Source organism: Psychrobacter sp. FDAARGOS_221 (assembly GCF_002313155.2).
Taxonomy (GTDB): domain Bacteria; phylum Pseudomonadota; class Gammaproteobacteria; order Pseudomonadales; family Moraxellaceae; genus Psychrobacter.
Map to the genome: position 1 here is coordinate 2191517 of NZ_NWFK02000001.1, position 57671 is coordinate 2249187.

Annotated in this window: 49 protein-coding genes and 2 tRNA genes (2 of these 51 running past the window's edge); 23 read left to right on the forward strand and 28 right to left on the reverse strand. The window is 43.3% G+C overall.

The genetic code is table 11. The features are described from left to right. Positions 1–651 carry the beginning of a Tex family protein gene (locus A6J60_RS09200; RefSeq protein WP_096065731.1) on the reverse strand. Its footprint begins 1854 nt before the window's first position, so 651 of the gene's 2505 nt are visible here — the first part of the coding sequence; its start codon is at positions 649–651; its stop codon lies off the left edge, out of view. Between the two features lie 582 nt (positions 652–1233). On the opposite strand from A6J60_RS09200, the gene ompR reads away from it, so the two are divergent. Next, positions 1234–1983 (forward strand): two-component system response regulator OmpR, encoded by a 750-nt coding sequence (gene ompR / locus A6J60_RS09205; RefSeq protein WP_319830062.1) that lies wholly within the window; start codon positions 1234–1236, stop codon positions 1981–1983. A 91-nt stretch (positions 1984–2074) separates the two neighbouring features. Then, positions 2075–2722, forward strand: a complete 648-nt coding sequence (locus A6J60_RS09210; RefSeq protein ID WP_096065733.1) for an exopolysaccharide biosynthesis protein — start codon at positions 2075–2077, stop codon at positions 2720–2722. Positions 2723–2784: 62 nt separating this feature from the next. Here the strand turns inward: A6J60_RS09210 and A6J60_RS09215 are convergent, their stop codons facing one another. The 4 genes from A6J60_RS09215 to ubiG form a co-directional block, all read right to left on the reverse strand. Continuing rightward, entirely contained in the window at positions 2785–3051 is a 267-nt protein-coding gene (locus tag A6J60_RS09215) for a DksA/TraR family C4-type zinc finger protein (protein WP_096065734.1), read from the reverse strand. A 101-nt stretch (positions 3052–3152) separates the two neighbouring features. Beyond that, the gene (locus A6J60_RS09220; protein ID WP_096065735.1) at positions 3153–3929 is read right to left on the reverse strand and encodes a YciK family oxidoreductase; all 777 of its coding nucleotides are present in this window, start codon (positions 3927–3929) and stop codon (positions 3153–3155) included. Between the two features lie 125 nt (positions 3930–4054). Next, positions 4055–4762, reverse strand: coding sequence for an HAD family hydrolase (locus tag A6J60_RS09225; RefSeq protein ID WP_096065736.1), 708 nt, complete (start codon positions 4760–4762; stop codon positions 4055–4057). 79 nt (positions 4763–4841) lie between these two features. After that, entirely contained in the window at positions 4842–5666 is an 825-nt protein-coding gene (gene ubiG / locus A6J60_RS09230) for a bifunctional 2-polyprenyl-6-hydroxyphenol methylase/3-demethylubiquinol 3-O-methyltransferase UbiG (RefSeq protein ID WP_096065737.1), read from the reverse strand. 638 nt (positions 5667–6304) lie between these two features. On the opposite strand from ubiG, the gene A6J60_RS09235 reads away from it, so the two are divergent. The 5 genes from A6J60_RS09235 (at position 6305) to A6J60_RS09255 (ending at position 10537) form a co-directional block, all read left to right on the forward strand. Next, positions 6305–6946 carry a thiol:disulfide interchange protein DsbA/DsbL gene (locus A6J60_RS09235; protein ID WP_096065738.1) on the forward strand — a complete coding sequence of 214 codons (642 nt, stop codon included), beginning with the start codon at positions 6305–6307 and terminating at the stop codon, positions 6944–6946. Between the two features lie 410 nt (positions 6947–7356). Then, positions 7357–7557 (forward strand): bacterioferritin-associated ferredoxin, encoded by a 201-nt coding sequence (locus A6J60_RS09240; RefSeq protein ID WP_096065739.1) that lies wholly within the window; start codon positions 7357–7359, stop codon positions 7555–7557. A gap of 478 nt (positions 7558–8035) precedes the next feature. After that, positions 8036–8527, forward strand: a complete 492-nt coding sequence (bfr, locus tag A6J60_RS09245) for a bacterioferritin (RefSeq protein WP_096065740.1) — start codon at positions 8036–8038, stop codon at positions 8525–8527. A gap of 126 nt (positions 8528–8653) precedes the next feature. Next, entirely contained in the window at positions 8654–9124 is a 471-nt protein-coding gene (gene bfr, locus A6J60_RS09250; protein WP_096065741.1) for a bacterioferritin, read from the forward strand. A 264-nt stretch (positions 9125–9388) separates the two neighbouring features. After that, positions 9389–10537: an aminotransferase class V-fold PLP-dependent enzyme gene (locus tag A6J60_RS09255; protein ID WP_096065742.1), complete on the forward strand. Its 1149-nt coding sequence runs from the start codon at positions 9389–9391 to the stop codon at positions 10535–10537. Between the two features lie 134 nt (positions 10538–10671). Here the strand turns inward: A6J60_RS09255 and A6J60_RS09260 are convergent, their stop codons facing one another. Then, complete coding sequence (locus tag A6J60_RS09260; protein WP_264755576.1) at positions 10672–10941, reverse strand: AMP-binding enzyme; 270 nt, start codon at positions 10939–10941, stop codon at positions 10672–10674. 73 nt (positions 10942–11014) lie between these two features. Between A6J60_RS09260 and A6J60_RS09265 the strand changes: the two genes are divergently transcribed. Beyond that, positions 11015–12180 (forward strand): IS3 family transposase gene (locus tag A6J60_RS09265; RefSeq protein WP_096064200.1). Its coding sequence is split into 2 segments (ribosomal slippage): positions 11015–11273 and positions 11273–12180, totalling 1167 coding nucleotides; the frame shifts between segments, so codons are not numbered across the junction. Here A6J60_RS09265 and A6J60_RS09270 read toward each other — a convergent pair. Then, on the reverse strand, positions 12168–12902 hold the full coding sequence (locus A6J60_RS09270; protein WP_227526105.1) for an AMP-binding protein: 735 nt from the start codon (positions 12900–12902) through the stop codon (positions 12168–12170). The two genes, A6J60_RS09265 and A6J60_RS09270, sit on opposite strands and share 13 nt — an antisense overlap. A gap of 639 nt (positions 12903–13541) precedes the next feature. Here A6J60_RS09270 and A6J60_RS09275 point away from each other — a divergent pair. Together A6J60_RS09275 and A6J60_RS09280 are read left to right on the forward strand one after the other, a co-directional pair. Next, positions 13542–15794: an NADPH-dependent 2,4-dienoyl-CoA reductase gene (locus A6J60_RS09275; protein ID WP_319830063.1), complete on the forward strand. Its 2253-nt coding sequence runs from the start codon at positions 13542–13544 to the stop codon at positions 15792–15794. 262 nt (positions 15795–16056) lie between these two features. Further along, the gene (locus A6J60_RS09280) at positions 16057–17340 is read left to right on the forward strand and encodes an outer membrane protein transport protein (protein ID WP_096065743.1); all 1284 of its coding nucleotides are present in this window, start codon (positions 16057–16059) and stop codon (positions 17338–17340) included. Here the strand turns inward: A6J60_RS09280 and A6J60_RS09285 are convergent. From A6J60_RS09285 to A6J60_RS09335, 11 genes are all read right to left on the reverse strand, one after another. Beyond that, positions 17337–18296 (reverse strand): calcium/sodium antiporter, encoded by a 960-nt coding sequence (locus A6J60_RS09285; protein ID WP_096065744.1) that lies wholly within the window; start codon positions 18294–18296, stop codon positions 17337–17339. The genes A6J60_RS09280 and A6J60_RS09285 overlap by 4 nt on opposite strands. 260 nt (positions 18297–18556) lie before the next feature. Then, a complete protein-coding gene (gene panD, locus A6J60_RS09290; protein ID WP_096065745.1) occupies positions 18557–18937 on the reverse strand; it encodes an aspartate 1-decarboxylase in 381 nt (126 codons plus the stop codon). 319 nt (positions 18938–19256) lie between these two features. After that, positions 19257–19844 carry an aminoacyl-tRNA hydrolase gene (gene pth / locus A6J60_RS09295; protein ID WP_096065746.1) on the reverse strand — a complete coding sequence of 196 codons (588 nt, stop codon included), beginning with the start codon at positions 19842–19844 and terminating at the stop codon, positions 19257–19259. A gap of 123 nt (positions 19845–19967) precedes the next feature. After that, positions 19968–20648, reverse strand: coding sequence for a 50S ribosomal protein L25/general stress protein Ctc (locus A6J60_RS09300; protein ID WP_096065747.1), 681 nt, complete (start codon positions 20646–20648; stop codon positions 19968–19970). 323 nt (positions 20649–20971) lie between these two features. After that, positions 20972–21928, reverse strand: a complete 957-nt coding sequence (locus A6J60_RS09305) for a ribose-phosphate pyrophosphokinase (RefSeq protein WP_096065748.1) — start codon at positions 21926–21928, stop codon at positions 20972–20974. Between the two features lie 86 nt (positions 21929–22014). Beyond that, a tRNA-Gln gene (locus A6J60_RS09310) sits at positions 22015–22090 on the reverse strand. A 225-nt stretch (positions 22091–22315) separates the two neighbouring features. Continuing rightward, positions 22316–22391: transfer RNA gene (locus A6J60_RS09315), tRNA-Gln, on the reverse strand. A 329-nt stretch (positions 22392–22720) separates the two neighbouring features. After that, entirely contained in the window at positions 22721–23695 is a 975-nt protein-coding gene (gene ispE, locus A6J60_RS09320; protein WP_096065749.1) for a 4-(cytidine 5'-diphospho)-2-C-methyl-D-erythritol kinase, read from the reverse strand. A 75-nt stretch (positions 23696–23770) separates the two neighbouring features. After that, positions 23771–24367, reverse strand: a complete 597-nt coding sequence (gene lolB, locus A6J60_RS09325; protein WP_096066540.1) for a lipoprotein insertase outer membrane protein LolB — start codon at positions 24365–24367, stop codon at positions 23771–23773. A gap of 307 nt (positions 24368–24674) precedes the next feature. Further along, entirely contained in the window at positions 24675–26777 is a 2103-nt protein-coding gene (locus A6J60_RS09330; protein ID WP_227526107.1) for a tetratricopeptide repeat protein, read from the reverse strand. 115 nt (positions 26778–26892) lie between these two features. Beyond that, positions 26893–27855: a polyprenyl synthetase family protein gene (locus A6J60_RS09335; protein ID WP_096065750.1), complete on the reverse strand. Its 963-nt coding sequence runs from the start codon at positions 27853–27855 to the stop codon at positions 26893–26895. Between the two features lie 794 nt (positions 27856–28649). Between A6J60_RS09335 and fadB the strand changes: the two genes are divergently transcribed. Next, complete coding sequence (gene fadB / locus A6J60_RS09340; RefSeq protein WP_096065751.1) at positions 28650–30812, forward strand: fatty acid oxidation complex subunit alpha FadB; 2163 nt, start codon at positions 28650–28652, stop codon at positions 30810–30812. A gap of 130 nt (positions 30813–30942) precedes the next feature. Next, positions 30943–32115: an acetyl-CoA C-acyltransferase FadA gene (gene fadA / locus A6J60_RS09345; RefSeq protein ID WP_096065752.1), complete on the forward strand. Its 1173-nt coding sequence runs from the start codon at positions 30943–30945 to the stop codon at positions 32113–32115. Positions 32116–32229: 114 nt separating this feature from the next. Here fadA and A6J60_RS09350 read toward each other — a convergent pair whose 3' ends face one another. Then, positions 32230–33171: a phosphatidate cytidylyltransferase gene (locus A6J60_RS09350; RefSeq protein ID WP_096065753.1), complete on the reverse strand. Its 942-nt coding sequence runs from the start codon at positions 33169–33171 to the stop codon at positions 32230–32232. A gap of 196 nt (positions 33172–33367) precedes the next feature. Between A6J60_RS09350 and A6J60_RS09355 the strand changes: the two genes are divergently transcribed. After that, positions 33368–34459 carry a hypothetical protein gene (locus tag A6J60_RS09355; RefSeq protein WP_096065754.1) on the forward strand — a complete coding sequence of 364 codons (1092 nt, stop codon included), beginning with the start codon at positions 33368–33370 and terminating at the stop codon, positions 34457–34459. A 593-nt stretch (positions 34460–35052) separates the two neighbouring features. Further along, entirely contained in the window at positions 35053–35631 is a 579-nt protein-coding gene (locus A6J60_RS09360; RefSeq protein ID WP_096065755.1) for an isochorismatase family protein, read from the forward strand. 142 nt (positions 35632–35773) lie between these two features. Here the strand turns inward: A6J60_RS09360 and A6J60_RS09365 are convergent, their stop codons facing one another. Further along, complete coding sequence (locus A6J60_RS09365) at positions 35774–37087, reverse strand: CynX/NimT family MFS transporter (protein ID WP_096065756.1); 1314 nt, start codon at positions 37085–37087, stop codon at positions 35774–35776. A 128-nt stretch (positions 37088–37215) separates the two neighbouring features. Next, a complete protein-coding gene (locus A6J60_RS09370; RefSeq protein ID WP_096065757.1) occupies positions 37216–37794 on the reverse strand; it encodes a hypothetical protein in 579 nt (192 codons plus the stop codon). A gap of 161 nt (positions 37795–37955) precedes the next feature. Here A6J60_RS09370 and A6J60_RS09375 point away from each other — a divergent pair, with 161 nt between their 5' ends. After that, positions 37956–38579, forward strand: a complete 624-nt coding sequence (locus tag A6J60_RS09375; RefSeq protein WP_096065758.1) for an HD domain-containing protein — start codon at positions 37956–37958, stop codon at positions 38577–38579. Positions 38580–38640: 61 nt separating this feature from the next. On the opposite strand, the gene A6J60_RS09380 is transcribed toward A6J60_RS09375, so the two are convergent. Both A6J60_RS09380 and asd read right to left on the reverse strand, forming a co-directional pair. Continuing rightward, positions 38641–39264, reverse strand: coding sequence for a L,D-transpeptidase family protein (locus A6J60_RS09380; protein ID WP_264755577.1), 624 nt, complete (start codon positions 39262–39264; stop codon positions 38641–38643). Between the two features lie 109 nt (positions 39265–39373). Beyond that, a complete protein-coding gene (asd, locus tag A6J60_RS09385) occupies positions 39374–40270 on the reverse strand; it encodes an archaetidylserine decarboxylase (RefSeq protein ID WP_227526108.1) in 897 nt (298 codons plus the stop codon). Positions 40271–40420: 150 nt separating this feature from the next. On the opposite strand from asd, the gene dtd reads away from it, so the two are divergent. The 3 genes from dtd (at position 40421) to phoR (ending at position 43522) form a co-directional block, all read left to right on the forward strand. Next, positions 40421–40861, forward strand: a complete 441-nt coding sequence (dtd, locus tag A6J60_RS09390) for a D-aminoacyl-tRNA deacylase (protein WP_096065759.1) — start codon at positions 40421–40423, stop codon at positions 40859–40861. 199 nt (positions 40862–41060) lie between these two features. Then, on the forward strand, positions 41061–41759 hold the full coding sequence (gene phoB / locus A6J60_RS09395; protein WP_096065760.1) for a phosphate regulon transcriptional regulator PhoB: 699 nt from the start codon (positions 41061–41063) through the stop codon (positions 41757–41759). Positions 41760–41827: 68 nt separating this feature from the next. Next, entirely contained in the window at positions 41828–43522 is a 1695-nt protein-coding gene (phoR, locus tag A6J60_RS09400; RefSeq protein ID WP_227526109.1) for a phosphate regulon sensor histidine kinase PhoR, read from the forward strand. Positions 43523–43734: 212 nt separating this feature from the next. On the opposite strand, the gene A6J60_RS09405 is transcribed toward phoR, so the two are convergent. Next, a complete protein-coding gene (locus A6J60_RS09405; protein WP_096065761.1) occupies positions 43735–44217 on the reverse strand; it encodes an FKBP-type peptidyl-prolyl cis-trans isomerase in 483 nt (160 codons plus the stop codon). Positions 44218–44545: 328 nt separating this feature from the next. Between A6J60_RS09405 and A6J60_RS09410 the strand changes: the two genes are divergently transcribed. Further along, complete coding sequence (locus A6J60_RS09410) at positions 44546–46471, forward strand: M61 family metallopeptidase (RefSeq protein ID WP_096066544.1); 1926 nt, start codon at positions 44546–44548, stop codon at positions 46469–46471. A 195-nt stretch (positions 46472–46666) separates the two neighbouring features. Beyond that, on the forward strand, positions 46667–47584 hold the full coding sequence (locus A6J60_RS09415) for a DMT family transporter (RefSeq protein ID WP_096065762.1): 918 nt from the start codon (positions 46667–46669) through the stop codon (positions 47582–47584). Between the two features lie 53 nt (positions 47585–47637). Here A6J60_RS09415 and A6J60_RS09420 read toward each other — a convergent pair whose 3' ends face one another. The 4 genes from A6J60_RS09420 to A6J60_RS09435 all read right to left on the reverse strand — a co-directional run bounded on the left by A6J60_RS09420 (position 47638) and on the right by A6J60_RS09435 (position 53813). Beyond that, a complete protein-coding gene (locus A6J60_RS09420; protein WP_096065763.1) occupies positions 47638–48252 on the reverse strand; it encodes a pseudouridine synthase in 615 nt (204 codons plus the stop codon). A 116-nt stretch (positions 48253–48368) separates the two neighbouring features. Further along, the gene (locus A6J60_RS09425) at positions 48369–48893 is read right to left on the reverse strand and encodes an ion channel (protein ID WP_096065764.1); all 525 of its coding nucleotides are present in this window, start codon (positions 48891–48893) and stop codon (positions 48369–48371) included. Positions 48894–48975: 82 nt separating this feature from the next. Continuing rightward, positions 48976–51198, reverse strand: a complete 2223-nt coding sequence (locus tag A6J60_RS09430) for an NADP-dependent isocitrate dehydrogenase (RefSeq protein ID WP_096065765.1) — start codon at positions 51196–51198, stop codon at positions 48976–48978. Positions 51199–51584: 386 nt separating this feature from the next. Continuing rightward, positions 51585–53813 (reverse strand): NADP-dependent isocitrate dehydrogenase, encoded by a 2229-nt coding sequence (locus tag A6J60_RS09435; protein WP_096065766.1) that lies wholly within the window; start codon positions 53811–53813, stop codon positions 51585–51587. A gap of 606 nt (positions 53814–54419) precedes the next feature. On the opposite strand from A6J60_RS09435, the gene A6J60_RS09440 reads away from it, so the two are divergent. From A6J60_RS09440 to glyA, 3 genes are all read left to right on the forward strand, one after another. Beyond that, entirely contained in the window at positions 54420–55655 is a 1236-nt protein-coding gene (locus A6J60_RS09440) for a GNAT family N-acetyltransferase (RefSeq protein ID WP_096065767.1), read from the forward strand. Between the two features lie 137 nt (positions 55656–55792). After that, positions 55793–56425 carry a chorismate--pyruvate lyase family protein gene (locus tag A6J60_RS09445; protein ID WP_096066545.1) on the forward strand — a complete coding sequence of 211 codons (633 nt, stop codon included), beginning with the start codon at positions 55793–55795 and terminating at the stop codon, positions 56423–56425. 330 nt (positions 56426–56755) lie between these two features. Next, positions 56756–57671: the 5' portion of a serine hydroxymethyltransferase gene (gene glyA, locus A6J60_RS09450; protein ID WP_096065768.1), read on the forward strand. It continues 341 nt past the right edge of the window; 916 of the gene's 1257 nt are visible here — the first part of the coding sequence; it begins with the start codon at positions 56756–56758; the stop codon falls past the right edge of the window.

Genomic DNA, 57671 nt, shown 5'->3' on the forward strand with positions numbered 1-57671 from the left:
GGCAAAACCATTACGCAGCTCATCTAATAGCTCAAGTTGCTGTGTCCAGTCATCAATAATGATGGCTTCAACACCAGCAAGCTGCTTGTCTGTATCAGAAAAATCGACGTCAATTTCAGCGCCAGTATCATCTGTGATTTGTTCAGGCAGGCTGAAGCTTTGTAGTGCATCAAGTGGCGCAACGTCTTGAGTTAGGATTTGCTCAGCGACTTTATCTAGACCAGCGGCACGTGCTTTGGCAGCCAATGAACGGCGGCGAGGGCGGTAAGGCAGGTAGATGTCTTCTAGCTCAAGCTTTGATTTGGCTTGTTCAATACGTGCTTGCAACGCTTCAGTTAGATTGCCTTGATTAGACAATAGCTCCAAAATCTTGGCACGGCGTGACGCCATATCACGCTCATAGCTTAAGCCTTTTTCTAACGCGCGCAGTTGACTGTCGTCTAAGCCTTGAGTTTTTTCTTTACGATAACGGGCGATAAATGGCACCGTCGCACCTTCGTCGTAAAGCTTAACAAACGCATTGACTTGCGCAGGCTTAATACCCAGCTCTTTTGCAAGCTTGTTATGAATGTTGGCAGTGACTTCAGCCGGTAAGCTATTTGCATTTTGGCTGGTAGGATTATTTGTGGTGTTAGTATCGGTTTGGGTCATATCCGTATCGAGTTTAAGTAAGTGTGAGGTGCATTATAGCAAAAGCTGACACAATAAAAACGCTTTTGCATATTTATGTTTGTTTATGTGACATTCTGGTGTCTTATTAACAAACGCATACAGCATTACTATCTAACAGGTGTGTAATTTGCTTCACAATCTTATACACTATTAGATAATAGTAACCATTGCATTCATTTCTATATAATTGTATGTGATTATAGCGCTCGACAGCGTGTCAGTCACCGTCACACAACGCTTGATGATATGAAGTCCAAGCCCTGTTATATAACGATTTAGTTAGATAAAGATTAAGGCGTGCAGTTATATATAATATAAGCAGTGACAGAATGAGTGATAGTAGAGTTAGAACTATAATAAAGATGGCTATAATCGTAGCTGTTATATAAGTGGCTATTTTAAAAAACAATGACTACTTGTCTTATCTATAAACAATGACTATTTAAATATATACACTGAGCAAAGTTGGACAAAACAAAAACAAGTTAGATTAAATATAAGTTAAACTAAACAAAAGCAATATAGCCAAAAACATAATAATTAAGTAATAAAAGGAAACTAATGATGACAGACAATAAAACCAATAATACCGATACTTTAACCCATCGTATCTTAGTCGTCGATGATGATGCACGCCTACGCTCATTGTTACAACGCTTTCTGGAAGATGATGGCTTTGTGGTGCGCACCGCGCATGATGGCAGCCAGATGGACAAGTTGATGCAGCGTGAGCTGTTCTCTTTAGTGGTATTAGACTTAATGTTGCCAGGCGAAGATGGTATTAGCATCTGTAAGCGCTTGCGTGAAGAAAACAGTGATATCCCAATTATCATGCTAACGGCGAAAGGCTCAGACAGTGATAGGATTGCCGGTCTTGAAGCGGGTGCTGATGACTATCTGCCAAAACCGTTCAACCCAAAAGAGCTGTTAGCCCGTATTAAAGCGGTATTACGCCGTCACAGTCGTGAATTACCAGGCGCGCCATCACAACAGGTTGAAGTGGTGCAGTTTGGCCCATGGACACTTGACTTATCAACACGCACCTTGAAGCGTGATGGTAACCTTGTCACCTTAACCACAGGTGAGTTCTCAGTACTGAAAGCATTGGTACAACATCCGCGTGAGCCACTGACTCGAGACAAGTTAATGAACTTGGCGCGTGGTCGTGAATGGGGTGCGATGGAGCGCTCAATTGATGTGCAAGTGTCACGTCTGCGCCGCCTGATTGAAGACAATCCTTCACAAGCCCGCTATATTCAAACCGTATGGGGTGTGGGCTATGTGTTCGTACCCGATGAGGAAGACGCATAAGCAAGCCCAGTTGATACAGTCCAGTCAATCAATACAGTTTGACGTTACTTAAGACAGTGGCGCCAACTTAGCCCATCTAGCGGAGCAAATAATGACGCCTGATAAGCGACAAGCAAAAATAGCTGACGACAAGACACAACACTCACAGGATCAAGGCGGTTCGGCCCACAATTTAACTGAGGTGCTAGAAGCCATTGAGCCAGATAATGACTCAGGAAAATCCAGTATCGGCGATATTATGGAAGCGCTTGAGTCTCGAGGTTTTGGACCGCTACTGTTTGCGCCTGCGCTGATTGCGGTGATGCCAACCGGAGGCATACCCGGTGTGCCCACAGTTTGTGGTGTCATTATTGCTTTATTAAGTGTGCAAATGATCATGGGCAAAAATCAGCCGTGGTTGCCCAATTTTATTAATAAGATTGAATTTGACAAAGAAAAGCTGGATAAAGGCGTCAGTATTGCCACTAAAGTCACCAAAAAGATTGATAAGGTTTCTAAACCGCGCTTGCAGAAGCTGTCATCGCAAGGTGCAAAAAAGGGCGTAGCAGCCGTATGTATCTTAGCGGCGCTGTCGATGATACCGTTAGAGGCTGTGCCTTTTGCGGTGATGGTGCCGGCGACTTCGATTATTTTGTTTGCGATTGGTTTGATTACGAAAGATGGCTATATTACGCTAGCAGCGCTGCTGTTAAATATAGCCACCCTGTACTTTTTAGTAACCACGCTGATGGGTGGGTAGGTGTAGCACTAGGGGCAATCCTAGCCAGTAGAGTAGCGCTATTAAGTCAATCAAGACAGCCACTAACGCAGCTGGCTGTCTTTACTACCGCGTCTATTAAACAATTCTTGTGACTTGGTTTGAGCTTCGAGTTCAGTTTGACAACGCACACAGTGTTGTACACCTGGTAGTGCTTGTCGACGTGCTTCTGGGATAGGCTCCCCGCATTCATCACAATACTCCAAGCTTTCACCTTTGGGCAGCGCTTGCCTTGCTCTTTCTAGTGCGTCGTTAACCGTGGCATCCATTTGCTCATGTTCAGCACCATCACGAGCCCATCCTCCAGCCATCATAACCTCCTGTTTTTAGTCTCCTATTGTCTATCGTTTAATTTTTACGTTAACCGAACTTTTGGGTTAACCGTTTTTTACGCTACGTATTCTTTCCCCAATTATTTGGGTTGTAGAGCGACAACTTGACCACGTACACCAATGCTAGCATCACTCATCAAGCACACATAGGCTGGCATGATGTCTTCTGGTGTTTTTAACGACATAGGATCTTCGCCAGGGTAGGCATGTGCACGCATATTGGTACGTGTGGCGCCTGGGTTAATGCAGTTAAAGCGCAGACTAGTAGTATTTTGAGTCTCTTGAGTAAAGATATCGCTCATACCCTCGACCGCTTGTTTTGACAATGCATATGCGCCCCAGAAGGCTCTTGGCTTAGTGCCGACTGAGCTGCTGGTAAACACAAATGAACCATTATCGACGGCTTTAACCAGCGGCATCAATACTTGAGTTAGCATAAACGTAGCGGTGGTATTGACTCGCATTACCTGCTCAAAGGTAATGGCGTCATACATCTCAAGTGGCGTTAGTGCCCCTAGGACACTGGCATTGTGCAGTACGCCATGCAGTTGTCCGATTTCTGTTTCAATTAAGTTAGCAAGCTGCTGCATATCACTGTAACTGGCAGTTTCTAAGTCCATTGGCATGATGGCAGGCTGCTTACCACCGGCAGCTTCAATTTCATCATAAACAGCTTCTAGCTTGCTTTGGGTCTTGCCCAATAATAGAACCGTTGCGCCATATTTGGCATAGGTCAAAGCGGCGACACGGCCAATACCGGCACCGGCGCCAGTTACTAAGATGGTTTTGCCTTCTAGGCATCCTGGCGTTGGTGAGAAATTACGAATGTCGTCATGGGTTAACACAGATTGAGTCATAAGCTTGGCTACTGTATACAAAGTTGTGTGAATGTTTAAAACGATAGAGATTGGTCAGTGGTTTTCTATTTCATTTAAATCATTTGACCTAATTTAAGCCATTGGATTTAATCTAAGCTATTGAGTTACAGATAATCAAAACGCTTTGATTTTAATAACTTAACCAATTTTTTAGGGGTTTCAACCACATAGTCGGCACCCCAGGTATCTAGGTCTTGCTGATCTTCTGGTGGGATATAACCATAACCCGCCAAGATAGTGGTCATACCAGCAGCAGCACCGGCTTGGATATCACGAATGTGGTCACCGACATAGATCACACTATTGGCAATACCGCGTGGCAGCTCTAGCTTCTCTAACGCCAGATATAAGGGCTCAGGATCGGGCTTAGTGATGCTCACATCGTCTGGGCATACTAGTACGCTACAACGTTCTTCTAGGTTGAGCTCGTCGAGTAGTTTTACTGATAAATCACGTGGTTTGTTGGTGACAATACCCCAAGGTATTTGTTTTTTCTCATAATAGGTTAATAGCGGTTCTAATTCTTTGAATACACAGCTATCAACACAGATATCCGCTTCATATTCAGCTAAGAACTGCGCTCGATACTGCTGAACCAGCTCATCAGTTAAAGGTTGGTCATTATATTTGAGCATTAAACTGACCATAGCGGCGGCACCGGCAGACACTTGTTCGCGGATGGCCTCTTCGGGCGGTGTTTTCCAGTTATTTTGCTCTGACATGCGGCCGATAATACGAATAAAATCAGCGGCAGTATCGATTAATGTACCATCTAAATCAAATAAGACGGCTTTGACATATTGTGTAGACATAGTTTTATACTTTTATCACTTAAGTTGTATGATTTGAGACTGTATGATGAATAAATCAGCGATTAACCTATCACTACGATTATTCTGTCGGTTTAACGACCGCCATCATATAGTTAACGTCGACATTTTGTGCCAGCCAATAGCGCTTGGTGATTGGGTTGTAGTGTAGGCCAATCAGGTCGTAGCGATTAAACCCAGCATTAATAGCCATTTTATCTAGCTCAGCTGGGGTGATGAATTTGGCATAATCATGAGTGCCCTTGTCTAACAGACGCAGCACATATTCGGCGCCGATAATGGCGAATAAGTAAGATTTAGGGTTGCGGTTGATAGTGGACAACACGCATACGCCGCCTGGCTTAAGTAAGTCATAGCAGGCTTGAACAATTTGGCTAGGATCAGGAACGTGCTCCAACATTTCCATGCAGGTTACCACATCGAAGCTTTCTGGCTGCTGAGCAGCAAGTTGTTCGATAGCAATATGCTTGTAGCGCAAGGTATCGGTCAGTCCACTTTGCTCTGCATGCAGGCTTGCTGCTTGTAGATTCTCGACACCTAGGTCTACGCCAGTGGCATCAGCACCACGACGCGCCATCGATTCGGTTAAGATACCACCGCCACAGCCAACGTCCAACACGGTCTTTCCGGTTAGGCCGCTGCCGGTATAGCGATGTACGTTTTCTTCGATCCAGTTTAGACGTAGTGGATTGATTTCATGCAAGGTGGCAAAAGGACCTTGCTTGTCCCACCACTGAGAAGCCAGTTGGGTAAACTTACCGACCTCATTCATATCGACATTCACATTGTCGCCAGTGTGTACGTCTGCGCTATGATTGTGAGCGCTATTTAGGCTTGGGTCTGTATCATTAGTACTAGATGGGGCGTTGGTATGGGTTTGGGTCATGAGCTGTCCTAATTTATCTGTCATCTATTATTCGTTGTTTTTTTTGATTAGAATTTGCTAAAAATGCTCGTTATGGTTTTACATTGATTATTTTGTTACCCATATCTTATCATGCCATTGGCGATTATGTGCTGTGTTTGGCTGATTTGTTTGGCATAATGCCCGCTTTATCGGTAGACTGTATAGTCTGCGAGCCTAATAGATAATGCTAGAAATCCTTAGATTTGATAGTTTTAGTCTCGGCTAAAGGCTGATAATAACGGCATTTAATGGCTGTCTTTAGTGGCTATGTTGCTGTTTGCCTGCTAACAATGTGGTTGTGAGAGATATTGTGCAACCCCAATAACGCTTATTTAACCGTTTGTTAAGGTTTTAGCAAGGCTGACTGTTCACATATCAATAGTAAATGCGTTATCATAGCCGTATTTCAATAAGTGCTAATATGTTATAAATGGTGGTTAAGCTGCCTTAAGTAGACAAATAAGCGCAGCCATTTTGCTTGTACCATTTATATATTATTGTGCAATTGCTTTGAGTTTTGTTTATACGATTATAATTTCGTAGATTTGTACTCAATTAGCACCGTCAAAACATTCAAGTGATACCAATCATATCCTAAATATTCTTAAGGAATTACGATGACGTTTTATTCTCAACGAGGTTTTGCTTTAGCCTCATTAGTAGCAGCCGTTGGTTTGGCCTCTTTGCCTGCAGCAGCGGCAGATTTTGTGGCTGGTAAAGACTATAGAGTATTGGATAACCCAGAAACCATTAGCGGTGATAAAATTATCGTACGTGAGTTCTTCTGGTACGGCTGCCCTCATTGCTATGCCTTAAATCCATACATGCAAAAGTGGTCACAAACCAAGGCAGATGACGTTATTTTCTTAGAGTCACCTGCAGCGCTTAACCCAACTTGGGAAGTGAATGCACGTGGTTTTTATGCTGCTCAGTTAATGGGCTACCAAGGTCAGACTCACAACAAATTGTTTGATGCCATTCATAAAGACAACAAACGTCTGTTCGATCAAAAGTCTTTGTCTAAATGGTATGCCTCTCAAGGTCTAGATCAGAAGAAATTTGATGAGCTATACAACTCATTTGCTGTTAGCACTAAAGTAGCGCGTTCAAAATCTGGTGCTAAGCGCTATCAATTAACTGGTGTACCTTCAGTAGTTGTACACGGTCGTTACGTAGTACAAGCTTCGCCAGAAAAAGTGCCTGAAGTGGTTGATTACTTAGTGAATCAAGTACGTGCTGATTTAAAAGCAGGCAAGTAATAGGTAAATCACTAATAGGTAAGTCAAAAAGCAGACAATTTGTTAGTTAGAGTGTTAATTTCTACACTCTAATATATCTACATCTAATGATAAGCAAGTCTGCGACTTAAAGACTTAAAGACTTAAACTTAAAGTCTGTGGCTTAATCAAAAAAAGACCGATGATATTCGGTCTTTTTTTATGGATGCGATTTATAAAGACTCTGTTTTTGTATTGATGCTGCTATTTGTCTTTTTGTAAATTAGGCTCTAAAACATATTGTAAATAAGAACTATTATCGTTATCATACGTATTCATTAGTTATTCAATTAGAGTAGATTAAAATACATGAGTGTAGAGCAAGGCAACCTAATGTATAGCGCTAATATGTGAAACAGCTAACATAAGGCGACGTTAATAAGGAGAGTCACATGATCGTATGTATTTGCAATAACGTAAAAGATCGTCAAATCAAGGCAGCCATCGCCTCAGGTGTTGACTCCATGGGAGCGTTACAACAAACACTAGATGTGGCTACTTGCTGTGGCTGCTGCGAGCCTATGGTCAATGATTACCTAGAAGAGCACCAAGCCAATGCTGTCTCAGTCGATGAGTTGGCATACGCCGTTTAAATCTGATTCGATTCACGCTTAACGTGTCATTTAGTTGGCTGCTTTTAATTAGCGGTTTTCAAAAACAGCAGTAGCTTTTCACAGTATAAGCCTTTCTGCTCTGTGATAGATTAGATGGCATATAGACAGCTATTTTAGACGGTTGTTATACGTTATTCGTTGTTATAAAAGTGTTGTCATTAAAGTTATGGCAAACCTTGTCTTGTCAAAGCCAAGCACTGCAATTCAGCTTTAAAGAAATACAGTTTTAAAAAGGACAGTTCTGCTGCTACAGGCGCTGTCCTTTTTTGTTGCTGTAAATGCGGCTGTTTCTCATTCGTAATTGTCCCTTCATTCTCAGTTCAAAAAACAGCAATATAAAGCCGCTAAGTTTGTTACTATAAATTCAATACATACGGAGTATGAATCCAATAATCTAAAAATTAGTGGCATATTTTATTTTTAAACCGATAAACCCCGATAAATCAAGGTGTCTTTCATGCAAGGTAGTCAAAAAGTAATCGATTGTTTAAACTTCTTATTAGGCGGCGAGCTTGGCGCACGCGACCAGTATTTTATTCATTCAGAAATGTACGGTGAGTGGAACTACGGTAAATTATATGACCGTATTCATCATGAAATGCATGACGAAACCATGCACGCGCAACAAATTATTCGCCGTCTATTAATGATTGGCGGCAAGCCAGATATGACGGTTGATCCTATCAAGGTTGGTAGTACCGTCCCAGAAATGCTACAGCTTGATTTGGAGCTTGAATATCAAGTTCAGCAACATCTAAAAGATGCCATTGCTCTGTGTGAAGAAGAGCGTGACTATGTGACCCGTGATATCTTGGTTGCACAGTTAGAAGATACTGAGATTGACCATGCGCATTGGCTTGAGCAGCAGCTGCGTCTGATTGATATGGTTGGTCTACCAAATTACCTACAAAGCCAAATTGGTGACATTACTGACGACCATAACGCTTAATAAAGCGTAAACCGCCTAATCAAGTGTTTATAACGTTACAAGTGTTTAGAACGTTATAAAGTCAGTAAGATATTAATAAAACCAATAGGGCTGTTGACGCGGTCGCTATTTAAGTAGGAGAAAATTATGCAGGGTGATAAAGAAGTCATTCGTGCGCTAAATAAAGTGCTGGGCCAAACCTTAGTTGCTATTAACCAGTATTTTTTGCATGCCCGTATTGCCAAAAACTGGGATATTCAAGAGCTAAACGAAGTATTCTATAAACAGTCCATTCAAGAAATGAAATGGGCCGATGAGTTAATCGAGCGTATCTTACTGTTAGAAGGTCTGCCAAATCTACAAGATTATGGCAAGCTACTGATCGGTGAAGATGTCGAAGAAATGATTGAGTGTGACGACCGTTTAGAAAAGCAAAAATATGACGTTATTGCTGATGCCATCAGCTTATGTGAGCAAAAGCGTGATTATGTGTCACGTAAGATTTTGACTGGTCTGAAAGACGGTAATGAAGAATATTTAGACTGGTTAGATACTCAGCGTGACTTAATTCGTGACGTAGGGATTGAAAACTATATTCAGCAAAAAATAGATGGCTAGTTAATAGACCATGACAGCGTAGAAGACAGCCCGAGCACATGCTTGTGGCTGTTTTTTTATGGCTATTTGTTGTGGTTTGTTTATGGTCGCTGGATAGCATTGTATTCTATGCTCGGTTAAGGCTATACTTATTTGAGCTTATATAAGTGTCAATAAATACTTGAGTTGTAAACATAAAACTTGATGATGTCGGTTATTTAAGTTTTTTCATAGCTTATGCTCAGCCCAAGTCGTCAGCCGAATAAAACACACTAAGGAGTAGGTATGCCAGCATTACGTTCAGATGTCGATCCAGAAGGTTTGTTAGAATATTCAGTGGTTTATACAGACCGTGCGTTAAACCATATGTCAAAAGTCTATCAGCAAGTGATGAATGACTTATCAGCCAATCTAAAGCAAGTCTATGCTGCTGATGCAGTGGCGATTGTCCCTGGCTCAGGCACCTATGCAATGGAAGCCATTGCCCGTCAACTGGCCACAGACAAAGAATGTCTGGTTATTCGTAATGGTTGGTTTAGCTACCGCTGGACTCAGATTTTAGAAAAAGGCAAGATTGCAAAAAGCGTTGGTGCTCTAAAAGCGCATCAAGTAGACGGCGAAGCAGAAGAGGGTCAGCCTAAGCCATTTGCGCCTATCGCTATTGAAGAAGCAGTAGCGGCAATTAAAGAGCAAAAGCCAGCTTTAGTATTCGCGCCACACGTTGAGACAGCGTCAGGTATGATCCTATCTGATGATTACATCAAGCAGCTGTCTGATGCGGTACATAGCGTTGGCGGCTTATTGGTGATTGACTGTATTGCTTCAGGTTGTATCTGGTTAGATATGAAGCAGCTGGGTATTGATGTGTTGGTTTCTGCACCGCAAAAAGGGTGGAGCAGCACCCCTTGCGCCGGTCTGGTCATGTTAAGCGATGCGGCTGTGGCACAAGTGGAAGCCACAGAGTCTGATAGCTTTAGCTTAGATCTAAAACAGTGGTTGACTATCATGCGTGCCTACGAGAATGGCGGTCATGCTTATCACGCGACCATGCCAACCGATGGCTTACGTATGTTCCGTGATGTGCTGCTTGAAGCCAAAGAAATTGGTTTTGGAGAATTAAAAGAGGCACAGTGGGAGCTGGGCAATCGCATCCGTGACTTGTTAGAAGATTGTGGCATCCAAAGTGTGGCTGCCGAGGGTTATCAAGCACCAGGCGTGGTCGTGTGCTACACCGATGATGATGCGATGCATAAAGGCAGTGCCTTTGCTGAGCAGGGCATGCAGATTGCCGCTGGCGTGCCATTGCAAGTGGGCGAGCCTGATAGCTTTAAAACATTCCGTTTGGGTCTGTTCGGCTTAGATAAGCTAACCGACATTGACGGTGCGGTAGATCGCTTTAAAGCGGTATTGGATAAAGTACAGCCTGCCAAATAAGCGGATATTTATCTAACGCGGTTAATTGTTTTATTTTAAAAAATTAGCCAGCGTACAAAAAAAGCCAACCGGCATCGGTTGGCTTTTTTGTTTGAGTTAACGATTAAGTTTAAGTTTAAGTTATTGCTATTGGCTTAATGCTTAACCTTTGGCTCTTCAATTGCCATAGACTGGGCTGCATGACGCAGTTCAAACTTTTGGATCTTACCGGTGCTGGTCTTCGGTAATTCAGCAAAGATAATATGCTTGGGTACCTTAAACTTCGCCAAATGCTGACGGCAATGATCAATGACTTGCTGACGGGTTAGGGTTGCGCCTGCTGCAATTTCAATAAAGGCAACCGGCACTTCACCCCATTTCTCATTAGATGCTGCAACCACACCACAGCTGTCGACTTCAGGCATACGATACTGAGCTATGCTGAAAAAACCGTAGACAAAAACTTGGTAAACTAAGGAAGACAAATAGGAGTTTACCATGACAAAGAAAGCTAAAAGATACAGTGAAGAATTTAAAGCAGAAGCAGTTAAAGCAATAGAGAATAATGGTGGCAATGTTAGTGCTACAGCTAGGCGGTTAGGGCTGCCAATGCAGACACTGGCTAACTGGCAACGAAAAGCCAATCAAGGCATGCTCAAGGGTACTAAGCAATACGATCCAGAGCTTGTTTCAGCCCTTGAAGAAATGAAGCGTTTAAAGCGTGAACTAAAAATAGCACAAGAAGAACGAGAGATACTAAAAAAGGCCACGGCGTACTTTGCGAAACACGGTCAGTAAGGTACGCCTTTATTGACCATCACAAATATGAATTTAGCATTACCAGCATGTGTAAAACCCTTGATATTAAACCATCAAGCTACTATGACTGGACCAAGCGTAATATCAGTGCTCAGCAAATACATCGTAACCGCTGTGAGCTGCTTGTAAAAGCTGCGCATAGTGAGACTAAAGAGCGATATGGTTATCAGCGTCTGCATGCACATTTAAGTGAGCATGGACATGAGATTAGCAAGTACATGGTGCGTAGTATCAAGGAAGAACATGACATCAAATGTAGACGTCATAAACGCTTTAAAGTGACAACGGACTCAGACCATAACAAGCGAGTCTATCCTAATTTTCTTAAACAACAGTTTGGCGTTAACCGTCCTAATTGTGCTTGGGTCAGTGATATAACCTATATTTGGACAGATGAGGGCTGGCTTTATTTAGCAGGCGTCAAAGACTTATATACCAAAGAATTGGTTGGCTACGCTATCGATAAACGCATGAAAGCAGATTTAGTCTGTAGAGCCTTAAATAAAGCAATCAAGGATAAACGACCTAGCCAAGGGCTTATTGTACATTCAGATAGAGGCAGCCAGTATTGCAGCGAAGATTATCGCAAAATGATCAGTAAATACGGTTTTAAAGGATCTATGAGTGCGAAAGGTAACTGTTATGACAATGCGCCAATAGAGAGCTTCTGGGGCGTTTTAAAGAATGAGCTGATATATCATCATAATTACAAAACTCGATTTGAAGCAATCAACAGTATCATAAAATATATCGAGTTAGATTACAATCAAGTCAGGATTCAGCAGAGTTTAGGTATGAGATCGCCAAGACAAGTTTGGATGGATTTCTATCGTCAAGCTGCCTGATCAAAATCTCCCAAGTTTAGGTGTACGGATTTGACGGCAGGGGTCACGTTAGAAATGGCATTCAACGCCGCACCACGATGATGATAGACCACACCTTTAGGTCGGCCGGTAGTACCGGAAGTATAGTTAAGCGAAATGGCATCCCACTCATCAGCCGGATAAATGGTACGATCAAAGTCTTGCTGCTGTTGTGCATCGTCAAATTGACCAAACTCAATCAATTCTTCATAGCTCATTTTGCCAAAGCGAGGCACATTGGACAAAGCCGTGTCTGTTGAGTGAATAATGGTTAGATGAGGGAAGGCTTCTTCAATTAGCTCAACATGGTGAGCAAACTCACTGTCTAAAATTAATACTTTGGCTTCTGAGTGCTGTAAGCAAAAGGTGATGGCGTTAATATCGAGACGCGTGTTTAGGGTACACAATACACCTTGTGACATGGGGATACCAAAGGCCGACTCGACCATCGCTGGGGTATTGGGTGCCATAATGGCAACGGTGTCATCTTTTTCAATGCCAAGCTTGCGTAAGCCATGCGCCAGCTGACGGCAGCGGGCATAGGTTTGTGACCAAGTATGGGTGATAGGGGTGTGCTGTAGGTCGTCATAGATGATCGACGTTTTGTTGGGATAAACAAAAGCGGCACGGGCGATAAATTGGATGGGGGTTAATGGCTGGTGGTTGGCGTCGGTTTTGCTCAAGCCGCTACTATAGTCGGTCATATGATAGTCCCTTATCAACAATAAAATACAATATAAATGTCAGTGCAAAAAGTGGCACAAAAAGTAAAAACAAGGTTAGCGATATCTAAATACAGCCAACAATGCAGGCAAAATGTCTAAGCGGTCATTGCTTAATCTTTGCATGCATTGACCAAATAGGCTTATGATAACGACATGAACGCAAAGCAGGTCAAACACACTCAACGTGAGTTAGTGCCAGTTAACCGTTTTTGTCAGTCATCAGCAGTCTATTAATGATGTATTAAGTGGTGCACAAACAGCCTGCAGTGAGTGAGTATATGTTAACTGAAAAGCTAAGGTCAACTACTGAACATAAAAAAATGCTGTTATGACAAAGGCATAAGTCGATAAAGTGAGCTATTTGATAGCCGTGGACGGTGTAGCTGATGCCAAATCAGTTTAACTCATGACCAACAAGTTAAGCCTAAAATTTAAATACTAATGACCAATAACCGCTGACGATAATGGGGCTAGTCGGCTCAGTACGTTGAGCATTGTATGTTAAGCCTTGAGAATTGAGTGTTATCGCTCCTGCTGAGCAACAATAAGATTTTAATTACCTCATTTTTATGGTCTTTTAGACATAAATCTTTCACCTATTTTATAAGGATATCTTTTATGGCAGTCGCCGCTACCTTTAATCATAATTCAAAAGAATGTCAGGACATCGACGCCAGTAAAGCGTCAAACTCTCAGCCACTAGAATCCCAACAAAATCAGCCAAAAGGTCAGTCGCAAGATACGGATAACAACCAGATTGCTGCGACCAATATCACTTATCCGCATATTTTTGAGCCACTTGATCTGGGCCATACGACCTTAAAAAATAGAATCGTAATGGGCTCGATGCACACTGGGCTTGAAGATCGTTTTTATAACTATGGCAAGCTTGCTGCTTACTTTGCTGAACGTGCAAAGGGCGGGGCGGCAATGATGATTACGGGCGGTATCTCGCCGAACCGTGAAGGTTGGTTATTGCCGGCTGGCGGAACGATGAACACCAAAGCTGATGTTATTAACCATCAACGTGTGACCCGTGCTGTGCATCGTTATGACAGTAAGATCATCATGCAAATCTTGCACAGTGGTCGCTATGGTTATCATCCATTTGTGGTGTCGGCCAGCCCTATTAAGTCACCGATTTCACCGTTTAAACCACGTCAAATGAGCATCAGAAACATCAAGCGCACCATTGAAGATTATGCACGTGCCGCGTCGTTGGCGAAGCAAGCCGGCTATGATGGTGTGGAAGTGATGGGCTCAGAAGGCTATTTGTTGAACCAGTTTATGTCACGTCATGTGAATCAGCGTAAAGATGAATATGGCGGTGATATTCACGGGCGTATGAAGTTTGCCATCGAAGTGGTGCAAGCCATTCGCCAAGCGGTAGGCAGTGACTTTATTATTTTGTTCCGTTTGTCACTGATTGACTTGGTGCAAGATGGTAACGTGATGGATGAGGTGATTACCGTTGCCAAAGCGTTAGAAGAAGCTGGCGTGACCATTATTAATACCGGTATTGGCTGGCATGAAGCGCGCGTACCCACTATTGTGACCAGCGTGCCACGTGCTGCTTTTGCTGATTATACCGCTGAAGTCAAAAAGCATGTGTCTATCCCGGTGATGGCCGCTAACCGTATCAATATGCCAGAAACCGCTGAGCAAGTACTGTCATCAGGTAAAGCCGACTTGATTCAAATGGCACGTCCTTTCTTAGCCGATCCAGAGTGGGTGAACAAAGCACGCAATGGCCAGACTGATTTAATTAACACATGTATTGCGTGTAACCAAGCGTGTCTAGACCATACGTTTGAAAACAAACGCTCAACCTGTTTGGTGAACCCACAGGCTTGTTATGAGACTGAGCTGGTATATACACCAACCAAGAAGCCAAAAAATATCGCGGTTGTCGGCGGCGGTGTTGCCGGTATGTCAGCAGCCACTGTGGCGGCCAAACGCGGTCACAAAGTGACTTTATTTGAAGCCAAAGATATCTTAGGCGGTCAGTTTAATTATGCCAAAGTGATTCCAGGTAAAGAAGAGTTCTTCGAGACCACACGTTACTTCTTAAATGAGCTAAATCACAATAATGTTCAAATTGAGTTAAATACCAAAGTTACTCAGCAGATGTTAGATGACGGCGAGTATGACCATGTGGTTATCGCTACAGGCGTGGTGCCACGTAGCCTAGTTGGTAAGCTAGAAGGTGCTGACAATCCAAAAGTGATCAGCTATGCCGACTTGCTATCAGGTGAAAAAGCAGTGGGCGAAACCGTTGCTGTGATTGGTGCTGGTGGTATTGGCTTCGATGTCAGTGAGTATCTGACTGCGCGTCATGGTCAGCCGCTGCATGAGCTTGGCCCTGAGACCTTAAAAGACCCTGCTTATCGCCCAGAGCCGCAGCCTATCAAGGAGTGGATGCAAGAATGGGGCGTCAATCATGAGTCTGAATATCAAACCGATGGTGGTCTGCTGAAGCCAGAGAAGATTATCCCAGTACGCCAGGTTTATTTACTACAGCGCCGCAATGGTCGATTGGGCAAAGGCTTAAACAAAACCACAGGTTGGGTGCATCGTGCCCATATTAAGTCGCATGGCGTGATGCAGATGCCAGGCGTGACCTATGACAAAGTGACCAATGAAGGACTATGGATTACGACACCGCAAGGTCACAGTCAGCTATTACGTGTGGATACCATTGTGGTATGTGCGGGTCAAGAGTCAGTTAATGAACTGATGCCAGTCGAAACAGATAACAAGCGTAATAAGTCAAAAACCCAATATCATATTATTGGCGGTGCAAAATTGGCCGCTGAGCTTGATGCCAAGCGTGCGATCCGTGATGGCGCTGAGCTGGCAGCTAAGCTGTAACCATAACTGAAAACTTAAAGTCTAAAACTAGATTGTTAGTTACTAAAGAGCGCTTAGGGATCCTAAGCGCTCTTTTTTCTATATCAATGTTATCTGGTTTTAATTTTAAACAGTCAATTTTTTGGCAATTATTGCTTTCAATTAATAGCTAGTATTCAAAATTGCGCTTATTAGATGAAATAATTATTTACATTTAATAAACAAATCAGTAGGATATAGCCTATAAGGACTTTATTATCGTTAACCGACAAAAGGAATTGTCATGAATAGAAAACCACCTCTTTCAACACTGCACACAGCGATTGCCACAAGCTTACTGACCACTTTATTTGCTAGCGTCAGCGCACAGGCAGCGGGTCTAGAGTACACCAAACAGTCTATCCTACCGTTTTTTGAAGAAGGCAATTATGCCGAGCTATCCTACGCCTATGTCGATCCAGACATCGAAGGTACAGATGTGGCTGGAGGTATTGAGAACCCAGAACAAAATCAAAAAATTGACGATATGATGGATAATTTCAATATTTTTGGTGCCGCGGTGAAAGTAGCACCGACCGAGAATACCGCTTTGGCGTTGATTTATGATGAGCCGTTTGGCGTGGATACCATCTACTCACCAGGCAGTGAGTTTAATAATGGTATGGGGGCTACAGAAGCTCGAGTAGACACAAAAAGTTTAACGCTGCTAGGCGGTGGTAAATTAAATAAGAATTTCTGGTTGTATGGTGGCTTAGAGTACCAGGAGGCTAAAGGTTTTGTACAGATAGCTCAGAACTTTAAAACTGACTTTGGCCCTATACCTATCTATTATGAATTAGATACTAAAGGCAAAAGTCACTCACTGATGCCCGTTGTCGGTTTTGCTTACGAAAAACCAGAAATTATGCTTAGAGCAGCCCTGACTTGGCGCGGTGAAGGCGAACATACGATAAGTGGCAATGAAAGTCTAATGGTTGGACTTGATCCAAGTAATCCCGAGGACTTTAATGAGTCTCCATTTGTAAAAGGCGCATTAGGTTTAGATCCAGACTATAGATTAGGCGCAACGGAACTTAAATTTAAAACCCCACAATCAGTCAACTTTGACTTTCAAACTGGGCTGAGTGAAAAATATCAGCTGTTGGGGATGTTAAATGCGCGTTGGGTAGAGTGGACAGCGTTCAATGTTGCACCCAAAGGTATTAGTGATGTGGTTGGAGAACCATTGGCTGAATATGGCGATGATGCTTATTCGGTTGAAGTAGCTCTAGGCAAACAGTTTACGCCTAAGTTTTCAGGTGAAATACGGGCTGGCTATGATTCAGGTACCGGCGAGCCATTAAGCCTACTTGGGCCTTATGACTCTATTAAAACCATTGCCTTGGGCGGTAGCTATGATGTGACCGACAACTTTAATGTGTCTGCCGGTGCCCAATATATGTGGTTTGAAGGGGGCACCGCTTATTCAAAACTACCTGTTGAGAAAACGTTGTCTGAGCGGACCTTAGCCAAATTTAAAGATGGCGATGGCTATGCAGTTGGTATGAAGCTAGGCTATCGTTTCTAGAGCGAGGTTAATCCTAGCCATACTGAATAACCGATAAAGGTTAAAATCAACACTAGGCCACTGGCTTGCTTCATAACGCCTTGACGCTTAAAAGCGACCACAGCGAGTACGAATAGCAAGACGGTGGCGATACCAACCATCAGCATGTCACGGCTCAATACTTGTGACTCGATATATTGCATCGGGTGAATAATAGCCGCTAAACCAACCACACCTAGCGTGTTAAATAAGTTTGAGCCAATGACATTACCTAACGCCATATCGTGTTCACCGCGTCTAGCAGCAGCAACACTGGCAACCAACTCTGGCAAAGAAGTACCAATTGCGACAATGGTTAGTCCGATCAACAGCTCACTCATTCCTAAGAAGGTGGCTAGCTTAACAGCGCCCCAGACGATGGCCTGTGAGCTACCAATGAGTAGTGCCAGACCAACGACTATCGCAATGACTGCCTTAAGAGTATTAACCGGCTTATTAGGATCTACTTCTGGATCTATGTCGGCTTGATGACGTAAGCTTAAATAAATCTGTATCAATAGCACTGATATCAAGGCCACTATCAATATCACACCATCAGCAAAGCTTAAGCTGCCATCGACCAGTTGGAACGCAGCCAGCGCTGTCACGCCAAGCAATAACATCAAGTCATAGCGAATCACATCACTGCGAATCAGCACCGGACTGATTAAAGCGGTCACACCCAGTACTAGGGTGATATTAATGATGTTAGAGCCGTACGCATTACCAAGCGCTAGGCCAGGACTGCCTGATAAAGCCGCTAGGGCAGAAACCACCATTTCTGGTGCTGAGGTTCCGACACCCAAAATAATCACGCCAATTAAAAAGCTTGGCATGTTAAAGCGAATGGCTAAGTCAGTAGCGCCATCAATAAAGGTATCGGCGCTCCATACTAAAACAGCGAGGCCGATAATGACGGCCAGTAATGCTAGCCCCATAAATATTCTCCAAAATTTTTCGTTTTCTAATTGTTATCTGTTAATAGTTCATATATGTGTTAACAGTTTGCATAAAAGCTAAAAGCGCTAAGTAATTGAATCACTTAGCGCTTGGTATATGTCCAAATGGGTATCAAACTAAGATATCAAAAGCGGTGTTGCTGCTTTGATTTTTGATGTAATCGGTAATCAATATAACGATAAATTGATAACAGCAAAGACTTGCTAATAAAAATACAGTTAATCGCAATCAATCAACTTTAAGATACTTGCACAGGGATAACATTGGCCGTATCTTTTACCGTATTGTCTTTATTGCAATACACCAACTTTGGCTTGTGGCTATCTGCTTCGGCTTCGTCCATCTGAGCATAAGCACAGATAATCACGATATCGCCCAAATCAGCTTGATAAGCAGCGGCACCATTTAACGAGATGATACCAGAGCCAGCTTCGGCACGGATAGCATAGGTACGAAAACGTTTACCGTTAGAGACATTATAGATATCAATAGATTCGTTTTCACGAATACCTGCCAAATCTAGTAAGTCACCGTCGATACCACAAGAGCCTTCGTAATGTAAGTCAGCATGAGTGACACGGGCACGGTGTAATTTACCTTTAAGTAAGGTCAATAACATGGATCATTCCTTTAAATAGTGATTACAGTTAAAGTTATCTAAGCCAGTTGCTTCGGATAACGGTCACTATAACGATGGTGCACAAAACTTTGAGCACAAATTATACGCATAATTGTCACTATAATCTGCAATTTTTTGCAAAGTTGTTGAAATCACTTAGGCAGAGCGTTGAAAGTCTCAGTTAATGGGTGGAGACTTTCATGCTGTGAGGTCAGTCATGAAAGGTCTGAATTAAGCTAGGATCTTTCACTGATTTGAATTGAATAATATAAAAGATTGGTTTTAGCTGCACTCTAAGCTAGGCATTAGGCATTAGGCATTAGGCATTAGGTAGTTTAAAACCATTGATATGAGTACGCGCCCGTTCAATATCACCCGTGACCATCAATTTTAAAGAATCCATGGCCGCCTCTAGGGCTGCTTCAATCGCAATTTGATCATCAGGGGAGGGCTTAGAGAGGACGTGACCACTGACTTTAGATTTATGGCCAGGATGTCCAATACCGATACGCAAACGATGAAAATCATTACCGATATGAGGTGTGATATCGCGTAAGCCGTTGTGACCACCGTGACCGCCGCCAGTTTTTAGTTTAATACTACCGGCTGGGATATCTAACTCATCATGAGCAATCAAAATCTCTTCTGGCTTAATATCATAATATTTCGCCATGGGTACGACTGACTGACCCGATTTGTTCATAAAGGTCATCGGCAACAATAGGCGCACGTCAGTATCATAAATACGACCACGACCGGTTAAGCCATTAAATTTTTTGTCTGCTGCAAGTTCAATATTAAATTGATCAGCAATCAGGGCCAGAAACCAAAAACCAGCATTATGTCGGGTTTCGACATATTGCTGGCCTGGGTTGCCAAGCCCAACAATAAGTTTAAGTTGGGACATAGCGTTCTCACTATATAATAAGTTGTGACTGCCAGTATAAGATCTAGTATATAGATTTAGACAACCGCATGAAAGCGGTCATCTAAGCTATTGAGATTAGCCACTATACTGGTAGCAGACGAATTATTCTTCGCCTTTATCTTCTTCACCACCTTGCTCTGTAGCAGGTACGTCAGCAGCATCCACTTCTTCTTCAGTATCTTCGTCAACTTCTTCAACAGTTGGTGCCTGCATGTTAACTACAGTGCGGTCAACTGGCTCATCAACGTCAAGTTCGAATAAGATAACACCTTCAGGCAATTGAATGTCTGTTAAGTGTAGTGAATCACCAATTTCTAGGTTAGATACGTCAACTTCTAGATATTCTGGAAGATCTTGTGGTAGACATACGATTTCGATGTCAGTAACAAGTGTAGATAAGATACCACCCGCTTTAATACCAGGTGCAGTTTCACGGCCAACATAGTGAACTGGGATGTTCATGTTGATCTTCTGACCTTTAACAATGCGCTGGAAGTCAGCATGCATTGGGAAACCTTTTGATGGGTGACGCTGTAGATCTTTAATAACCGCTAGATGCTCTTCGCCTTCAAGAGTGATGGTCAAAATGTTTGAGAAGAATGCTTCGTTCTCAAGCAGTTTCCAAAGCTCATTGTTTTTAATAGCGATAGCTGTAGGCTCTTCGTTACCACCATAGATAATGGCTGGTACTAAGTTTTGCTTACGCAGGCGGCGGCTCGCACCTTTGCCCTGCTGATCTTCGGTACGGGCAATGCCTTTTACCGTATATAGTACATTACTCATAAGAGTATCCTTGATTCAATAATTTGGTTAGATGATGTGCGCTAACAATGTTTGCGACCAACATCGTTAAAGCAGCATCGTATGGTTTTTCCCTTCATCTGTTTACTATGCAGCGCTTATAAACAGCCGACTATTATTTAAAATATTAGGAGGCTTAAGCGCTTAATAGGACAGGACATAATGGTCGCCAGTCCTAGCCAGACGCAGAAAGGCAGTATTATACGTGTAATAGGCGATAAAATCTAGTACAAAAAAACCGCTAACCATAAGGATAGCGGTTTTTAGTATTGATTAGTCAGTGTCTAGCAAGTAATGATGTCTGATTAGGTATTGATAGACTCAAACATAGCACTGATAGATTCTTCGTTATTAATACGACGTAAGCTTTCAGCTAACAATGGTGCGATAGTCACCTGACGGATCTTTTCACACGCTTTAGCTTCATCAGTTAATGGGATGGTGTCAGTGACGACCAACTCATCAAGGACTGATGCGCTAATGTTATCCAATGCTTTACCTGATAAAACAGGGTGAGTGATATAGCCTAATACGCGGCGTGCACCATTGTCTTTCAGTGCTTGCGCAGCTTTACACAGAGTACCTGCGGTATCTACCATGTCATCAACAATCACACAGTCACGATCTTTCACGTCACCGATGATATGCATCACTTGTGATTCGTTCGCACGGGCACGACGTTTATCGATAATGGCCAACTCAGTGTCACCTAACTCTTTTGCCATCGCACGCGCACGGACTACGCCGCCAACGTCTGGCGAAACAACCATTAGGTTTTCATAACCTTGCTTTTGCAGGTCTTTTAGTAACACAGGGGTACCGTAGATGTTATCTACTGGGATATCGAAGAAACCTTGGATTTGGTCAGAATGCAAATCAACGGTCATGACGCGGTCAATGCTAACGATGTTAAGCATATCAGCCACTACTTTAGCCGAAATAGGCACACGTGCTGAACGCGGACGACGGTCTTGACGGGCATAGCCGAAATAAGGCATCACAGCGGTGATACGGCCAGCGCTAGAACGACGCAATGCATCAGCCATAACCATGATTTCCATCAGGTTATCGTTAGTAGGGGCGCATGTAGGTTGTAGGATGAAGACGTCTTTACCACGTACGTGCTCTTTGATCTCTACAGCGATTTCGCCGTCAGAGAAGCGCGTGACATCAGCACGGCCAAGAGGAATGTGTAGGTGATCTGCGACAGTTTTTGCCAGTTCAGGGTGGGCATTACCCGTAAAAATCGCCAGATATGGCATGGTTCAAGTCCTATTTATTTGACTTAACAGACAGAAGGAGCAGTAGAGACTGCACAAATAAAGAAGAAGGTTGAACGTTTAGAAAATGGCAGGGGTAGCTGGACTCGAACCAACGGATGTCAGGATCAAAACCTGATGCCTTACCAACTTGGCTATACCCCTGTAACAGACTAACCTTATCAAGAAGTCTTATGCTTGTATTAACTTAGCATGTCTTCTGATAATTTACTACCAAAATATTAATAAATGGGCTTACTAATATTTTGATACTTTTGCTGATCGTTTTCTTGATTTCGTTCGAGGCGAACTATACCGAAAACTTAGTAGATATGTCAACAAACTCAGCCGTTTTATTTTAATTTAAAGCAACTGAGCCTTTGACGAATATGGCAGGGGTAGCTGGACTCGAACCAACGGATGTCAGGATCAAAACCTGATGCCTTACCAACTTGGCTATACCCCTTTATGGGCGAGTTATTATACACAATAATTTCGCCATTGCAACTGTTTTTCAAGATAAATCTAAAAGAACTTATTTTTAGATCAAAACAAGCGCTTTAATACTGATATTTTAAGGCCATAAATAGTGACCGTATCAGATTTATCTCAGTACAACTTGAGTGAACAAGAATGTTTTGGCTTGTTTGTTTAGCCAATATCTCATCACTCATTATTAGTGCTGTTTTTTTAAGCTTTTAGACTATACATCATATGGTGCTTCGTTGGAATCACTATTTAAGTATTTATTGCAAAAATTTAGGCTTAGCGGCTAAGTCACTGGCTAAAGACTGATTAGCCAGATAAAGATTGAGTAAATACATAGCCACAAGGCGGCGGTGAGGTGTATATGACGTGCTGTCTCACCGCCTCTAATTTGTCAGCTGGTATCGGTAAGTAGACACAACTGCCGGTGCCGGTCATACGCGCGCTGCTACCGGTTACAGGCTGTAATTGCTTCAGGTAATGCAAGGCATCTGCAATTTGCGGCACTAAGTCTGTGACTACAGGCTCAAAAACGTTGCAATAGGGCAGCTGTAATCCATCTAAATAGTCTGCTTGCGATGCGGCAATATCAGCGGTCGCAATAGAGGGCATATCACGGCGCAAACTGGGGTGCTGAAATAGACCTTGGGTTGAGGCGTGTGCATCTGGATGTAATAACAAAAAATGCTGATACGGCAGGTCAATGGCGGTGAGTTGTTCTCCAATACCTTCGGCAATCGCATCTTGTCCAAAGATAAAAATCGGCACATCAGCACCAACAGTTGCACCGATTTTGATCAAATCTACAATTTCTACTGCCTCGTTAAATGAGCGATCCTCTAAATGACTGCCCCAAAGCTGATTTAATGCAATCAAAGTAGTCGCGGCATTCGATGAGCCCCCGCCTAAGCCAGCGCCTGCCGGTATCTGCTTATTAAGCTTAACCGCTATCACTGGTAGAGTGTCTGGGAGTGTGCCAACTTGATGAGCATTTGCTTTGATATGCTCTAACAAGGCGATGGCTGCCTTGGTAATCAGGTTGTCTGCTAGGTTATCGGTAACCGCGACATTGCTGTCTAGGGTCAACGGCAAATTATCGTCGTCGATAGCTTGGTGCGGATTAAAGGTGTGAGAGGTTAGCGCAAAGTCTAATTGATCGCCCCAGTCCAATAGCCGAAACACGGTCTGCAAGTTGTGATAACCATCAGCACGCTTACCGGTAATATGCAAAAATAAATTAATTTTGGCAGGTGAAAACAAGCTCAAGCAGGTATTTGGCATCATAAGGGCATCACATTAAGCAGACTGTCTGAAAATAACGGACTAGGGCAACGGTTTGTCAGTAATAAAAATGACTAACTATTTGGCATGTTCAATGGTCATCACGACTTTATGACCGTCAGTACGAGCGACCTTAATTCGGTTCGGACGTTGGTCGGTAGCATTATTAGATAGATAGTTAAAGCTGGCGGTCCAGTCGCCATTTTGGCTGCTTAGCAAGCGTCCGTTTTGATCTAATTGACTGTTGCTGTCTGAAGGCGCAGGGCGACCTGATATCCAATAGCGTAACTGAGAAATGGGTGCTTGCCAGCCTGTGGCGCGTTGTAGCAGCTCTTCTGGCGAGCTGGCGGTAATTTCACCAGTGCGCTCACTGACCAAGGTCGCGGTAGCACCATTGTATTGAATGGTGGTTTGACCGATGCCTAAAGCGCCGGTAATGTCGATAGCGAAGCGGTTGTCTTCTTGAGCCCAGACATAAAAAGCACTGCCTGATTGCGCATTACTGGTTTCAGTTTTGGGCGTGGTGACACCGATTTTGCCACGGATATTAAACTGTTGTAACAGTTCAGGATAGGCGGTCTGATCCGTCGCCAGAATAGGGCTAGTGTTATCCGCTGCCATATGCTGAGTAGTCTGACAACCGGTTAAGGCAAGCACAGAGCTGGCCAATACCATAGCAAGTAAGTTTTTGCTTGGTTTATTAACGCTACTTGTTGGTAGTTTTTTTGAAGTCAGTAGCTCTAAAGTAGAAAGTGCGGTCATGATAATAAAAGTCCTTATTTATATGTTCTAAATGGCTATGTGTTTTAAGTAGTTATATGTATTAAGAGATTATATTTTTTAAGGGATGGTGTGTTTTAAAAAATCAAGTCATCTAAATAGCAAAAGTATGATTAGCGTTGATATTTTTGTTAGTCATTTAGTACTAGTGATCACCAATAATCATTAATATTATCCATCAAAGCTATTAATCAGTATTCGACTAGTAAGATTGTAGACGGTCGCTTAAATCCTGTTGCCCAACCGCAAATCGCTGCTGAATGTCGTTAAACAGGTTAATCACCTTATCTTCTTGCTGCATGCCTTGATACGCACGCAGTAACAAGATACCGGAATCTAAGGTTGGTGATATGCTATAAGTGTCTTCTAAATAGGCGATGACATCCTCATAACGAGCCTCAGATAAAGCGTCTGCTGCAACAAGGTTTAAGGCAGCCAGATAGTTGTTTTGATCAAATTGTGGAGAATTAAACGGAATATCTAACACCGTCTGCGCCAAAGTCAGGGCTTGCTCGACGTCTCTTTCACTGTTTGATTCAAACAATAAGGTCGCCAACGCAATCAGATAGTTGGGATCTTCAGGATTAATCAAAATCAGTCGATCTAATAAGCGGCGCTTTAAAGCTGCGTCTTTGTCATTGTCTAATAATTGTGCGCGAGCGAACAACAGCTTGGTATCGTCTGGGTAGCGACGGTTGGCATCGGCCAGCACCTTGTTCGCTTCGATGAGTTTGTCTTGCTGGCGCAAAATTTCAGCCTGCATAATGGCGCTTTCTGGTGCATATACCTCAAACTGCTGACTAAACTTGGTTAACGTTTCTAGTGCCTGTTCAGGATTACCTTTTAATAACTGGATAGATACCAGCTTCTGACGGGCTTGTAATACCAAGCTTTCTTGCATCACTTTTGATAAAAAGCGTTCGGCACGCTCATACTTTTGCTGACGCTCAGCGCTGATGCCCAAGTAGTAATAAGATTGGTCAATATAAGATGGTGACGACGCTAAACCAGACAGCAGCTCATCGGCAGTGTCATAGGCCTCGATATCGATACTGACTAGCGCAGCCAATAGGGTTACTTCATCATCATGAAACAGATCATGCGCTTTAATCAATAAGTTCCAAGCGTCTTGGGTTTGTCCAAGCTCGAGTCGATAGCGAATCTCGTATAGATACAATGACTTATTGTCTTTGAGTCGTTTACGTTCACCACTGACGTATTGCAGCACCTCACGGTCAGGCTCAAGCTGCTTTAAGATGTCGCTCTTTAAAACGATAAACGCAGCATTGTCTGGCTTTGAGCGTAACGCGCGGTTGATACTGACCAACGCGATGTCAGGTTGCCCAAGCTGCGACATCAGACCTGCCTGCATCACCAGTAGCGAAGGATTATCATGCTTAGGCAGCGACAACAAGGTCTCAAGCAATAGACGCTGATCTTGGTCGGTGGTCGGATAAATACCGATTAGAATTTCACTTAAGTCGGCTTGCGGGTCATAGTCTAATATTTGGCCCAGTACATCGCCTGCTAAATCATAGTTGTTGGCTTTTAATGCCAAATGCGCCACATAAAATAGGGCAGGGATGTGCTCTGGATTTTGCTGCTGCCACTGCAAGGCAAACTCAAGCGACTCTTCAGGCATATCGTATAGCAGCGATAGCTCTAACGCCCGCTCAAATACAGTGGTCGATTCTTTTTTAAACGATTCTTGCTTATAAATTTTCAGCGCGCTATCGATGTCGCCTCTATCTACCATAAACTCAGCTTGCATCACGTTCAGTAAGCTAGGGCGTTCGGCAGTTAACGCTAAGCGATCATTATTGGTTGTGGCAGGGTGGCTCGCTGCATTAGGATCGAGTGAGGCCTGCTCTGTAAATAGACCCCCTGATTCAGGCAAGTCTTCTTCTGCTTCATTGTCATTTTTACTAACCAAGTTAATAAAAGGCGATAGCACCCAGCGAATTGGGTCCAATACACTGGCATTGGCGGTTATCGAATGAGTTGCCATACCAGTTAAGCTAAGCAGTAGACACAGTCTTATTAAGCGCTGGCGGGTGTTAGTTAGCTGTCTTTGATATTTGAATGGTCTTTGATGCTTGCTCTGTACTGAATGACGCAAGCGACGAGTACTGCCCCAGACGTTAGACTTTGTTTTAGCGGTTGTCTGAAACTTGAAAGCTGCGTTTGACTGTTTTGATTGGGTGCCGGTTTTAGTCTTTATTTTGAACAAGGACGCTTTTGGTCGAACACGGATGGTGTCAACTTGCTTGGTCTTTCGTTTAGACGGATGAAAAAAACGCAACAAAAGCAGTCCTTTTGGTCTGGTAAATCGTCAGGTAAAAAAACAGCTAATAAAATACAGCGACAGAACAGCTAAATCAAAGACAATCTTGTTGTTATTTTATAGCGGCTGCATGAGATTATTTTTTTCTATCCCACAGCCAATCAGCCAATGTATTCAACGCAGTATGATTGCCAAACTGTTGATCGATACTGGTCGTGGCGTCATCAAACAAAGATTTGGCATAATCCGTGGCTGACTCGACACCCATGAGCTTAACATAAGTTGACTTATTAAGTCCCTCGTCGCTACCGGTAGGCTTGCCCAATACATCTGTGTCTGAAGTGACATCAAGGATATCGTCTTGGACCTGGAAGGCTAAACCTAAGCTGCTGGCAAACAGGCGTAAGGCTTGTAGCTGCTCTTGTGTGGCATCGGCGCAAACTCCGCCCATTAGAGCTGACGCTTCAATCAATGCACCAGTTTTATCGCGATGGATGGCCTCTAGCTCATCTTGGGTGACTTGCTTATCTTCTGCATTTAAGTCCAGCATTTGCCCAGACACCATGCGTCTGGCTCTTGGGGCAAACGCACGAATAAGCTTCGCAGCGTGGGTGTCAGAGATAGGCTCAAAACCAGCCAAGTCTGCGCTGAGTGCCTCAAATGCTAAAGTTTGTAATACATCACCTGCCAATAACGCAGTCGCTTCGCCAAACTCAATATGGCAAGTCGGGCGGCCGCGGCGTAAGTCGTCATCGTCCATACACGGCAGATCATCATGAATTAAAGAATAAGTATGCAGCAGCTCAACTGCCAACATAGCTCGTCGGCAGCTGTCATTTAAGCGGATAGTGGTTGCTGAATCGTCTGAGTCAGTCGATGATGACAGCACGCTATGATAGGCACTCGCTACCAGCAGGGGACGTACCTTTTTACCCGCACCTGTCATGGCATAAAAACAGGCCTCGTTTAAAGGACTGGGTAATGCCGCATGAGTGAGTAATTGTTCAATATCGGCTTGCAAGGTAGTGATGACTTGCTGACTAAAATGATCAAAAGTGCTGTCACGGTTGATCTGGGAATTGACGTGCTGGTTTGTCATAAACTGGGGCTCGATACAGATGGGGTAAAAGTTTCAAATTAATTTTAAATAAATAAAGGTCTAACTTAATGGGTTGTTGTAAACGGTTGCTAACAGCCTTAACACTTTGGACCGCGTTGAATAGACTCTATATTTTATAGGTTACGCTATATAGGTTTCATATGTTGAGCAAACGATTAACTATATGTTGTTGATTGCTTATTATAAATGATTGGCATCAATAAGTGGTTGTGTGCTTGTTATCAATGTCAACTTTTATTAATCATTTATGTTGATGGCATAGATAAGGCCGGCAAGATTGTATCTATTTTCTAAAGATATCCATTACCTAAAAGTTACCAATTGGCTACGTGAGATATTTTGACATTATAGGAACACCGCTTCACTATAGACAATATATGACCTATGAGTCAGCTATTGCGCTGTGACAGCAAGGGGTTAAATCCCATACACTAACCGACGTAGAGATTGTAGAGTGCAGATGATGAGGCGTAAATTATATAATATTAACTTCATACAGCCTCTGTATGATTGCTCTGTACTTGATGCAGTCAACCAAGCGGGTTTGTTCTTAATCCAACAAAAACTATGATAATGGTGACTTAACGACTTTTAGACGTAAGTTACTCTTTATATTGTCAGCTCATTGTACTTATATTTATTGTTTCAATGTACGGTAAGTTATTAGTCCAATACACGGTAAGCTATTGATTCATTGTACGATAAGCAAGTGTAAGCTACGACAGGCGAATGATGACAACATTAAGCGCGTTCACAATAACAAGGAGATTTACATGATATATCAAGGTAATCGCATTACGGTATCGATGTTAGAAGATGGCATCGCCAATATGCAGTTTAACGCTGAAAATGAAAGCGTTAACAAGTTTGATGCCGAAACCAATCAGCAGTTTACAGAAGCGGTTGCTGCTCTTGAAAAAGCAGCTGATAGCATTAAAGGTCTTGTTGTGACCTCAGGCAAGGGCGTGTTTATCGCTGGTGCTGACATCACAGAATTCGTTGGTCACTTCCGTAAAGAAGAAACTGAAATCAGAGACTGGATCGTTGAAATTAACGGTGTATTCAACCGTTTTGAAGACCTACCATTCCCTAAAGTTGCGGCTATCAATGGCGCAGCACTAGGCGGTGGTTGTGAAATGACTCTAGTTTGTGAATACCGTGTGATGGGCGAAAAAGCGCAAATCGGTCTTCCAGAAACTCAGCTAGGTATCTTCCCAGGCTTCGGTGGTAGTGTTCGTACGCCACGTGTTATCGGTATTGACAACGCATTAGAGCTTATTGCAACCGGTAAACCACAAAAACCAGCTCAAGCGCTTAAATTAGGCTTGGTTGATGCGGTTGTTGCACAAGATGACCTACAAGCAGCCGCTGTTGATCTAGTCAAAAAAGCCATTGCTGGCGATTTAGATTGGCAAGCCAAGCGTGAAGAGAAGCTACAGCCTGTTAAATTAAATCAATTAGAGCAAGCGATGGCGTTCAACAGTGCCAAAGGCGCTATCTTCGCTAAAGCCAATCCTAAACAGTATCCAGCCGTTGCTATTGCGATTCAAGCGATTGAAAAGCATGTAAACATGGGTCGCGATGAAGCGATTAAAGTAGAAGCAGCACACTTTGCTAAAGCAGCGAAAACACCACAAGCTGAAAGCTTAGTGGGTCTGTTCTTAAACGATCAAACCGTTAAGAAACTAGCTAAACAGCACAGCAAACAAGCGCACGACATCGATGAAGCAGCGGTACTTGGCGCTGGTATCATGGGTGGCGGTATTGCTTATCAAGCGGCTTCAAAAGGCCTGCCAATTATCATGAAAGACATCAAGTCTGAGCAATTAGACTTGGGTATGGGCGAAGCCAGCAAGCTATTAGGTAAGCAAGTTGAGCGTAAGAGAATGACTCCAGCTCAAATGGGTGAAACGCTAAGCCGCATCCGTCCTACTTTAAACTATGGCGACTTTGGTGAAACGGATATCGTTATCGAAGCCGTTGTTGAAAATCCAAAAGTAAAACACGCTGTATTAAAAGAAGTAGAAGGCCTAGTAAAAGAAAACGCTATCTTGGCATCTAACACTTCAACCATCTCTATCACTCATCTAGCGACTGTGCTTGAGCGTCCAGAGAACTTCGTGGGTATGCACTTCTTCAACCCAGTACACCGCATGCCATTAGTTGAAGTTATCCGTGGTGAGAAATCATCAGAAGAAGCAATTGCAACCACTGTTGCGCTAGCTCAGCGTATGGGTAAAGTGCCTGTTGTTGTAAACGACTGCCCAGGTTTCTTAGTAAACCGCGTATTGTTCCCATACTTCGGCGCGTTTGATCTTCTATTAAAACAAGGCGCTGACTTTGTTCATGTTGACAAAGTAATGGAAAAATTCGGCTGGCCTATGGGTCCTGCCTATTTAATCGACGTGGTTGGTCTAGACACTGGCGTACACGGCGCAGAAGTAATGGCAGAAGGCTTCCCAGATCGCATGAAGCCAGACTACAAAGGCGCTATCAAGCATCTGTTTGAAAACAACCGTCTGGGTCAGAAAAATGGCGTTGGCTTCTACAAGTATGAAAAAGACAAGCGTGGCAAGCCTAAGAAAACTGCAGACGACGCCACTTATGAGCTACTAAAAGCGACCACTGATGGTGATACTCAACAGTTTGAAGATCAAACCATCATCGATCGTATGATGCTAGCATTCTGTAACGAGACTGTTCGCTGCTTAGAAGACGAAATTGTAGCCACTCCAGCAGAAGCGGATATGGCGATGATTATGGGGGTTGGCTTCCCTCCATTCCGTGGTGGTCCATGCCGTTACATCGACCAAGTTGGCCTTGATAACTACTTAGCGCTATGTGAGAAATATGCTCACCTAGGCAAAGCGTATGAAGCGCCACAGAAAATCCGTGATATGGCAGCGGCTGGCGAAACGTTTTACCCAAAAGCCTAATACGATAAGCTTGGGACGATTAAATAATTAATTAGTCAACTGATGCTGTGATATGCCTTATTCGTGCATGACTCAACAATGAGCAGCAGCGTCAGTTAGGCTAAACGATAAAAAATTCAAGGAGTATTACATGACAACATTAAGTCCAAAAGACGTGGTCATCGTAGATGGCGTGCGTACCGCAATGGGTAAATCTAAGAACGGTATGTTCCGTAACGTTCGTGCTGATAGCATGTCAGCTGAACTGGTTCGCGCTTTAGTTAAGCGTAACGACTTTGACACTAATGACGTTGAAGATATTATCTGGGGCTGTGTTAATCAGACTCTAGAACAAGGTATGAACATTGGCCGTAACATTGGTCTATTGGCTGATATCCCAAAAACGACTGGTGGCCAAACCGTTAACCGTCTGTGTGGTTCATCAATGCAAGCGCTACACACTGCTGCTGCTCAAATCATGACCAATCAAGGTGATGTATTCATCATCGGTGGTGTTGAGCACATGGGCCACGTGGGCATGATGCATGGTATCGATATCAACCCTGCGGCCTCTAAGCACTATGCTAAAGCCTCTAACATGATGGGCTTAACTGCTGAAATGCTAGGTCGTATGAATGGCATCACGCGTGAGCAGCAAGATGAGTTCGGTGTTGAATCACATCGCCGTGCTTGGGAAGCCACTCAAGAAGGTCGTTTTGACAATGAAATCGTTGGTATCGAAGGTCATGACGCTGAAGGTCGCCTACAGCTTTGCACTGTGGACGAAGTAATCCGTCCTGATACTACGCTAGAATCATTAGCGAAATTACGTCCAGTATTCGATCCAGCAAACGGTAGCGTAACCGCTGCGACCTCTTCTGCATTATCTGACGGTGCGTCTGCAATGCTAGTGATGAGTGCACAAAAAGCGAAAGACTTAGGTCTGAAGCCACGTGCTCGTATCCGCAGCATGGCGATTGCTGGTTGTGACGCGGCTATCATGGGTTATGGCCCAGTACCAGCCACTCAAAAAGCACTAAAACGTGCTGGCATGAGCTTAGATGACATGCAAACCATCGAGTTAAACGAAGCGTTTGCTGCACAAAGCTTAGCTGTATTGAAATCATTGAACCTAATGGACAAGCAAGACATCGTGAACGTTAACGGTGGTGCTATTGCTCTAGGTCACCCACTAGGTTGTTCAGGTGCACGTATCACTGTGACGCTATTGAACGCGATGGAGCAGATGGATACTGAAATTGGTCTAGCCACTATGTGTATCGGTCTAGGTCAAGGTATCGCTACTGTGATTGAGCGTGTTTAATCGCTGATTAGATAAAATATTAAGAGGGTTGCGTTTATCCTCTTATATTAAAAAGTGCCTCTAGCTAATGGTTAGAGGCACTTTTTTTTAATTTAAAAATAGACTGGTTATAAGTTACAAAAACTGCCAATAAATAAAGGTCATCACTGGCACGCCGATTAATAAGCTGTCCACTCGATCCAAGATGCCGCCATGCCCAGCAAGCATGGTGCCTGTGTCTTTAATACCATGACGGCGCTTAAAGCTAGACTCAAACAAATCTCCAATAATGCCGCTAATGGCCAAGAAATAAGCCATCATAAAGCATTGAATCACTGAAAAAGGCGTTAGCCATAATCCGAGCAAGGTTGCCAATGAGGCAGATAGCAGGCTGCCAAATAAAGCACCTTCGATGGTTTTATTCGGGCTTAGTGTCGGTGCCAACTTTCGTTTGAAAAATCGCCCACCAAGCCAGCGGCCACACAAATACTGTGCAATATCGTTAAATTGACTGGCAAAAATGACAAATAAGAACATGCCTGCCTGCTGACGGACAAGCGTAAGGTGCGCCAAAGCCATCAGGCTGATAATCAGATAAATAAAGGCCACACACAGTCCAGTGTCAACCCAGGTCACACGTTGCCACCAGTTTGCCAAACGTTTGCTGCGATTTAGTTTTTGCGCTGTACTGCTTGAATGAATGCTGTTGTTTGAATGAATACGGCTGCTTGATTGAGCAGGGGCAGGCTGTACATTGAGACTTTCAAGCTTTTCGACAAAGGCGACTTTACTTTTTGAGCGCCATAATCTGGATATTTCGAATAATCCACGTACCCCAATAATAGCGAGTAGCAGATCAATCGCCCACCAATAAGGTCTGTGGCTACCATCGGTATCGGTTATTCCAGATAAATAAAAGCATAAGAATAAGGCAAACAACATCCATAGCCAAGAACGGACAATTAGATAGATTTTAGGCAGTTTTTGGCGGTTGTTGGGTAGGGCTAACAGTATCCAGACGATAAGATTTATCGTTAAAATACTGAGCATGAAGAGGGTGTTGGGAGTCCATGTCATCAGTTGATCTCAATTAGTTTTGGTGCAGATAAGCCTAGTATAACTAAAATATTTGACCCTATGCGCTTTATGTGAATTAATAGAAAAGATGCTTAAGTAGAAACGATGCCATGCTAGGTTAAATTATTTAGGCTGTATCATTTATTAAAGTAGACTTATTTAGATTCTTTTTCCTATCAAGGTTATTGGGCGTTAGATGCATAATAAAAATAACAGACGAACCAAAAAGCCTAACAAACATAAAATACTATCTTTTAAGCAAAGGATATTAAATTCTTTAAGACCTAATAAAAGAGCAGAATCGAAGAAAAATGACAACAACAAAAGTCAAAAAAGTAGGCTTAAATCAACGAAATCCAATAAAAAATATCCTGAAAAAGTACGGGACCAATCGGCATTCATCATAAAGCTAACGACTGTTTTTATTCCTTATGTGCTTGTTGGCATTGTCTCTATTACGCTATGTATTTTATGTCGATATTTATTTGATATTAGGTGGGATGTTTTAGACATAAGCGAGCTTTGGTGGGACTTCATAATCCCTATTGTTATCACAACTGCACTTCTAGTCATATTGTTACGCCCTAGATATACCTTTTTAAAAATAGGCTCAGCAAGCAATAGTGCCACTATCATCTTTGTCATCATGATCATAAGTATCATACTGCCAGCCATGATGGGGCAAGCTTATCTATTAGATAGAATGACTAATATTGTTAATGTTCAGACGATAGGTGAAGTAGCTCAATACCCTGATGAGACTCATTTTAAGGTTAATGCTGATCAGCAGGTCGATCCAAAACAATTCTCATATATTGTAAATTATAGAGAAACTAAATCGCGCTATGATTTTTTCAAAAAAGATTACGAAATGACTTTATTTGTCGTCGCTCCTTTTAAGGAAGCAACAAATATTTGGCTGACTGGTTTTTATGATAGAAGTATCAGCTACTCTCTTAGCGAGCAGCAACAGCTAGATGAGGCGAATGCGTTTTTTAGACAGTCTAAAGCGGATTTTTTTAAGCATAACAACCAAAATGTTAAGTTTTATAAAAAGCAGGAAAATATCAGTAGCAGTTCTCAATCTGTCTATATGAAAGCAATCAAAAGTAGCTCAGTGCCAATAACGACCAAACCTATATTGTTAAAGCCATATTATATTTCACAGCAGGAACTAATGGCTAACACGCTTCGCAGTTTTTTCTATCTCTATTTTATTGGTTTAGCTATGACTGCTTTGATTGTTTTTTCAGCAAAAATTGATATTAATTATGATGTTTCTCATTAGAATGATGTAAGTGTATCGTTGTTATAACAACGAAAAGCTTTCATCTTTTAGATTATCAATCATTGTATTGTGCTAGAAAATATCAAGGTATACCGATGATTCCAAAACATAACACCACTCTAAAAGTTGCACTAATATCTGTAATTGGCTTGAGCGTAGCGCTATTTGTACACAGCAAAGTGTCGACAACACAAGCAAATGATAATAACAGTGAGTTTGTTGAAAAGTCGTCGCTTATGCCGCCATAGGTATTAACCGGTAACGTAAATAAGACGTTAGAAGAGTTTAGCTTTACTGCAGACAACGGTGAGGTCTATCATATCGCTGACCCAGGTCATTTGTTAGATAAGTTAGCCAAAGATAGCGGCAGAACGCACTCTCTTTATGAGTTAAAGGATGTGCGTATTAAAGCAATGATAAGTCAGACTGGTAACTATGGACATATGGGTTACTATCAGTATCAGCTAACCGTAACCGATGTTTTAGATAGCAAAGTGTAAGAGGTGGTAAGAATATTTGACCACACCCACTTTATGTGACTTAATAAGGATAAGATATTTATCTAGTTTTATAACCGACACAAGGAGTGTGTTATGTCAAAGACCATCACTACAGACAAAACGTATCGCATCATGCGAGATAATGCGCAAGCAATGGTTATTGATGTGCAACAAAAGCTTGCACCGCATATCTATCGTAATGACGAAATCATTAAAAAAACAACCACTTTAATCCAAGGCTTACAGCTATTGGGCGTGCCTATTGTGCTAAATGAGCAATACAAGAAGGGTTTGGGCGAAACCGTTTCTGAAGTCATGGACGTATTAGATACCAGCAAAGCCAAAGTCATTGAAAAGGTGACCTTTAGTGCCTGTGATAACGATGAGGTATGGAACCATATTGCGCAGCAAAACCGCACCTCGGTCATCGTCTGCGGCATCGAAACCCATGTGTGCGTGATGCAGACCGTGCTTGATTTGCTCGATAACGGCATGCAGCCGGTGGTCATTGCTGATGCCACTGGATCACGCAGTGCTTATGATCGTCGTCAAGCCATTCGCCGAATGCGCCGAGCTGGGGCGGTTATTACGACCACAGAGGCGATATTGTTTGAGCTGTGTCGATCAAGTAAAGACCCAGCGTTTAAGGCGATTAGTCAGTTGATTAAATAAAACCAACCTGCTCAACCCATTAAACACAATCAACCACAGCTCATTTTTAAAGTTAATTTTCAAAGCTAATGTTGTAGAAAGCCGTGATGGATAACATATCCATCACGGCTTTTTTTAAATAGATTGCTTGATAACAGAGCCTCTATATCGAGTTTGTCGGTACCCGATAAGATAACGGTTTGTCACGTATTTTTAGTACCAAAAAGCTGGCCAAAGCCACAGAGATAATCAACACCCAGCCAGACAGTGCCCAACTATTGGTCATCACTTTTACTCCTTGCATAGACAATACCATCACCACACCGCCTAAGTTACCCATTAGCATCAGCATGGCAACCGCTTTAGCCGCTTGTGACGGATGCACCGTGTCTTCTGCAGCAGCAATCAATAATGGATAGCCGGCCAATAGGAAAAAGCCCAACACAAAACTGATAATAAGGGTGGTCGTGCCAGAGCTTAAAAACAATAAGGGGTAGGTAGCTAAAGCACCTACTAAAGTGGCAATGATCAAAAAAATACGTCGTTTGTGCAGATAGTCGGACAGTAGCGGTATAATCAGTGCGCCTAAGATGCCGCCAATGATCAACATGGCCGTAATCACACCTGCAGTTGCTTCATCAATACCACGGGGTTCGAGAATAGGCGCAATCCAGTTGCTGAGTCCATTAAAGTAGCCCATCGCAATAAATATAGTTAATGAAATCAGCCATAAACGTTTGTTTTTCAATAACGATTCAATCTCGTGTAATGAAATGGCGTCATCATGTTTTTGCGGCTTTTCTGCAACTACTAACAAGAAAAAAGCGACTGCAATGGCGGTCAACGCCATATTAAGCATCAGCATCCCGGAGAAGCCAAACAGCTCTATTAAAGGGGCGGAGGCAAATGCGCCCAAGGCAGTGGCTAAGAACATCACGCCCATAATCACCCCGGTGACGGTTGCCAGCTGTGATTTGTCGAACCAGTCTGTAGTGACCTGATTGATGGCATTAGTGATGTAGGGCTGAGCAATAGCAATCAGCAGCTGCCCAGCAAATACAATCCAGTAGCTATCAACGCCAAGCCAACGTATCACTGAACCGACAAGCATTAATACAGCGGCATAGCTGACGACCTTTTTGTAGCCGTGGTTATCCAGTATTTTGCCAGAATGAATGGCGAGTAATACAAACACGATTGGGAATATCAAGGTGAGCAGATTGGCAAAAAATTCATTCACCCCAAAGTGGGCCTGAGTGCTAATAATAATGGTCGCAAAGCTTAACCACAAAAACTGATTAATGCCTAGTAATAAGGCAAACCCAGCGATAATGAGCCATCTGTTATGGTGTTGTTTACGCGCACCTAATAACGGGCGCTTGGTTGATGATGCGGGTTGAGTGGTGTGGGGGTTGTCTGCGGTTACGGCAAGATTTTGCGCAGCAGACGGATTTTGGGCAATAGGGCGGTTTGGCATCGACGACTCCTTGTCTGATTGATAGCCATGCCATTAGTATGAGCCTGAATAACCGTTAAAACAACTGTTAAGTGAATCAACTAAGTCAGTCAAATGAAATCTAACTGCTTTACTAGATTAACGCATTTCTAGCGTTGGCGTAAGGCGTTTTCGACCGCACGCAATAGCTGATTTTGCTTATTGATATAGCGCGAGTTATTGGGTGAGACACTTTGCTTGTCCTCATCTAGCCACTGAATCATCGAGCCGTTATAAAAATAGTATCTGTTTTCTGCTATCTTCGATTTTTTGATATCAAACGCTTCCATTCCCAGGGATGGAGTATCAAAACTTATCGGCGCGTTGTAACGCACTGTTTGTTCAAATACAAAATATAAGTCATTATTTGCAAAATAATATTGCAGGCTGTATTTGCCGGTTTCCCCATAGTAGATTTCTTCAATCAGTCTGATCTGATTTTGATCGGTATAAAACTTAATCACCCCACCTTCGGTGCTATGACCATGATTATCAATATTTGTCAGTTGATAGCTGCCAAGGTTGTTATTGACCTCAGCATAGATTTGCCTAATATACTGCTTTTGCTGCGCTAAGCTGTTTAATTTAACAGGCTGATGCAATGCCGGTTGGTAGGGTTTAGCATGAGCGATATGGGTTAAAGGCAACAGGCCAATCAATAGGCTTAACATAAGTGAGTTGTTTGTCATGACCGATTATCCTATCTTGTCGTAGTCTTATTTTGTTATAAATAATAATGAGCGTATCCTAAGCGTATTCTGGTACTTTTATAATAATCAATTTAAATTGAAACCTGTTCCTTTTAAAGCAGGATTCCCTGCAAAGAAAAATTGTGTAATGAGAAAAACTTATGCCAATCACCAACAACCTTAAGCCATTAACAAACGACAAAAACATCAGCATTGAAGATGTGACTCACTTTTTATTGGAGCTAGATGCCTTGAAGCGTGTCAGTCGCCGCAGTTATGTGCCTCAGACCACAAGGCTTGAGAACTCAGCCGAGCATTCATGGCATTTGGCAATGGCGTGTTGGTCTATTGCTGAGCTGTTTGAGCTGGATGTCAATCATGAAAAATTGCTTAAACTTGCTTTGGTGCATGATTTGGGCGAGATAGACGCTGGTGATACCTTTTTGTATGCACAAGGTCGTAGTGATGCTCATATTGAGGAGCGTCAAGGTATTGAGCGTCTGCAATCAGAGCCAGGCAACGGTATTAGTAATCTCGTTGAAGTGTGGGATGAGCAGGAAACGGGCAGCAGCCGTGAGACTCAATTATTAAAAGTGGTTGATCGTATTTTACCTTTTATATTAAACATGAATACTGGCGGTAAAACCTGGAGTGATCATGGCGTTAAGCGCTCACAAGTGGCTGGCATGCACGCCTTTATCGCAGACAGTTTTCCCTCTATCCATGATTGGGTCGCTAAACAAATAGACTATGCCACGCAGCAAGGCTGGTTAATTGATGAGTAATAAAGAGTGGCGAAACGAACTTTCCTATTAAAGCGATTATGGTTATAGGTAAATCGAAAGCTTACCAAACTATTTCGATGGGTGTGCCTACTTTAACCGCACTCATGATTTCGTCCATTTCTGCATTGGTCACCGCCATACAGCCGTCTGTCCAATTGCGCTTTTGCATCACACCAGCTAGGTACTCGTAGCCATTCATCTGACCATGAATCATGATGGCGCCGCCAGGTGAGACTCCCTTTGCTTCAGCACTGGCAATGTCTGCTTCATTAGGATAGCTGACATGGATAGAGCGATAGGCGATCGAGTTCTCATTTTTATAATCTAAAATATACTCACCTTCTGGTGTACGCTCATCGCCTTCTTGCTGTTTGTGACCTTTTGGTGCGTCACCAAGCGCAATGTGATAGCTTTTGACTACTTTGTAATCTTGCAACAGATACAGTGTCTGTGAAGACTTATCGACATAGACCCTATCGATGTTGGCTTGCTCTAGCGTTAATGGAGAGGGCGGGAAGTAGGTGTCATGGTCATCGTTGCTACTACTTTGGCGAGAGAGCTGGTCGTAATACTGTTGCATCTCGTTACGGTCATTAGGAGGATCAGCTATGATGATGAACACAGCGAGCGCGAATACCATTAGGAATACAGTTTTTAGTAAGCCGGTCTTTTTTTGCGACATCATCCGTTATCCTGTCTTATAAAGTATAAAACAGGATAACGCTCTGATATGTAAGGCTGGCGTAGAAAGTGTGGATTTTGGATGAAGAGATTTTACATTAAGGGTTATTACCTTAAGGGTTTGCCACGCCTAAAAGCTCGCCCATCTTGACCACAGAGCCATGCTGCATGTCTTGTGACCACTCAACGCCAGCAGATTTTGGTAAGACCACAATAGCGGTAGAGCCCAGATAGAAGCGTCCTAACTCATCACCTTTTTTCAAGCTGATATTATGGGTTAAGGTTTGGATGGTATTACTGCGCTCAATTTTGCCAGTGGCAACCGTTTCGATACCGGCAACAATCATTGCACCGACCAGTACCACACAGGCTTTGCCGTATTCGGTATCAAAAACGCACACCAAACGCTCATTTCGCGCAAATAAGTCAGGCACATTCTCGGCAGTGACATTATTGACCGAAAATAGAGTGCCAGGCACATAACGGGTCTCGATCAGCTTGCCATCGAACGGCATATGTACTCTGTGATAGTTACTGGGTGCAAGATAGACAGTCGCAAAGCTGCCCTCGTTGTAATAGCTGCTTTCTTTATTTTCAGTATCAGCAAGCAGGTGACTGACCGAATAATCACGTCCTTTGGCTTGCAGTAATTGACCGTGCTCAATAGCACCAATCTGCGAAATCATACCGTCGGCTGGCGAGACGATACCGTGTGCGCTATCATCAATCGGACGCGCATTGTCGTCTAATTCACGCGTAAAAAAGTCATTGAAGCTGCTAAAGTCGCTTAAATTTTTGCGCGCATATTCATCTAAAGTAATGCCGTACGCTTTGGCAAAGGTATGCACAAAGGCCTTTTTAACAATCGGGTTTTGGCTCGCTGCTAGGCGTCCAGCGGTTTCGCTAAGTTTTTGCTGAGGTACCAGATGCTGCACCGTGGTAAATAAGCCGTCACGGGTTAAAAGTTGGCTGGCTTGTTTTTTTAGTGTCTGTTTAATAGTATTTTTCATGATAAGTATCAGTCGTTAGTTGGGTTAGACCGTTAAATAAAACGGTTATTTAGTCAGTCATTGGGTAATAATAATTGGGCAATTGAATCAGTATTCATTAACCAGTTTAGCATAAAGTCAGTTTAACAAATTCGGGAGTGACAACACAGTATGAAAGCTTTAATTCAGCGCGTGACACAGGCCAGCGTGACTGTTGATAGTCAGGTGGTTGGTGCTATTGAGCATGGTATCTTGGCGTATATCGGCATCGGTCATGATGATACGCTGCAAAGTGCTCAAAAAATGATAGATAAGATTTTAACCTATCGTATCTTCGATAATGAGGAAGGTAAGCTCGATAAAAATGTACAGCAAGAGGGCGGTGGCTTATTGCTGGTTTCACAATTTACACTGATGGCAAAAACTGATAAAGGGCGTCGTCCAGACTTTGGTGGGGCGATGCCGCCAGATCAGGCCAATACGTTGTTTGAGCAGTTGGTCGCCTATGCTAAGACTCAGCATGAACAGGTGGCAACCGGCCAGTTCGGTGCCAATATGTTGGTCAAAGCCGATAATGATGGGCCACTTAATTTTATTTTAGAAGTGCAGTAGTTTATCTAATAGGCCTGGTAATTCGTTTCTATAAATACAGCTACTTGTTTTGATAGGTGCATCAATACCACATCAGGAGCAGCTGCCATAAAACACTAGCTATCACATAGCATTGTGATGCTGTCATCTAATTGTCATAATTATAGGTTGTAATATAACGGTCATATTTTTTTAGTAGTAACCAAAAGGCAGTAAGCAGATGAATACGGAAACAATATTGGTCGTAGAAGATGAACCAGCCATACGTGAGATGATAGTCACAACCTTAGAGATGGCAGGCTATGAGTGCTTGCAGGCTGAGGAAGTTAATGAAGCGCACAGTCAGGTGGTGGATAACAGACCAGCACTGATTTTGTTAGATTGGATGTTGCCAGGCAACCAATCAGGAATTGATTTTTGCCGACGTTTGAAAAAAGATGAGCTGTTATCTGAGATTCCGATCATTATGTTGACCGCCAGAGGCGAAGAGGACAATAAGGTGCAGGGTCTAGATGCCGGTGCTGATGACTATATTACCAAGCCGTTTTCGACGCGAGAGCTGGTGTCGCGTATTAAGGCAGTGCTGCGCCGTAGTAGTGCGTTGTCAGGAGAGAAGCCTATTGAAGCGGAAGGCCTAAGCTTAGATCCGGTGAGCCAACGTGTATCGGCAGATGGTCAAGCGGTTGAGATTGGACCGACAGAATACCGCTTATTGGCCTTCTTTATGAGTCATCCTGAGCGTGCCTATACTCGAACTCAGTTGTTAGATCAGGTGTGGGGTGGTAATGTGTATGTCGAGGACCGTACTATTGACGTGCATATTCGCCGCTTGCGCAAGGTGCTAGAGCCGTATAATTACGCTGGATTTATTCAGACAGTTAGGGGCACAGGGTATCGGTTTTCAACACAGCTTGTTTAGGCAGCGCACTGTATAAACAGCCTTTACACCACAACCGATATCGTCAGAGTATTTATATTGAGAGTAACATGTACCGTCGCTTAGACTCCGCCAACCCTAACTCATCTGAGTCATCTGCCTCCGATAGCCAATCAGCTCAAAACGGGTCAGCTCAAACCAGCTCAGTTGAAAATGGAGCAGAACAAAACGGCTCAGAACAAGATAAGTTAGGCCAAAACAAGTCAGGCCAAGATAGTACGGGAACGTCAGTCATTCACTCTATCGAAGAGCAGTCACAGCGTCAAAAGCGTTTAGAAGATCGTGACAACTTACAACATAATGAGCGCCATAAAGCGACGTTGTTTTGGACTGACTTTAAATGGCTGCTGTTTATGGTCGCAGTGGGTGCTTGCTTTGGCTGGTATGGTGGTAGTATTGAATGGGGTATTATCGTTGGCTTGTTGCTTTATTATGTGTGGCGCTTATATGCGATACAACAATTTTATCAGTGGATGAGTCGCTCATTAACACTGCCGCCTCCTGACTTCTCGGGTAGTTTGACCTTTATGGCAAATCAACTGTACGAAAGTAAGAAGCAAAAACAACAGGCGGATCAACAGATTACTGCGTTGATTACCAAGATTCGTAGCTCGTTATTGGCGCTACAAGATGCGGTGATTTTGCTTGATAAAGAAGACAGATTAGATTGGTGGAATCAGTCAGCCGAGCGTCTATTGGAGCTTGATTCTGACGACCAAGGTCGCACCATATTAGACCTGATTAATATTCCTGAGTTTCATGAGTATTATAAAAATGCGGTGTCGCCTAATGAAGGCATACGCATGCGCTCATGGAATAACTGTGAGCGCTTTTTGCAATGTGAGGTAACCCATTTTGGTCATGAAAAGCTGCTGATAATTTATGATGTCACTCGCTTGCAGCATTTAGAGCAAATGCGTAAAGACTTCGTCGGCAATGTGTCGCATGAGCTTAGAACTCCTTTGACGGTATTGATGGGCTATATCGAGACCTTTTCTGATCAGCCCGACTTAGACCCCAAATGGAGACGAGGGTTTAAGTTAATGACGCAGCAAACAGAGCGCATGAATTATATTATCAATGACTTGCTGTTGTTATCACGGTTAGAAAATGAAGAGTCGATTCAGTCTGAATTTGTAGATATGCCACGTTTATTGACCAGTATCTTTGATGATGCGCAGGTTTATAATAAAGAATATGGTCATGTGATCAACCTGCATATCGACTCACAAAAAGGCATCTATGGCTCAGAGATGTACTTGCACAGCGCCTTACTCAATCTAGTGACTAATGCCATCAAGTACACCCCGAAAGGCGGCGAGGTTAGCATTGCTTGGCAGGATACCAAACAGGGCTGCTTATTTTCAGTAGCGGATAACGGGATTGGTATTGCTAGTGAGCATATTGAGCGTTTAACAGAGCGCTTTTACCGTGTCGATAGTGGTCGCAGTCGCAATACGGGTGGTACAGGCTTGGGGCTGGCTATTGTGAAGCATGTGCTATATCAGCATGAGGCAAAGTTAACTATTGAGTCTACTGAAGGCAAGGGATCAACCTTTAATGTAATGTTCCCCAAACGCCGAATCTATCGCGACACCAACAAGCGTAGTAAGCGCAATGCGTTAATAGATAGCGACGTAATAGATGGTGGTGTAGTAGACAGTAACTTAATAGATAATCAGCGAATAGAGGAAGCGCAAATAGATGAGGCAAAAATAATCGCAGACAGTGATTCAAAACACTAAGGCTAAGCGAAATATTTGCTCAATAAGTTCACTCTTAAGTTAATCACTCAATCAATTAGCATAAAAAAGAGCCATTCAAATTTAATTGAACGGCTCTTTTTTTATGGGTTAACTCAATTCTTACTTAATAACAGTTATAAGCTTAATAATAGTCATAAACTTAATCACAAATAAGTTAAGCGGTTAACCCATCTAAGCTTCGGGCAGCAGGATTAGTGCTGAACGCCGCCGGCACCATGTACATGGCCATGGCTGATTTCTTCTTCAGTAGCAGCGCGTACATCAACGATTTCAACGTCGAAGCTTAGCTTTTTGCCAGCTAATGGATGGTTAGCATCAACAGTTACGGTGTCGTCAGTAACGTCTGTTACAGTAACTAGCATCACTTGACCTTCAGCTTCTGACTGGAATTGCATGCCAGGCTGGATGTCATCAACGCCTTGGAAGTTTTCGCGAGGTACTTTTTGTACCGCTTGCTCTTGGTATTCGCCATAAGCGTCAGCTGGCTCAATAACCGCAGTTAATGAATCGCCTGCAGATTTGCCTTCTAGCTCTTTTTCAAGACCTGGAATGATGTTGTTGTGACCGTGTAGATAAGCTAATGGCTCACCTTGTGACTGGTCAATAACGTTACCATTTTCGTCTTTTAAAATGTAGTTAAAGCGTACGGCAGTATCTTTTGCAATTGTTGTCATAAAAATTCCTAAAATAGAGATAAATAAAAAAATACAATAAAGAAGGGTGCTTATATTGGCATAGTTCTCATTTATACCACACCTCTACTAATTGCCTTGTTTAATAGATTGCGGTGGTGGATAAAACTTTCAAGGCTATACTCTCAAATTAATTCACTAATTGCTAATTTTTTTTACAATTTTTAAAAAAATACTTGCCATTTTCCCCTAAGTTTTGGCTTAACCAAAGGGTCATTGATTTGTGCTCAACCAACCCCTATCTTATCTAGTAGCATTTTTTAATAGGTAACTTCTTATCATCATAACTATGACAACAGCAGTGACTAATATGACAACCTTAACTAAGCAACAGCAGCCACATTACAAATTAGACTTTCATCGTTTTAAACAGCATTTGGTCGATGTCACCCTACGTTTTGAAGCGGGGCAACAGGCACCGACATTATGGCTGCCCGCATGGATACCAGGCAGTTATCTGATGCGTGAGTTTGCTCGCAATATCACTGCCGTCCATTATCAACTGCTGCCACATCAGCCTGAAGACGAGCACGCTGGCAGTGAGTCACATGCTGCTGCCAATCAGGATAGCAGCGTTTACAGAGCCGTTAAGTTAAGCAAAAATCAATGGCAGCTGCCCAATGTGCAAGCCGGCGACTATGTCGAAGTGCGTTATGAGGTCTACTGCTATGATCTGTCAGTACGTACTGCCTATGTCGATCAGCAGCGCTTATACGGTAACTTTACCTCTTTGGCGTTGGCCATTGAGACAATGGAGGAGTTGCCGGTTGCAGTGACGTTAAGTGTGCCAGTTGCCTTCTTTGAAGCACACAGTGAGTCAGCCGCTCAGGTCAGAATTGCCTGTGGGTTGCAGCATACTTATATGTCGACTGATAACACCCATCACTATCAGTTGCAGGCGGAGAATTACCACGAGCTGATTGATTATCCGTTTGAGATTGCGCCGCAAGATGAGTTTGGTTTTATCGTCCATGATGACAAGCACACTGCGATTGCGCATCGCTTTTATTTGTCAGGGAAGCACAGTGCCAATTTAGGTCGACTGCAGCAAGATATTCAGCAAATCTGCCAAAGTTATGTCAGTTGGCTAGGTGATGCGCCTTTTGGTAGCGATGATTATCATGGTTATACCTTTATGACCTATGCCAGCGGCAATGACTACGGCGGCCTTGAGCATATCAACTCAACCAGCTTAGTGACACCGCGCAGTGACTTGCCGACAGCTGCAGAGCCTGATGAGCCGAGCGAGAGCTATCAGCGCTTTTTAGGCCTGTGTAGCCATGAGTATTTCCATTCTTGGTGGGTTAAGACAGTCCGTCCTGATGTGATGATGGGTGTTGATTTGCGCCAAGAGGCTTACACACCGCTGCTCTGGGTATTTGAGGGCTTCACCTCTTATATTGACGACTTTATGTTGCAAGCGTCGGGTGTGGTCAGTCAGGTAAGCTATCTTAAACTGCTGCAAGCTCAAATTAACCGCTACACTCAAACACATGGCCGTACCTTACAAAGCGTGGCTGAGTCTAGCTTTGATGCGTGGATTAAGCTGTATCGTGCCGATGAGAATACCGGCAATGCGGGCATCAGCTACTATAACAAAGGCGCTTTAGTGGCCTTATGCCTAGACTTAACCTTAATGCAGCAAAGCGGAGGTAAATATCGCTTATTTGATGTGGTCAAAGCCTTCTATCAGTTAGCAAAAGAGCAGGGCGAGGCCGGTAATCGCATCCGTATTGGCATGGATAATGACAATCTTGAGGCGGTAATTAGTCAGTTTATGGACAAAGCAGTGTGGCAAGAATTTAAAGCCCGCTATGTCGATGGTGTTGATGAATTACCAATACATGAGCTACTTGAGGCCAATGGCATTAGTATCAGCACCGATAATAAGGATAATACCTTACCTTGGGGTATGGCCGTCGCCGAAACGCCAGAAGGCTTAAAGGTGAATAAGGTATTGCGTGATAGTGTGGCTGCAGAAGCGGGTATCTCTGCCAAAGATGTGATTGTTGCCATAGACGGGATTAAAGCTAATAAAAAACAGCTGCAAAGCGTGGCTGAGTCAAACCTAGAGTCGGTAACCTGTCATGCCTTCCGCCGAGATGAGTTGATGAGCTTTAAGGTTAGTAATCAAACTCAATCGGGCATCACGACCAATCCAAGCTTGGAGAAAGTTAGCTTGAGTTTGGGCGACTCTGGATTTGAAGATTGGTTACGCCCAAGTTTTGTAAAATAGTCTGTGAGGCTTATAGCCAACTATAGCCAACAACATTAATAGCCAACAATTGCAGTGGCGTGCTAAAAATAATAGGTTTTAGCGCCACTGCAATATTTTTTGCATTACTTAAACAAAACTTAATTATTTAAAATATCATATTTTCAAAATTTAGTATTCAGCTATCATTTCTGATTTTAGGAATAAGTATCCTCTATGACAGAACATCAGCCCCTACAAGGGGCGTTTTGGATGGTGGCGGCAGGTGCCATGTTTGCCATTATCAATACTGCATTACAATATTTGGGCATCAATTACGGGCTCGGCTCCGGCGCGGCTGTCTTGTTTCAATATGGCATTGCGCTGATTCTTTTTTTGCCCATGATGCGTACCGGTGCCATTCGCTCAGCGGTGAGCTCTGACTTTCGCTTATTGCATATATTGCGGGTCGGTGTCTCAGTGATAGGCATTCAGCTGTGGACATGGGCGCTGGCGTATCCAGTACCGATTTGGCAGGGCATTGCGCTACTGATGGTGTCTCCGTTATTTGCCACTATTGGCTCTGGACTGTTACTGCGTGAGTCGGTGAGTGCTGCGCGTTGGATTGCCACTTTGGTTGGTTTTTTAGGTGCGCTGTTGGTATTGCAGCCTTGGTCGGATGCGTTCCAGTGGGCCAGTTTGATGCCAGTGGCAGCGGCATTCTTTTGGGCAAGTGCTTCTTTGTTGACTAAATTTACAGTCAGTCGTGATACCCCGACCACCATCGTATTTTACCTATTGGTGCTGATGCTACCGTTTAATTTAATGTTTGGATTGCCGACATTAAGCTTGCCTAGCGATGGCTCAGTTTGGGGCTTGTTGCTATTGATTGGTGCGTTGACTGCGTTTGCACAGTGGGCCGTTGCCAAAGCTTATTCGGTAGCCGATGCTTCATTTGTGCAGCCCTTTGATCATTTAAAGCTGCCACTTAACGTGTTGGCAGGATTTTTGGTATTTGGTTGGGTACCGCCAGGTATGCTATGGCTTGGTTCAGCGTTGATTATTGCGTCTGTGGTATTTGTCACCCATTATGAGCGCCGCCGTAATCCTGTAGCAGTGTTATGGGAAGAGACGCATAAACAAAAAGATGCATAAAGCCATAGACGCAGTATAAAAAGGCTAACAAGTAATATTTACAGTCAGCTCACTTAGTTGACTACGCCTAACTGCTGTAAGCGTTTAGCGTTCAAATGCACGCTCACAAACTCACCGACGCCCAAATTGCCGAGCTCAAATCCAGCCACTGACCAGCGAATTAAACGCAAACAGGGCAGGCCAACATGAGCCGTCATGCGACGTACTTGGCGGTTTTTGCCTTCATAAATAGTCATCATCAGCCAAGAGTCAGGCACGCTTTTGCGCTCACGTATCGGCGGATCACGTTGCCACAGCGGCATCGGCAGTTCATCTTCGCTGACGTGGGCGACTTCAGCTGGCAAGGTCTTGCCATCCTTTAATACCACGCCCTTGCGTAGCGCAGTTAACTGCTCTGCTGTGGGAACACCTTCTACTTGAACCAAGTAGGTTTTGCCTTGCTTACGACCGGCATTGGCTTTGGGAGGATGGGTGATGGCTTTATTGACCTGACCATTGGATGTCAGTAGCAATAAGCCCTCACTGGTTGCGTCCAAACGGCCAGCCACTCTTAATGACTTATCATCAAAAAACTCAGCCAACGGTTTAAACTTGTTATTGGCATCATCACTGAACTGGCTTTGCACGCCATAAGGCTTGTTAAATAAAATCACGCTTGAGGTTGCCATAACTTAAAATGTCCATCTAAAACAATTTATCAGTGTATTAGTTTATCAATCCATCAATATCAAACTATCTGTATCAATGTATAAATGAAGGGGTGTAATTAATAGTCTAACGATAGCTATTGATCAGCGCCTCGGTTGACTCCGCTGCCTTCAGCTCGCCATTGAATCACTGTCAAGCCAGTTGACGCCATCAGACCCAACCTAAAATAGCCGACCAGTGCATGCAAGCTTGCCAGTACACGGCCGATACCTTGAGGTTGAAAGTCACCATAACCGGTCGAGGTAAAGGTGATGATTGAATAGTAACTGGTTAGCCAAAAATCATGGGTAATGGGGCTACCATCACGTGTGGTATCGACGATACCGATTTCAGAATAGACGCCTGCAAAGGCCAATAAGAAAATAAACACATTAAAGCTTGCCAGTATCAGCTCTTTCCACAGATGTCCCGAGTTACCATATATGCGTTTTAGAGTGGTAAACAATGACCACAAAAACACACCACAGAATAAGAAAGTAAAGCCAATAATGAGTGTGTCACGCCAATGACCATCTGGTAAATAGCGAGACAAAGCATACCAAATAGTGGCGGTGATAATGAACAGTATAAGGGTAGTTCTTCCTCTGTTTAGGTTTGGCATAATAACGTACCTAATGTGAAATACCTCAATAGTTTAAACTACTGAGGTATTTGAATGCATTTAAACGACTAATCTTTCATGCTTACAGTGAGTCTAGCGCCTCATTAAAGGTTTTGCTAGGGCGCATCACCTGTTTGACGATATCATCATCAGCTAGGTAATAGCCTTTTAGATCCACAGGCTTGCCTTGCACTGCATTCAGCTCATTGACGATAGTCTCTTCATTGTCTGCCAAGGTTTTAGCAAACGCAGCAAAGCGCTGTTTTAATTGCTGATCGTCATCTTGATTTGCCAACTCTTGCGCCCAGTACATGGCTAAGTAGAAATGACTGCCTCGGTTATCAAGCTCTCCGACCTTGCGAGAAGGTGATTTGTTATTCAGCAATAGCTTTTCAGTGGCATCGCTTAGGGTGTCGGCTAGAATCTGTGCTTTTGGATTTTGGGCAGTGCCGTGTTCAGCTTCATGCTCAAGCGACACAGATAATGCCAAAAACTCACCCAATGAGTCCCAACGCAGATGATTTTCTTCAAGTACCTGCTGTACGTGCTTTGGTGCAGAACCGCCAGCGCCGGTTTCAAATAATCCGCCGCCATTCATTAAAGGTACGATCGACAGCATCTTCGCACTGGTGCCGAGCTCCAGAATTGGGAACAGGTCGGTCAAATAGTCACGTAATACGTTACCCGTAACCGACAAAGTATCTTTACCTTGCACCAAGCGCTCTAGGGTAAAGCGAGTGGCGTCTCGAATAGACATGATGCGAATATCCAGACCTTCTGTATCATGGTCTTTTAAGTAGCGTTCTACTTTTTGAATCAACGCTGCGTGGTGAGCGCGGTTTTCATCTAGCCAGAATACGGCTGGCATGCCACTGGCACGAGCACGATTGACGGCTAATTTCACCCAATCTTGGATAGGCGCATCTTTAACACGGTTCATACGCCAGATGTCATTTTTCTTAACTTTATGCTCAGTAATGACGTTGCCTTCTGCATCGAGCAGCTGAACTGTACCTTTACCGGGTAGCTGGAAGGTAGTGTTGTGTGAGCCGTATTCTTCTGCTTTTTGCGCCATTAAGCCGACGTTGGGTACAGTACCCATAGTGGTCGGATCGAATGCACCATGTTCTTTACAGAATTGAATGGTTTCATCATATAGGGCGGCATAACTACTGTCAGGAAGCACTGCCTTGGTGTCATGCAGCTCACCATCTGGGCCCCACATTTGACCGCCATTGCGGATCATGGCTGGCATAGAGGCATCCACAATCACATCGCTAGGCACGTGTAAATTGGTAATACCTTTGTCAGAGTTCACCATCGCTAACGGCGGATTGGTGTCATACACTTTTTGAATATCGGCTTCGATTTCTTTGCGCTGATCTTCTGGTAGCTCTTGGATTTTCGATAACAACTGAGCAAAGCCATTGTTGACATCAACCCCAATTTCATCAAACGTTTTGCCATGCTTGGCAAACAAGTCTTTGAAATATACTCTAACTGCTTCACCAAATAAGATAGGGTCAGAGACCTTCATCATTGTCGCTTTTAGATGAATTGAGAACAACACGCCTTTTTGTTTGGCATCTTGAATTTGATCGTCCAAAAAGTTACTTAACACATCAAAGCATAAAATAGAGGTGTCTAAAAGCTCGCCTTCAAGTAATGGCGCTGGCGCTTTTAGCTCAGTCTCATTACCGGATTCATCTTTATAGACAATACGATACTGAGTTGGCTTTTCGATAGTGACTGACTTTTCATCATCCACAAAGTCACAGTGTGCCATGGTTGCCACATGAGTTTTAGAGTCACGGCTCCAAGGTTTCATAGAGTGTGGGTTGGCTCGAGCGTAAGCTTTAACTGCTTTTGGCGCACGGCGATCCGAGTTACCTTCACGTAATACAGGGTTGACCGCACTGCCTTTGATTTTATCGTAGCGGGCACGCACGTCTTTTTGTTCATCGGTTTGTGGATCATCTGGGAAATCAGGTACGGCAAAGCCTTTGTCTTGAAGTTCTTTGATGGCCATTTTTAACTGGTGAATCGAGGCGCTGATATTAGGCAGCTTAATAATATTGGCTTCAGGCTTTAATACCAACTCGCCAAGCTCAGCAAGTGCATTGGGCACACGCTGATCTTCTTTTAGATAATCTGGAAATACGGCCAAGATACGTGATGCCAATGAGATATCACTGACTTCAACCTCGATATCAGCAGTTCGGGTAAAGGCTTCTACAATGGGTAAAAATGATTGGGTTGCTAGGGCAGGGGCTTCATCTGTTTTGGTGTATATAATTTTTGACATTATTTTAATCCTTTTTATTGTTATACATTCATAGTAGCGTTAGATACCGCATATCCGAACGGGTATTTAATACTGTTACTTAATACAGGCACTTATTGTTTTAAATTAACCAGTATTGATTAACGACCCTTTCATATTACTAAACTGTCGGCTGCGACGTCAGTTTACAAATCGTATCTAATTACGCTAGTTGCCAAAGTAGAGGTCTGTTGTTAACAGTAATCATTAATTAAAAGCAGCGATTAACCAGCAGCAATCAAAAACGCCCCACAGAATAATCTATGGGGCGTTTTATTGTTTTCGGCTTTGGCTTTAATTGAGGCTGTCATTCACATCAAATGTGAAAGCCAAATCTCAATCAGACCAAATTAAGTCAGGCCACAAGCTTATAGCGACGCGATAGCATCGTTAAAGGTTTTGCTTGGACGCATAACGCTTTGAGCAAGTGCTTCATCAGCGTAGTAGTAGCCTTTGATATCGACTGGTTTGCCTTGAACTTCGATTAGCTCTTTAACGATTGCATCTTCGTTGCTTTCAAGGGTCTTAGCCAGTGCGCTAAACTTCTCTTTTAGCTCAGCATCTTGGTCTTGAGCGGCAAGCTCTTCAGCCCAGAACTTAGCCAAGTAGAAGTGGCTACCGCGGTTATCAAGCTCACCAGTTTTACGTGATGGAGACTTGTCTTCTAGCAACAGTTTTTCAGTGGCTTTATCTAGCGTGTCTGCCAATACTTGTGCTTTTGGATTGTTTTGGGTTTTGGCTAGATGCTCTAAAGAAACGGTTAACGCTAAGAACTCACCTAGAGAGTCCCAACGTAAGTGGTTTTCTTCTAGCAGCTGTTGAACGTGCTTAGGAGCAGAACCGCCAGCGCCAGTTTCGAATAAGCCGCCGCCTTTCATTAATGGTACTACTGATAGCATCTTCGCACTGGTACCTAACTCTAAGATTGGGAACAAGTCAGTTAGGTAGTCACGTAGGATGTTACCGGTTGCAGAAATAGTGTCTAGACCACGAGCCACACGCTCTAACGTGTAACGCATCGCACGAACCTGAGACATGATTTCGATATGTAAGCCTTCAGTGTCATGGTCTTTCAAGTAAGTTTTAACTTTCTTGATAAGCTCGTTTTCGTGTGGACGGTATGGGTCTAACCAGAATACGACAGGTGTATTTGATTCACGTGCACGCGAAACAGCCAGTTTCACCCAGTCTTGGATCGGCTCATCTTTCACCTGACACATACGCCAGATATCGCCTTTCTCAACCGCTTGCTCCATCAATACTTCACCAGTATCAACGTCTACGATACGAGCAACACCGGCATCGCTTGATTCAAAGGTTTTGTCGTGTGAACCGTATTCTTCTGCTTTTTGCGCCATTAGGCCAACGTTTGGTACGGTACCCATAGTGGTTGGGTCAAAGTTACCATGCCATTTACAGAAGTTGATCATCTCTTGGTAAATACGAGCGAAAGTAGACTCAGGCATTACTGCTTTACAGTCATACATTTTGCCGTCAGCGCCCCACATCTTACCGCCTGAACGGATCATGGCTGGCATAGATGCGTCAACAATGACGTCGCTTGGAGAATGGAAGTTAGTGATACCTTTTGCAGAGTCAACCATCGCTAGGCGTGGGCGGTGCTCTTGACAGGCGTGTAAGTCGCGCTCAATCTCATCGCGTGTTGATTCAGGTAAGGTTTTGATTTTTTCGTACAAATCAGCCATACCGTTGTTGACGTTTACGCCAAGCTCTTCAAACAGTTTGCCATGTTTTTCGAAAGCGTCTTTGTAGTAAATGCGAACCGCGTGACCGAATACGATTGGGTGAGACACCTTCATCATAGTCGCTTTTACGTGTAGTGAGAATAAGATACCCGCTTCACGGCAGTCTTCCATTTCACGCTCATAGAACTCAAGCAATGCTTTTTTGCTCATGAACATAAGATCGATAACTTCTTTATCTTGAAGCTTGATTTCAGGCTTAAGAACTTTAGTCTCGCCACTGTCTAGTAATAGCTCCATACGTACAGTACGTGCTTTGTCTAGTGTCATTGACTGCTCGCCATGGTAGAAGTCGCCGCCATGCATGTGCGATACGTGAGTGCTTGACCACTGCTTCCATTCGCCCATAGAGTGTGGGTGCTTACGCGCATAGTTTTTAACTGCTTTTGGTGCACGGCGGTCTGAGTTACCTTCACGTAATACTGGGTTAACCGCACTACCTAGTGCTTTACCATAGCGCTTACGTAGCTCAACTTCTTCGTCAGTTTGTGGGTCTTCTGGGAAGTCAGGAAGCGCATAGCCTTTGCTTTGTAGCTCTTTAATAGCGGCTTTAAGCTGTTGAACTGACGCACTAATGTTAGGTAGTTTGATAATATTAGTGTTTGGATCTTGAGTTAAGCGGCCAAGCTCAGCTAAGTTATTAGGAACGCGTTGTTCTTCCGTTAAATAATCTGGGAACTCTGCTAGCACACGCGCAGCAACAGAGATATCACTGGTTTCTACTTCGATATCTGCTGTTTTGGTAAATGCTTCTACGATTGGTAAGAAAGACAAGGTTGCAAGCGCTGGCGCTTCATCGGTTTTGGTGTAAATAATTTTCGACGTTTGTGACATTATAGTTATTCCTCTAGGCTGTAGTGAGATAATAAGACTTAAAAGATGTGAATATAATTTAGTTGTTCTATGTCATAGGCTTTAATGAACAGGAAGGGGCAGTAACACGCTATCCATTCTATGCGACTGTCTACCCATTATTATGTCTGCTTTTGAGGGCATGCTATGGCATGTGCTGTCTATTCTAGCCACTTTAATTTTCTTTTAAAGTGAACAGCTGTTTTTTTTAACATAAATCAAACGGCCGACACTTCTCTATTTTACAGTATACTGACGCGATATTACAGTTGATCCACTATAAATTCGATAGATTGTCAATATCATATAGTGAACTCAGTGTACTGATTCCACTGATTGTGCTATGTATATAAAGTGTATTGCCTCTCTATAGAATGAGGATAATACGTTTTAGCGTCATTTTCATGTCAATTTAAGACCGCATATTCTAGACAAAGTGACCTTAACCAACAAGGGTATATTTTAACAGTCATTCGTGTTGATATCACCTTTTGTATACAATGTCTGTGTTGCTCTTTACTTGCTACTCTTTAACAAGCAGGGCTATAAAACAAGCCATTTATCCTATAACAACAAGCAACCCACTATATGTCGTACTCTTATACGCTTACTCAAGATTTAAATTGGCAGTCCCAAGCCGATTGGCAACAGCCTGATACGCCTTTTATGTCGTTTGCTTACTGGCAGGCGCTGAACGATACGGGTGCTATTGGTCAGCAATCTGGTTGGGTGCCGTTATATATCGTGATTTATCAAGATGAAACACAGCCGCCCATTGCTGCATTGCCTGTGTTTATTAAAGGGCATCATCAGGGCGAATATGTGTTTGACCATGCGTGGGCAGATGCTTACATGCGTTACGGCGTCGACTATTATCCAAGACTGGTGACCAGTGTGCCTTATACGCCCGTCAGTGGGCATCGTTTTTGGTTGGCTAAAGGCGAATCGTTAAGCCCTGAGCTTTGGCAAGTGGCACTGACCGCGGTTGATGCTGTGGCCAAACAAACCGGCGCGTCTAGCTGGCATGGGCTATTTATCAATGATGAGCAACAGCAGGTTTTTAATAGCCTGCCAAATCCTTTATTTGAGCACCAACTGCTTGAGCGTGAAGGCTGTCAGTTTTTGTGGCAAAACCAAAAGTTGACTGATCTTGATCCACAAGGTCGCCCCAAACCATTTTCTGACTTTGATGATTTCTTAAGTACGCTCACTGCCAAAAAGCGCAAAAATATTAGAGCTGAACGCAAAAAAATCGCCAAGCAACAGCTAACTTGCCAAATCAAAACTGGTGAACAAATCAGCAAGCAAGATTGGGAAGTGTTTTATCAATGCTATGCCATGACCTATGCGGTGCGTGGTCGTCATCCGTATTTAAGTCCAGAGTTTTTTGAGCAAATTGCCCAAACTATGCCTGAACACTTAATGCTGGCGCAGGGGCTTGATGAAAGTGGTGAAGTGATTGCCAGTAGCTTGTTCTTTTATGATGATCCCAGTCAGCCAGAGGCGACACTTTATGGGCGCTATTGGGGCTCGTTGGAGGAATATGACAGCCTACACTTTGAGCTGTGCTATTATCAAGGCATTGAGTTTGCGATTGCTAAGGGCTTGCAATATTTTGACCCAGGTACGCAAGGTGAGCATAAGTTGATTCGAGGGTTTGTACCGCAAAAGACGCATTCGCTACATCGTATTTATGATGCGCGCTTTGAGCCGGCCATCGCCAATTTTTGTGAGCAAGATCGTCAGTATATGCAGCAGTATCGTCAGCAAGCACATGAGGCGCTGCCGTTTAACATTGATAATATGCCCAAATTTAGCGGTTAAGCTTTTTATTTTATTAAATCTTTTTATTAGGCCTTTTTAAAGGCTAAAACTTGATAATCGGCGACTGTCTACTAATCTATTGGTATTATTTATCTTCTATTCTTTATTTTTCACTCTTAAGCACTGTGGTTTTTATGATGCCATCTCACACCAACACAGCTTTGCCGGTAGCAGGCATGTATAGCCGAATAGAGGACTTGATTGCATTCGATCAAGCGTCTTTAGAATCAGCATTGTTACAGCACATTGTTGACTGGTTAACCAGTAACGGCTCGTTAACGGCTTTGTTAGAACAAAAGGCAGGGCGGCCACTGCGAGTCGAGCGTACTTTTGAAGGCTATCGCCGTTTAACGTTGGCTCAAAAAAAGCAAATGGGTTATCAAGGCGCTAGTTTGAATCGTCCGATGATGGCATGGATTCGTGAGGTCTATTTGTACGGTAACAGCACGCAGCCTTGGATTGCTGCACAAAGCCTGTTTCCTTTACCCAGCTTGCAAGGCAATGCCAAACGCTTGCAGCATTTGCGAGGCACACCCATTGGTTATGTGTTATTTAAACGTCAAAATAGACTGCCCAATGTGCGTTATTTTCAAAAGACAGTTGCCAGTGCCTCAGGTGATAAGGTAGAGAACAATCAGCAATCAAGCACCAGCTGGAGTCGACATACGGTGTATGACTGGTATCGTCGTCCGTTGTTAATTAGTGAAACTTTTTTGCCCGAGTTTTTTGCCTCATTTTCTAATCCCAATCAGTTGCCAGAATCTAAATAAGCCAATAAAACCAACAGTTAGCATTCGCAGCCAAAAAACCAACTTATTTCTAGTGTTTTTTTAGGTTTAGAACCTCAGTTTTCATGTTACACTTAAGGTTCAGGGGACAACCCCCATAACGTGCGACGTTGCCATTTTTAACTGTGACCACTGACTTTACCCAACAGACTGTCCTTGTCTGACTGACTTGGATAACAGTCTGTAATAATAACAGTCTAGCCCTTTAATAGATGCGATAAAGTGATTGGCGGATAACGGTAGGGCAGTGCAGCGCTTGTCTTTTTTAATACGTTTTAATATGTCATAAATGACTACATTATAGGACTCACTATGTTTAAAGATATTAGCATTAAAGATTATGATCCAGACTTACACCAGGCCATGGTGTCAGAAACCAAGCGTCAAGAAAGCCATATTGAGCTGATTGCGTCAGAGAACTACTGCTCGCCAGCAGTGATGGAAGCGCAAGGCTCAGATTTGACGAACAAATATGCGGAAGGTTATCCAGGCAAGCGCTATTATGGCGGCTGTGAGTATGTGGATATCGTTGAGCAATTAGCGATTGATCGTGCCAAAGAGTTATTCGGTGCTGAGTACGCCAACGTACAACCACACGCGGGTAGCCAAGCAAACTCTGCAGTATTCTTAGCACTGCTTGAAGCCAATGATACGGTTCTAGGTATGAGCTTAGATGCAGGCGGTCACTTAACTCACGGTGCACACGTTAACTTTTCAGGCATCAACTACAATGCGGTTCAGTATGGCCTAGTAGAAGAAACGGGCCTAATCGACTATGACGAAGTTGAACGCTTAGCGAAAGAGCACAAGCCAAAAATGATCATTGCTGGTTTCTCAGCGTACTCACAAGTAGTCGATTGGCAGCGTTTCCGTGACATCGCAGACAGCGTTGGCGCCTATCTATTCGTAGACATGGCTCACGTTGCTGGTCTGGTTGCAGCGGGTGTATATCCAAGCCCAGTACCATTCGCTGACGTGGTAACAACAACGACTCACAAAACACTACGTGGTCCACGTTCAGGTCTAATTCTATCTCGTGATGACAAATTAGCTAAGAAGCTAAACTCAGCGGTATTCCCAGGTAACCAAGGTGGCCCATTAATGCACGCTATCGCTGCTAAAGCGGTGTGCTTCAAAGAAGCGTTACAAGACGACTTCAAAACCTACCAGCAGCAAGTGGTTAAAAACGCACAAGCGATGGCAAAAGTTATCCAAGAGCGTGGTTATG

Excerpts from the sequence above, each read along its gene's own strand:
- ompR (WP_319830062.1), top strand. The coding sequence starts at position 1,234 with ATGATGACAGACAATAAAACCAATAATACCGATACTTTAACCCATCGT.
- A6J60_RS09210 (WP_096065733.1), top strand. The coding sequence starts at position 2,075 with ATGACGCCTGATAAGCGACAAGCAAAAATAGCTGACGACAAGACACAA.
- A6J60_RS09215 (WP_096065734.1), bottom strand. The coding sequence starts at position 3,051 with ATGGCTGGAGGATGGGCTCGTGATGGTGCTGAACATGAGCAAATGGAT.
- A6J60_RS09220 (WP_096065735.1), bottom strand. The coding sequence starts at position 3,929 with ATGACTCAATCTGTGTTAACCCATGACGACATTCGTAATTTCTCACCA.
- A6J60_RS09225 (WP_096065736.1), bottom strand. The coding sequence starts at position 4,762 with ATGTCTACACAATATGTCAAAGCCGTCTTATTTGATTTAGATGGTACA.
- ubiG (WP_096065737.1), bottom strand. The coding sequence starts at position 5,666 with ATGACCCAAACCCATACCAACGCCCCATCTAGTACTAATGATACAGAC.
- A6J60_RS09235 (WP_096065738.1), top strand. The coding sequence starts at position 6,305 with ATGACGTTTTATTCTCAACGAGGTTTTGCTTTAGCCTCATTAGTAGCA.
- A6J60_RS09240 (WP_096065739.1), top strand. The coding sequence starts at position 7,357 with ATGATCGTATGTATTTGCAATAACGTAAAAGATCGTCAAATCAAGGCA.
- bfr (WP_096065740.1), top strand. The coding sequence starts at position 8,036 with ATGCAAGGTAGTCAAAAAGTAATCGATTGTTTAAACTTCTTATTAGGC.
- bfr (WP_096065741.1), top strand. The coding sequence starts at position 8,654 with ATGCAGGGTGATAAAGAAGTCATTCGTGCGCTAAATAAAGTGCTGGGC.
- A6J60_RS09255 (WP_096065742.1), top strand. The coding sequence starts at position 9,389 with ATGCCAGCATTACGTTCAGATGTCGATCCAGAAGGTTTGTTAGAATAT.
- A6J60_RS09260 (WP_264755576.1), bottom strand. The coding sequence starts at position 10,941 with ATGCCTGAAGTCGACAGCTGTGGTGTGGTTGCAGCATCTAATGAGAAA.
- A6J60_RS09270 (WP_227526105.1), bottom strand. The coding sequence starts at position 12,902 with ATGACCGACTATAGTAGCGGCTTGAGCAAAACCGACGCCAACCACCAG.
- A6J60_RS09275 (WP_319830063.1), top strand. The coding sequence starts at position 13,542 with ATGGCAGTCGCCGCTACCTTTAATCATAATTCAAAAGAATGTCAGGAC.
- A6J60_RS09280 (WP_096065743.1), top strand. The coding sequence starts at position 16,057 with ATGAATAGAAAACCACCTCTTTCAACACTGCACACAGCGATTGCCACA.
- A6J60_RS09285 (WP_096065744.1), bottom strand. The coding sequence starts at position 18,296 with ATGGGGCTAGCATTACTGGCCGTCATTATCGGCCTCGCTGTTTTAGTA.
- panD (WP_096065745.1), bottom strand. The coding sequence starts at position 18,937 with ATGTTATTGACCTTACTTAAAGGTAAATTACACCGTGCCCGTGTCACT.
- pth (WP_096065746.1), bottom strand. The coding sequence starts at position 19,844 with ATGTCCCAACTTAAACTTATTGTTGGGCTTGGCAACCCAGGCCAGCAA.
- A6J60_RS09300 (WP_096065747.1), bottom strand. The coding sequence starts at position 20,648 with ATGAGTAATGTACTATATACGGTAAAAGGCATTGCCCGTACCGAAGAT.
- A6J60_RS09305 (WP_096065748.1), bottom strand. The coding sequence starts at position 21,928 with ATGCCATATCTGGCGATTTTTACGGGTAATGCCCACCCTGAACTGGCA.
- ispE (WP_096065749.1), bottom strand. The coding sequence starts at position 23,695 with ATGATGCCAAATACCTGCTTGAGCTTGTTTTCACCTGCCAAAATTAAT.
- lolB (WP_096066540.1), bottom strand. The coding sequence starts at position 24,367 with ATGGTATTGGCCAGCTCTGTGCTTGCCTTAACCGGTTGTCAGACTACT.
- A6J60_RS09335 (WP_096065750.1), bottom strand. The coding sequence starts at position 27,855 with ATGACAAACCAGCACGTCAATTCCCAGATCAACCGTGACAGCACTTTT.
- fadB (WP_096065751.1), top strand. The coding sequence starts at position 28,650 with ATGATATATCAAGGTAATCGCATTACGGTATCGATGTTAGAAGATGGC.
- fadA (WP_096065752.1), top strand. The coding sequence starts at position 30,943 with ATGACAACATTAAGTCCAAAAGACGTGGTCATCGTAGATGGCGTGCGT.
- A6J60_RS09350 (WP_096065753.1), bottom strand. The coding sequence starts at position 33,171 with ATGACATGGACTCCCAACACCCTCTTCATGCTCAGTATTTTAACGATA.
- A6J60_RS09355 (WP_096065754.1), top strand. The coding sequence starts at position 33,368 with ATGCATAATAAAAATAACAGACGAACCAAAAAGCCTAACAAACATAAA.
- A6J60_RS09360 (WP_096065755.1), top strand. The coding sequence starts at position 35,053 with ATGTCAAAGACCATCACTACAGACAAAACGTATCGCATCATGCGAGAT.
- A6J60_RS09365 (WP_096065756.1), bottom strand. The coding sequence starts at position 37,087 with ATGCCAAACCGCCCTATTGCCCAAAATCCGTCTGCTGCGCAAAATCTT.
- A6J60_RS09370 (WP_096065757.1), bottom strand. The coding sequence starts at position 37,794 with ATGACAAACAACTCACTTATGTTAAGCCTATTGATTGGCCTGTTGCCT.
- A6J60_RS09375 (WP_096065758.1), top strand. The coding sequence starts at position 37,956 with ATGCCAATCACCAACAACCTTAAGCCATTAACAAACGACAAAAACATC.
- A6J60_RS09380 (WP_264755577.1), bottom strand. The coding sequence starts at position 39,264 with ATGATGTCGCAAAAAAAGACCGGCTTACTAAAAACTGTATTCCTAATG.
- asd (WP_227526108.1), bottom strand. The coding sequence starts at position 40,270 with ATGAAAAATACTATTAAACAGACACTAAAAAAACAAGCCAGCCAACTT.
- dtd (WP_096065759.1), top strand. The coding sequence starts at position 40,421 with ATGAAAGCTTTAATTCAGCGCGTGACACAGGCCAGCGTGACTGTTGAT.
- phoB (WP_096065760.1), top strand. The coding sequence starts at position 41,061 with ATGAATACGGAAACAATATTGGTCGTAGAAGATGAACCAGCCATACGT.
- phoR (WP_227526109.1), top strand. The coding sequence starts at position 41,828 with ATGTACCGTCGCTTAGACTCCGCCAACCCTAACTCATCTGAGTCATCT.
- A6J60_RS09405 (WP_096065761.1), bottom strand. The coding sequence starts at position 44,217 with ATGACAACAATTGCAAAAGATACTGCCGTACGCTTTAACTACATTTTA.
- A6J60_RS09410 (WP_096066544.1), top strand. The coding sequence starts at position 44,546 with ATGACAACCTTAACTAAGCAACAGCAGCCACATTACAAATTAGACTTT.
- A6J60_RS09415 (WP_096065762.1), top strand. The coding sequence starts at position 46,667 with ATGACAGAACATCAGCCCCTACAAGGGGCGTTTTGGATGGTGGCGGCA.
- A6J60_RS09420 (WP_096065763.1), bottom strand. The coding sequence starts at position 48,252 with ATGGCAACCTCAAGCGTGATTTTATTTAACAAGCCTTATGGCGTGCAA.
- A6J60_RS09425 (WP_096065764.1), bottom strand. The coding sequence starts at position 48,893 with ATGCCAAACCTAAACAGAGGAAGAACTACCCTTATACTGTTCATTATC.
- A6J60_RS09430 (WP_096065765.1), bottom strand. The coding sequence starts at position 51,198 with ATGTCAAAAATTATATACACCAAAACAGATGAAGCCCCTGCCCTAGCA.
- A6J60_RS09435 (WP_096065766.1), bottom strand. The coding sequence starts at position 53,813 with ATGTCACAAACGTCGAAAATTATTTACACCAAAACCGATGAAGCGCCA.
- A6J60_RS09440 (WP_096065767.1), top strand. The coding sequence starts at position 54,420 with ATGTCGTACTCTTATACGCTTACTCAAGATTTAAATTGGCAGTCCCAA.
- A6J60_RS09445 (WP_096066545.1), top strand. The coding sequence starts at position 55,793 with ATGCCATCTCACACCAACACAGCTTTGCCGGTAGCAGGCATGTATAGC.